This is a genomic window from Streptomyces fildesensis (assembly GCF_016107395.1).
GTDB lineage: Bacteria > Actinomycetota > Actinomycetes > Streptomycetales > Streptomycetaceae > Actinacidiphila > Actinacidiphila fildesensis.
On sequence record NZ_JAAIKO010000029.1, the window covers coordinates 1 to 53777 of the forward strand.

Genomic DNA, 53777 nt, shown 5'->3' on the forward strand with positions numbered 1-53777 from the left:
CGCGGCCGGCGACCGGGCGGGCAGCCCGGGGCTGTAGAACCCGGAATCCCGCCGGGCAGGCCCCAGGGCCTGTCGTCCGGATCTCCGCGACGCCGCGGAGATCCGGACGACAGGCCCTACCTAGTTCTGCCGCGCCCAGGGCGCCCGGCGCGCGGCCCGCAGGGCGCGGCGGCGGCGCAGCCCGCCGAGGCGGTCGGTGAACAGGCCGCCGTCGAGGTGGTCGCACTCGTGCTGCAGACAGCGGGCGAAGAAGCCGGTGCCGGCGATCCGCACCGGCTCACCGCGGACGTCGAAGCCCTCCACGACCGCGTGGTCGTGGCGGGTGGTGCCCGCGTTGATGCCCGGCAGCGACAGACATCCCTCGGAACCCGTGACGGTGACGCCGTCCACCTCCGCCAACCGCGGGTTGACGACATGTCCCAGGTGCCGCACGTCCTCGTCGTCGGGGCAGTCGTAGACGAACACCCGCAGGGCCGTACCGATCTGGTTGGCGGCCAGCCCGACGCCGTCGGCGGAGTACATGGTGGCGAACATGTCCTCGACGAGACGGGCCAGTTCGGCGTCGAACGCGGTGACCTCGGCGCACGGCGCATGGAGCACCGGGTCGCCGATCAGACGCATCGGACGGATGGTGCCGGTACTGCCGGGGATGGTGCCGCGTCGCATGCCGGCAAGCGTAGAGCCTGTACGTGGCGGGGCGGACAGTGCGGGGGCCGCGCGGGAATGTAGATAGGCTGCTCCGAGACCGAGGCCTCCCGGGTGTTGGATCGGCGTGGAGGGGCGGACACTCGGCCACCGCGAGGCTTGTGCAGGTGTGGGGGCCGGACGCGAGGAGGATGTTAGACGATGGCAGGCAACTCGGAGCCACTGACTCCGCGGGCCAAGCTGGCCGTGACGGCGGGCAAGGCGGCTGCGGCGGTGTCCCGTGCGGCGGGTCGCGGCAGCGGATCGGTGATCGGCGGACGGGTGGCCCTGAGGGTCGACCCCGATCTGCTGGCCCGGCTGGCAGGGCACCTCGATGTCGTGCTGGTGTCCGCCACCAACGGCAAGACGACGACGACCCGGCTGCTCGCGGAGGCGCTGCGGGCCAACGGCCCGGTGGTCTCCAACGCTCTGGGCGCGAACATGCCGGCCGGTATCACCTCGGCGCTCGCCGGCGGCGCGGACGCCCGCTACGGCGTGATCGAGGTCGACGAGAAGTACCTGGCCGGCGTCGCCCGTGATGTCGCCCCCAAGGCCATCGCCCTGCTGAACCTCTCCCGCGACCAGCTCGACCGCGCGGCCGAGACCCGCATGCTCGCCGAGCACTGGCGCGAGGGCCTGTCCGGTACGGACGCCATCGTCATCGCCAACGCCGACGACCCGCTGATCACCTGGGCCGCCTCCTCCTGCCCCACCGTGGTGTGGGTCGCAGCCGGCCAGGAGTGGAAGGACGACGCCTGGTCGTGCCCGTCGTGCGGCGGCGTGCTCCAGCGCCCCTCCGACGACTGGTTCTGCGGTGACTGCGGCTTCCGCCGTCCCACGCCGACCTGGGCGCTCTCCGGCGACCACGTCATCGACCCGTACGGCGCGGCCTGGCCGATCCGCCTGCAACTGCCGGGACGGGCCAACAAGTCCAACGCGGCCGTGTCCGCCGCGGCCGCGGCCGCCTTCGGGGTGGAGCCGAAGGTCGCGCTGGAGCGGATGTACGCGGTGCAGGCGGTGGCCGGACGTTACGACGTCGTCACCTACCTGGAGCGCGAGCTGCGGCTGCTGCTGGCGAAGAACCCGGCCGGCTGGCTGGAGACGTTCTCCCTCATCGACGGCCCGCCCACCCCGGTGATCCTGTCCGTCAACGCCCGCGGCGCGGACGGCACCGACACCTCCTGGCTGTGGGACGTGGACTACACCCGGCTCGCCGGGCACCCGATCTACGTCATCGGCGACCGCAAGCTGGACCTCGCGGTCCGCCTGGAGGTCGCGGGACTGGACTTCCGCGTCTGCGCGGACGTCGACGAGGCGGTGCGCTCCGCGCCCCCCGGCCGGATCGAGACCATCGCCAACTACACGGCCTTCCAGGACCTGCGCCGCCGCGTCGGCAACTGACCCGGACAAGGAGAAGCAAGCATGAGCGATTCCAGCCTTCGCCTGGTGTGGGTCTACCCGGACCTGCTGAGCACCTACGGCGACCAGGGCAACGCCCTGGTCGTGGAGCGGCGTGCCCGCCAGCGCCGCCTCAACGTCAGCCGGATCGACGTCCGGTCCGACCAGCCCATCCCCACCTCCGGGGACATCTATCTGATCGGCGGCGGTGAGGACCGCCCGCAGCGCCTCGCCGCGGAGCGGCTGCGCCGCGACGGCGGACTGAACCGCGCGGTCGCCAACGGCGCGATCGTCTTCTCCGTGTGCGCCGGCTACCAGATCCTCGGCCATGAGTTCGTGAACGACCTGGGCCGCCCCGAGGCCGGCCTGGGGCTGCTCGACGTCGTCAGCGTGCGCGGTGACGGCGAGCGCTGCGTCGGCGACGTCCTGGCCGACATCGACCCGCGGCTCGGCCTGCCGCCGCTGACGGGTTTCGAGAACCACCAGGGCATCACCCACGTCGGCCCGAGCGCGCGCCCGCTGGCGACCGTCCGGTACGGCAAGGGCAACGGGACCGGCGACGGGACCGAGGGCGCGTACAACGACACCGTCTTCGGCACGTACATGCACGGCCCGGTCATGGCCCGCAATCCGCAGATCGCCGACCTGCTGCTGAAGCTGGCGCTGGACGTGAACGCCCTGCCGCCGGTCGACGACCAGTGGTACGAGGCGCTGCGCACGGAGCGGATCGCGGCGGCGGGCCAGCCCGCCTGAGGCGGTGAGCGGTGTCCGCAGTGCGGGCGGCTGTGCGCCGTCCGCCTGCGGCTGGCTAAGGTAACGGGGGTTCCATCCGGACGACGGGGTCCGGCCGTCCGTTTGGAAATCGCGGGAGTGCGAGAGCAATGCGTATTGGTGTGCTGACGAGCGGCGGAGACTGCCCCGGACTCAATGCCGTCATCCGGTCGGTGGTGCACCGCGCCGTGGTCGACCACGGCGATGAGGTCATCGGGTTCCACGACGGCTGGAAGGGCCTGCTGGAGTGCGACTACCGCAAGCTGGACCTGGACGCCGTCAGCGGCATCCTGGCCCGCGGTGGAACGATCCTGGGCTCGTCCCGGGTGCAGCCCGCGCATCTGCGCGGTGGCGTGGAGCAGGCCAGGGGCCACGTACGGGACCTGGGCCTGGACGCGATCATCCCGATCGGCGGTGAGGGCACCCTCAAGGCGGCCAAGCTGCTGTCGGACGCCGGCCTGCCGATCGTGGGCGTGCCCAAGACGATCGACAACGACATCGCGTCGACGGACGTCACCTTCGGGTTCGACACGGCCGTCATGGTCGCCACCGAGGCCCTCGACCGCCTCAAGACCACCGCCGAATCGCACCAGCGGGTGCTGATCGTCGAGGTCATGGGCCGGCACACCGGCTGGATCGCCCTGCACTCGGGCATGGCGGCCGGCGCGCACGCCATCGTGGTGCCGGAGCGGCCCTTCGACATCGGCGAGCTGGCCGATCTGGTCGGCAAGCGGTTCGCGGCGGGCAAGAAGTTCGCGATCGTCGTGGTCTCCGAGGGTGCCAAGCCGCGTGAGGGCTCGATGGAGTTCTCGTCCGGTGCCAAGGACATCTACGGCCACGAGCGGTTCACCGGAGTCGCCACCCAGCTGTCGGTGGAGCTGGAGCAGCGCCTCGGCAAGGAGGCGCGGCCGGTGATCCTGGGCCATGTGCAGCGCGGTGGCACGCCCACCGCCTACGACCGGGTGCTCGCCACCCGGTTCGGCTGGCACGCGGTGGAGGCCGTCCACAACGGTGACTTCGGGATGATGACGGCGCTGCGCGGCACCGACATCAAGCTGGTGCCGCTGGCCGAGGCCGTCGAGCACCTCAAGACCGTGCCGGCCGAGCGCTACATCGAGGCCGAGTGCGTCCTGTAGCCGGGCCCGTCCGCCTTCCGGTGGACGCTGTGCCGGGCTGCCGCCCGCTTCCGACGTAACGGGGCCGCCCCCGGCCGCATCACCGGCCGGGGGCGGCTCTAGTCTGGTGCGGGCGCACGGGTCGAATCGGCACAATGCCGGACGGCGCGGGCGGGGCAGTCGGCACGAACAGGAGAGAGTGACCCATGGACCACGGCGGACACGGCATGCCGATGGACTTGCCGCCGTTCACCCTCGGTCGGGGGCTGGAGTTCAGCGGCGACCCGGTGTTCCTGGCAGGCTGCCTGCTGGCGCTCGGGCTGTACGGGTGGGGCGTGGTGCGGCTGTGGCGGCGCGGCGACCGCTGGCCGGCCGGCCGGATCGTGGCCTTCGTGCTGGGCGTACTGACCGTGGCCTCGGTGATGTGCACCGCGATGAACGACTACGGCATGGTCATGTTCAGCGTGCACATGGTGCAGCACATGGTCATCAGCATGCTCTCCCCCATCCTGCTGCTGCTGGGCGCTCCGGTGACGCTGGCCCTGCGGGCGCTGCCGGCAACCGCGCACGGACGCGGCCGCAAGGGGCCGCGTGAGCTGCTGGTGGTCTTCCTGCACAGCCGGTACATGCGGCTCGTCACCCATCCCGCGTTCACGATCCCGCTGTTCATCGCGAGCCTGTACGCGGTGTACTTCTCGCCGCTCTTCGACTTCCTGATGGGCAGCAGGCTGGGACACATCGCGATGATGACCCACTTCCTCGCCGTCGGCCTGGTCTTTTTCTGGCCGATCATGGGCGTGGACCCGGGGCCGCACCGCCCCAGCCACATCATGCGGATGCTGGAGCTGTTCGCGGGAATGCCGTTCCACGCGTTCTTCGGCATCGCCCTGATGATGGGCACCGAACCGATGGTGACCACGTTCCTGCATCCCCCGGCGTCCCTCGGGGTAGATCCATTGCAGGACCAGAGCGCGGCGGGCGGCATCGCCTGGGCGTTCAGCGAGATCCCGTCGGTCCTCGTGCTGGTGGCGCTGCTGTTCCAGTGGTACACCTCCGATCAACGGCAGGCGCGGCGGTCGGATCGCGCGGCCGACCGGGACGGGGACGCGGAGCTGGTGGCGTACAACGCCTATTTGGCATCCTTGGATGCTCGCGGTCGCGGCTGAAACAGCTGACCAAAGGGAGGCGCGAGATGGGGGACCAGGTGCGGATATCGGGCGGAGCGCTGGAGCTGCCGGGCGGAGTGACGGTGCGGTTCATGCGCACGTTGCGGCTGCCCGAGACCGGGACGCATCCGCTGCCGCCGGGGATCGGCACGTTTCCGCTGCGCCGGGTGGCGGACTATCCGGACCGGGCGCCCGCCGAGTGGCTGACCCGCGGCGGTGTGGTGCTGCCGGTCTACCAGCGCGAGGCGATGTGGCTGAGTTTCTCCTCGCCGGTGCCGGCCGCGCTCCAGGTGGGCGTGGGCAAGGTGTGTGCGGTCTCGGGGCAGCCGTGGAGCGATCGGCTGTCACAGGATCCGCAGAACTACGTGGTGCTGCCCCGGCAGCCCTGGCTGGACGGCATCAACTCCGGATCCGGCACGATCCGGCAGTTCGTGGCGGTTCCGCTGGGCCTGGGGGCGACGGTGGAGGGCCAGGTCTCCGGCGAGGAGGTCTGGGGCGGGGTGCAGCTGCAGGTCTTCGAGCTGCGGGACGAGCCGCTCGCGGTCTGGCGCGCCGAGCAGGAGCGGCGCGCGGTCGCCACCCGCGGGCCCTGGGGCGTCGCCGCCGAGGAGGACGAGGGAATGCCGCCCATGGCGGGCTACGGCGCGGCGATGCCGATGGAGGCCATGGCCGCCCCTGCCGCACCATCGATGGGCCTGGGCGCGGGCGGCCGGATGCGCCAGGAGGTGTACCGCGACGAGCGGCTGCCGGGCGACTGGCGGCCGACCCCGTCGGGCCGGGTCTTCGTCCATCTGGCGACCGCCCCGCAGTGGCGGCAGATCACCGGCGAGGCGCCGCCGCCGTCCCCGGTGGACCGGGCGGCCTACAACGCGGCGGGCCTGCCCTGGTTCGACTACTACGACGCGGACGCCGCCGATCTGGCGGCCGCGGCACCACTGGCGGACGTGAAGCCGGTGGGCGACTGGCTGGGCGACGACCAGCAGCCGTGGGCGCCGGTCCAGCCCGGCCAGGTGAAGAAACTCAAGGACGACGGCCAGGTGACCGACGGCGACTGGTAGCGCCGGAGGCGGCGGCCGGTCACCATGGAGACCGGGCCGCCACCGGGCGGGTCGTCCTGGGATTCTCGGGGAGGAGGGCCTCATGCCGACACCCGCGAAGGCGATGGCGGTGTGCACCGCGGCATCTCTGGTGGCCGTGTCCGCCTATACGGTGGCGCTGGGCGCGAACGGCTGGCTGTGGTTCGCCTGGGTGCTGCTCGGGCTCTGCACCGCCGCGGTGTTCGCCATCCGGCTCCCCCGCTGACCTCTGGGCGCACTCCGCGGCCACCCGGTTCACCCGAAGGGCCCCGCGCCCCGGCACCGCCGATACCGGTACTCTCGCGCCCCGCCCGTATCGGCACTACTGTGCCTGGTCACCGGGGTGCGGGCGCTCCCCGGCGTGGAGGGGGGAAACGGGCCGCGTGTTCTACCACGTGCTCAAATACGTGATCCTTGGGCCGTTGCTGCGGCTGCTGTTCCGGCCGCGGATCGAGGGGCTGGAGCACATTCCGGACGACGGTGCCGCGATCGTCGCGGGCAACCATCTGTCGTTCTCCGATCACTTCCTGATGCCGGCGATCCTGCCGCGCCGGATCACCTTCCTGGCCAAGGCCGAGTACTTCACCGGCGCCGGGCTGAAGGGCCGGCTGACCGCCGCGTTCTTCCGCGGGGTGGGCCAGATCCCGGTGGACCGGGCGGGCGGCAAGGCCTCCCAGGCGGCGCTGAAGTCCGGGCTCGCGGTGCTGCGGCGGGGCCAGCTGCTGGGCATCTATCCGGAGGGCACCCGGTCGCACGACGGCCGGCTGTACAAGGGGCGTACCGGGGTCGCGGCGATGGCGATCACGGCTCAGGTGCCGGTGATCCCGTGCGCGATGGTGGGCACCTTCGAACTGCAGCCGCCCGGCCGCAAGCTCCCCCGGCTGGGCCGGGTCACGATCCGCTTCGGCACGCCTCTGGAGTTCAGCCGGTTCGAGGGCATGGAGGGCGAGCGGTACGTGGTGCGGTCGGCGACCGACGAGATCATGTACGCGATCCTGGCGATGTCCGGGCAGGAGTACGTCGACCGCTACGCGAACGAGGTCAAGGCCGAGCAGGCACGCGGCGTCGCGGCGCTGCTGCGCCGGCCGCCGGGAAAGGGCGAACCGCGCGACGAGCCGCCGTCGCCGCGCTAGCGCCCGTCCCGCCAGGGGTACTTGTAACTGCGCATGACCCGGACATGGCCGAACACGGACCGGCCGGTGATGTGCACCACGGGGCCGTCCTCGTCCCAGTCCTCCTTGGTCCTGTCGTGTCCGCCGAGCTGGGAGCGCTTGCCGAACAGGGCGGTCCCGGTGTCGTAGACCCGCGCGTTGTCGGGGACCAGGATCTCCACCTTGCCACAGAACGAACCGGCCTCGATGACGACTTCACGGCGGGTGAACACCGCCTGCCGCAGGTCGATCACGACGGCGCCGAACCGGGCGCGCGCGACGGTGTGCGGCGGGACCGGCCACTGGCCGCCGCGCCGGATCTTGCTGAAGAGGGCGTCGACGGGATCCGTGTCGGTGGGGGCGACCAGGTGCGCGCCCGCCGCCGGCTCCGGCAGATCGCCGGTGATCGGGGCGAGTTCACCGCGGGTGCGCGCCGAGTACGTGGCTTCGAGCCGCTCGGCGTGCTCGTCCGTGGTGAGCCGGCCGGTCGCGAGCGCGTCGGCGAGAATCGCGGCGGTCTGGTCGCGCTCCTGGTCCGACGCGCGCACGTCGATGTCGGCGGAGCGGGGCTCCGCTGGGGTGTCGGACACCGGGCAACCTCCTGATCGGACGCGGACCAGACTTACGCTATATCGCGACTGTCGCGTTCGCAAGGTCCGCGTCGGGCGACGGGCCGGAGCCGTCCGGAACGCAGCCGAACCCGGTCCACGACCGGGCCCCGCAGGAGGTAAACCGCTGGCTCCGCCGCAGGTGAGGGCCATAGGGTCGGGAGCCGTGAACACCAACAGAACAAGGCGCGCGGCATGAGCGCCCGGCTGCGCGGCATCGCCCGGCACACCCAGGAGATCGTCGCGGCGGGCCGGTATCCGGCGCCCAGCGGCCGGGACGTTTCGATCGCCGCCGGCGTCGCCCGCGCGGTCTCCGGGACCCGGCTGTTCGGGCCCGAGCCGGTGGACGTGCCTCCGCCGTCCGCTCCGCCGGCGGCCACCGCCTTCGGCGTGACCGGTGAGAGCAGCCTCCAGGCCGCGCGCCGGCTGAGGGCGGCCTCGGACGGGCCCGTCGCCGTCCTCAACTTCTCCTCGGCCCGCAACCCGGGCGGCGGTTACCTCAACGGCGCCCAGGCGCAGGAGGAATCACTGTGCCGCGCGTCGGCCCTCTACACGTGCGTGGTGAGCACACCGGACTTCTACGCCGTCCACCGTGCCGACCGCGACCCCTTCTACACGGACCGGGTCATCCACTCCCCCGCCGTACCGGTCTTCCGCGACGACCGCGGCGCGCTGCTGGAGGAGCCGTACGAGGCGGGCTTCCTGACCTCTCCCGCGCCGAACGCCGGGGTGATCACCCGCAATCTCCCCGACCGGGTGGACCTGATCCCGCGGGCGCTGCTGACGCGCGCGGAGCGCGTCCTGGAGGTCGCCGCCGCCCAGGGCTGCCGGCGGCTGGTGCTGGGCGCCTGGGGCTGTGGGGTCTTCCAGTGCGATCCGGCGCAGGTCGCGGACGCCTTCCACCGCCATCTGACCGGCTCCGGGCGCTTCGCCGGCCGGTTCGACGAGGTCGTCTTCCCGGTGCTGGACCGGCGCGAGGACTCCCCCACCCGCGCCGCATTCGCCGCGAGGTTTAATGAGTCATGACCGACACCGAGGACACGGCGGAAACGAACGAGCACGGGACGTACAACGGGCTGATCGCACTGCTCGACGAGCACGGTGCGGTCTACCGGACCATCGACCACGCGCCGCAGGGTGCCACCGAGCTGGTCAGCGAGCTGCGGGGCAACGCGCTGGCGCAGGCGGCGAAATGCATCATCGTCATGGTCAAGCTCGGCAAGAAGACCACCAAGTACGTGCTCGCCGTCGTGCCCGGTGACCGGCGGCTGGACCTCGGCGCGGTGAAGGCGCTGTTCGGCGGGACGTACATCTCGTTCGCGCCGAAGGAGACCGCCGAGCGGCTGGCCGGGAGTGTCAGCGGCACCGTGCTGCCGTTCTCGTTCGACGAGAAGCTGGAGCTCATCGTGGACCCGGCGCTGCTGCACCACGATGAGATCTTCTTCAACGCGGCCCGGCTGGACCGTTCCCTGGCGCTCTCGGCCAAGGACTACGCGGAGATCGCCGCGCCGCGCGTCGAATCCATCACGGAGGCACCGGCCGTCCCGGGCGGGAAGCGCAATATCGACACCGTCATGGACGCCGTCCCCGAGAAGTGGTTGCCGCACGTCCTGGCCCAGGTGAACGACTACGACGTCAAGGTCGCCAACGTCGAGGGCGAGTTCTCCGAGCACCGGCACGCGGACACCGACGAGTTCTTCCTCGTCCTCGCCGGCCGGCTGCGGCTGGAACTGCCGGACGGAACCGTCGAGCTGGGCCCGCACGAGGTGTTCACCGTGCCGCGCGGCACCCTGCACAAGCCGGTGGCCGAGCCGGGGACCCGGATCCTGATGTTCGAACCGCGGGGCACCGTCAACACCGGTGACGGCAACGAGGGAACGACCGGCGTCGTCCTGCCCTGACCATCCGTCCCCCGCGCCGCGCACCGTCCCACGCCCGGTCCCCGCGCCGCCTCCCGCAGCGGTCCCACAGCCGCTTCTCGCGGTGCGGGACCGGCCCGTCGGGGGCTCTCAACGGCTGCCCGCCCCGGCGTCGCCCCGGCCGTGCAGGAACAGGGCGCGGCTCAGGCAGCCCACGGCCACCGTGGACGCCGCCGTACGCACCATGTTGAGCGCGATCCAGGTGTTCTCGAACTTGGCGCGCACCGCGGCCAGATCGCGGATGTGCGCGGGGTCGCCGGCCTTCGCGAGCTCGTCGTTGAGCGGGATGTTCGCGCCCATCGTGACGAGGAGCGCCACGACGTACAGCGCCACCGACGCCAGCACCCAGCCGAACACGGCGCGCCGCCCCAACCGCCGCTGCTGGAAGGCCGCGACGCCCGTCAGCACCAGGGCGCCGAAGAACGCGAGGAAGAACACCGGGTTCTCGATGGCCACGTTGATGTTCTGCATCGCGCCGATGAATGTCCGGTCGTCACCGCGGCCCAGGCCCGGCATAACCGCGACGTCGAAGCTGAAGAAGACACCCGCCATGAGTGCCGTGGCGACGGTGGCGGCGCCCAGCACCGGGCCGGCCGCGCTCTTGCGGGCGGGGACCGGAAGCGCCGGGTGGTGCAGCGGAGCCTGGGGCGTCGGGTGGATGTTCGGGGCGCCGTTGGTGTGGTGGGCAGCACTCATCGCTTCGCTTCTCCCTGCGGGGTGTCGGACGGCTACGTTCGGCTGGTTGCTCATGGCTCCAGTCAAGTCCCCGGCGGGACTACGAACCATCGCTCAGACGCGCACCCGCATAAGCAACCGTCCACGCTCGGGCTCGTGGACGGTTGCCGTCACCCCAGGATCCGCTACGAGGCGGTCGTGCCGTACACCTGCATCTCGTAGAGGGAGTAGCCGTAAGCGGTGCCCCGGGCAGTGCCGTTCACCCGGACGTAGCGGCCGGTGCCGGTGAGCCCGGTCAGGTCGTCGGTGGCACCGTTGCCGGTGGTGGTGGAGTAGATCGTCGTCCAGGTCGTACCGTCAGGGGAGGTCTGGATCGTGTACGCCTTGCCGTACGCGGCCTCCCAGAGGAGCTTGACGTGGCTGACGTTCGCCGTGGCGCCCAGATCGACGCGCAGCCACTGCGGGTCGGTGCCTTCCTTGCTGGCCCACCGGGTGGCGGTGAGGTTGCCGTCGAAGGCGGCCGCCGCCGCGAAGGATGTCGATTCGACCGAGGAGGCCGTCGCCGTCCGGCCCTGGGACAGCAGCACCGGGCCGCCGCCGGGAGCGGTGACGGTCAGTGCGTAACCCGCCGAGTGCGCGGCCGATGCCGAGGTTCCGGTGACCGTGAGCGCCGCGGAGCCGGAGGTGGCAGCGGCGTTGGCCGACACCGTCATCACCGAAGTGCCACCCGCGGTCACCGTCGAGGGCGCGAAGCTCACACTGACACCCGACGGAGCGCCGGTGGCGGAGAGCGTCACCGGCTCCGCCGTACCGGAGGCCACCGGCACGGACACCGTCGAGGTCGTGGACGCTCCCGCGTTGACCGAACCCGCCGCCGGGTTCAGCGACAGCGAGAAGTCGTTGGTGGTGGAACCGGCTGTGAAGGCCCACTGGCTCGCGGTGCCGGAGCAGCTGCCGGCGACCACCTTGGCGCTCGAGGTCCGGAAGCACTTCTGCCCGGTCTGCATGTCGGAGATGGTGCCGTTGGGGTTGACCGACCACTGCTGAGTCGGGCCGCCGGTGCAGGTGTTGAGGACGATGTTGCTGCCGGACGTCGCCGCGCAGAGGTTGTTGATCACCATGAAGGCGCCGTGGAAGGTGAAGCGCTGGGCCGCCGAGCCGTTGCAGGCGGCGGTCTTGAGGGCGGTGCCGGGAGTGGAGCTGTTACCGGGATCCTCCATGCACTGCGCGTTCGAGCCGTTCTTGTACTGGCCGATCGTGGTGTTGGGCTGGGCGCCGCCGTAGCACTTGCCGGTGCTGGTGTTGAAGATCGGCGTCGGGTCGTAGGGCTCGTTGGCGCCGGGGTTGACGACGACCGGTTCCATCGTCGGCGTGCTGTCCGCGTTGTAGTGCGTCAACGCGTCCTCACAGTCGATGGCGTTCATCGCGTTGCCGCCCTTGCCGCCCAGCCACAGGTCGATGTGGTGCAGGCCGGGGCCGCCGTTGGGCCCCTCCTCGCTCCAGTCCGCCTCGCACTCCTGACAGCTGTCCTCCATGATGAAGTACTTCCTGACCCGCTCGACCCACACCTTCGTGCCGGCCGGGAGCTCCGCCTTGGAGGTCGCGAAGGTGATCGGATCCGCGAACGTGCCGGTACCGCCGGCCGTGTCGTGGATCTGCGGGTACGAGATGTCGCCGCCGGGCGGTGTGTTGTCGTACCAGCCGTAGAACGTCAGGAACGTCTGTTGCGTCGTGGCCGCGGGGGCCGCGGAACTCGGCGCCGCGTTCACCAGTCCGGCGAACGCCGAGATGAGGACGAGACAGGCGGTCGCGAAGAACGCGACAAGAGCACGCCGACTCATGGTGCGGCTCATGGTGCCTCCGTTGCCAGGGGGATCCAGCAGGGTCACCGCAGAGTCGGTCCGAGCACCGGCGCAAGTCAATAGTCTGTTAGGAAAGTTATCTAACAATCACTCGGTGTCCGCTGGGGACACCCAGCGGAATCAACTGGCCCGGCCCCGCCCCGTGATGACATCCTGACCGCGTGAACGGACCGGAGATCGACATCATTTTCGCCCCTGAGCTGCACCTCTTCGTCCCCGCGGAACGGCGTCAGGGCCCGAGCACGGTCGTCACCGACGGCACCTCGACGCTCGGCCATGTCGTCGAATCGCTCGGCGTCCCGCTCACCGAAGCGGGGCTGCTGCTCGTCGACGGCAGCGCGGTGCCCGTCTCGCACATCCCCGACGCGGGCGAGACCGTTCACGTCCAGGCGGTCGAGCGCCCCCAGCACGTGCCGGGGGCGCCCCTGCGGTTCCTGCTCGACGTCCACCTCGGCACTCTCGCGCGGCGACTGCGCCTGCTGGGCGTCGACGCCGCCTACGAGAACGAGGACATCGGCGACCCCGCGCTGGCCACGCTCTCCGCGAAGGAGCAGCGCGTCATGCTCTCCCGCGACCGGGGGCTGCTCCGGCGGCGGGAGATCTGGGCCGGGGCGTACATCTACAGCGACCGCCCCGAGGATCAACTCCGCGACGTCCTGCAGCGCTTCGCGCCCGCGCTCACCCCGTGGTCCCGGTGCGTGGCCTGCAACGGCCCGCTAGCCAACGCCGACAAGGAGTCGGTCCAGGACCAGCTGCGGCACGGCACGCAGCGCTCGTACGACGTCTTCGCGCAGTGCGCCGCCTGCGAGCGGGTGTACTGGCGGGGTGCGCACCACGCCCGCCTGGAGGCGATCGTCGAGGAGGCACTGCGCGAGTTCGGCGGCGCGGCCGCCCGAGACCGGCGCTTCGCCTAGGGCGTGTTGCGAAAGTCCCGCCTGGCCCACGACGCCTGGCACGCGCACTCGCCGCGTTGTCGGGCTCGTCCACCTACGTCCAGTACGAGGACGACCCTCCGCCATGCGAGCGCACCCACCAGACGCCGTGGGCCACGCCCTCCGGGCGAACGCCGCTCCTTCCGAAACACGCCCTAGTCGGCCACGCCCCTGACCGCGATGACCTTGTCGATGTGCACGCGTACGAGGAGTTCACCCGGGACGCCGTTGCGGGCGCCGTACACCTCGGCCTGCTCGGGGCCCATGTAGCGATGGGCGATACGGGTCGCCCAGTCGCGGACCTCCGGCAGCTCCTCGCTGATCCGGGCCTTGCCCTCGATGACCACGAACGAGAACGGCGGACGGTCGTCGTCGACGCAGATGCTCACCCGGCCGTCACGGGCGAGGTTGCGGCCCTTGACGGTCGCCTTGCCGGTGTTGAGGACCAGGTCGTCCCCATCGAGGAGGAACCAGACCGGCGCGAGGTGCGGGCGCCCGTCGGCGCGGACGGTGGCGAGCTTGCCGGTACGGGTTCCCTCGCTGATGAATGCGCGCCATTCGGCGTCGATCATGGTGGCCATGCCACCCATGGTGCCCGAAGGGGGCCGGCTCCCGGCACAGGACGCCCCGGCGTCGGGTTCCCGGCAGATCCTGCCCGATGGATTGGAGAGCGCTCTCCAGCGCACTGAGTCGGGACGTGGGCCCGAGATCTCAGGCGGACTGCCGGATGACGAGGGTCGGTTCGAAGATGACGGAGGTGATGCGCTGCTGTGGTGTGGTGATGCGGTCCAGGAGGAGACGGGCCATTTCACCTGCCATGTCTTCCACGGGCTGGCGAATGGTGGTGAGTGCGGGGCGTGACGCGGTGGCGGCGCTGCTGTCGTCGAAGCCGATGACCTTGACGTCGTCGGGAACGTGGCGGCCGTGGTCGCGCAGAACGAGCAGGGCGCCCTGGGCCATCAGGTCGTTGGCGGCGAAGACCCCGTCGAGGCGGGGATGTTCGGCCAGCAGGCGTTCCATCGCGGCCTCGCCGCTGCCCTGGGTGAAGTTGCCCTCCGCGCACGGCACATAGGGGAAGCCGTGGCGGGCCATCGCCTCGCGGAAGCCGGTCAGCCGGTCCTGACTGGCCGGGACGTCCAGCGGACCGGAGATCGTCACCACCTCCCGGCAGCCGCGCTCCACCAGCCGGTCGGCCGCCAGCCGGGCCCCGTCCTGATGCGCGACATCGACATAGCTGATCGGGATCGGCCGGGCCGGCCGGGCGAACAGCACCGCGGGCACCCCCGCCTCGGTGATCTGCTCCGGCAGCGGGTCGCCCGCATGCGTGGACACCACCATCGCCCCGTCGGCGTTGCCCTGCCGCAGATACGCCACCACCTGGTCGCGCGCCGTGCCGGTCTCGGCCAGCATCAGCACCGGATGCATTCCCAACGGCCGCAAGAACCCCACCACACCACTGACCACCCGGCCGAAGAAGGGGTCGACGAACACCTCGCTCCGCACCGCGTCGTCCGGCCCGGGACCGCCCGCACCGGACACCACCAGCGCGATGGCCCCGGTACGCCGGGTCACGAGCGACCGGGCCGCGGTGTTGGGCACGTAGCCGGTCGCGGCGATGGCCTGGCGGACCGTCTCCTGGATGGCCGGGTCGACATTGCGGGTCCCGTTGATGACCCGGGAGACCGTCGCACGCGAGACACCCGCCACGCGGGCCACATCCTCCAGCGTGGGAGGTCCCGAAAGTGCCGGTCGGAGGACTTCGCTCATGTCGGTCTTTATAGCACGCCCGGGAGAGCGCTCTCCAGGAGTCACCACCCGGGAGCCGTCAGCGTATCGAACACCGCACCCCACCGCCCCCGCCTCGGCGCATTGGGACCTCCTCGCGCCGCATGCCGCGTCGATCTTGCACCGCCGCCGCACGGCTGGCAGGGTCGGCAGTCGGTGAACCATGGACACGGGGGCTGGAAACGGTGAGCGGTTCGCAGTGGCCGGCAGCGGTCGAAGAGGGCCTGTACCGCGTGCGCAACGTGGGCAGCGGCCTGTTGCTGGAGGTCGCCGACGGCCGCAGGAACAGCGGCGCCAACGTCCAGCAGGGCGTGGAGAACGGAACCGACGCGCAGCTCTGGCGGGTGCTCCCGATCCACGAAGGCAGCGCGCTCTACCACCTCGAGAACGTCCGGAGCGGCAAACGGCTCGACGTGGCGGGCGCCGCCACCGAGAACGGGGTGAACGTCCAGCAGTGGCGGCCCAACAACTTCGGCGCCCAGGAATGGCTGATCGAGCAGCACCTCGACGCACCCGGCACCGTCACCCTCGTGAGCGGCATCAGCGGCAAGACGCTGGAGGTCGCCGACGGCAGCAAGGAGGACGGCGCGAACGTTCAGCAGTGGGAGGACCAGGACGTCGCCTCCCAGTGGTGGACGCTGGAGCCGCAGTAACCTCCGGGATCTTCGATCACACAAAGTGAACGATCGTCGCTTTGAGCGAGTTCCCGGATCGGGAATGTGCGGGCGGTGGGTCGCGTTGAGACGAGCAGATACCGAATGACAATGACAATCATTACGTTCGGTGTCCTGGAGACCACCGCATTGGAAGGGAATTCCATGGCACGCAATGACGCCCGTCCGGTCATCACTCTGCGTTCGACGGCCGGCACCGGTCAGAGCTACGTCACGCGCAAGAACCGTCGCAACAACCCCGACCGTCTGGTGCTGCGCAAGTACGACCCGGCCGCCGGACAGCACGTCCTCTTCCGCGAGGAGCGCTGACCGCACGGATCAGCCGGATCACGCGAACACCGCGGATCAGGCCGCGCGCATCCCGCCGGCAACGAGGACCGGCCGCCCCACCCGTTCCGCACAACGGAAGGTATCTCCCATGAAGTTCGGCATCCACCCCGTCTCCCGCCCGGTCGTCTTCCGCGACCGTTCAGCGGACTTCGCATTCCTGACGCGTTCGACCGCGGGCAGTGACAAGACCGTGGAGTGGGAGGACGGCAGCACCTACCCCGTCGTCGACGTGGAGACGTCCTCGGCGAGCCACCCGTTCTACACGGGCACGTCCCGCGTGCTGGACACCGCGGGCCGCGTCGAGCGCTTCGAGCGCCGGTACGGTTCGCCCTCGTCCGGCGCGGGCTCCGCGAAGTAAGCACCACGCACCCACGAGGGGGCGGTACCGCCGGTATTCCTGGCGGTACCGCCCCCTCCCCCGTTCGCGGTTCCCTCCGCGGGTCCCTTGCGCGGTCCCTACTTCCGCGGCGCACCGCGGTACGTGCCGAAGAACCACCGGTTTCCCTCGGGGTCACGCGCGGCGAAGTCACGTGACCCGTAGTCGGTATCGGTCAGTTCCATGATGATCTCGGCTCCGGCCGCTCGGGCGCGGTCGTACAGCGCGTCGGGCTCATCGGTGACGACGTAGGCGCCGAAGGTGCCCGGCACCAGGGCGACATGGTCCGCCGCGCCGTCCTCGGGGACGCTGCCGAGCATGATGCCGCCGCCCGGCGGCCAGTCGAGCTGGGCATGGTCGACGCGGTCGCCCTCGCCATACACGACGGTCTCCTCGAAGCCGAACGCCTCGACCAGGAACCGGATCAGCGCGCGCGCATCACGGGCGCGCAGACTGGGCCACACCTGGGGCGCGGGCTCCTTGCCGTCCGTGGCGGCGGTGGTGTCGGTCGTCTCGGTGGCATCGGTGCTCTCGGTGGCGTCCATGCGGGCCGGACCTCCTCGGGTCGGTGCTGCGGCGGAGCGGCTTCAGTGCTGGACGGCCCCGCTGTCCTCGTCCGATGTCCACTCTGCCGCCGAGGGGGCGGCGAAGGCTTGGACGTTTCGGAACTCCTCGGCCAGCCAGCGGCTCGGCGCGCAGCCGGCCAGGGAGCGGAACTCGCGCGCGAGGTGCGCCTGGTCGAAGTAGCCGCAGTCGGCCGCGAGATCCGCCAGACCGTTCGGAGTGCCGGGAGCGTACGTATCCGGCAGGCCGTCGCGACCGTCCAGGACGTCGCGTCCCCGGCCGCAGGCCCGGACGACCAGCAGCCGCCGCGCCCGGTCGAAACGGATGACCCGGGCCGCGGCCTTGGGGCTCAGTCCGATCTCGGTGTGGAACCGGCCGGCCAGATGCCTGCCGCTCCAGCCCACGTCCTTCGCGAGCGCCGACGCGGACAGCGCGCCCCCGGAGCGCAGCAACAGGTCCCAGGCGCGGACCACTTGTGGCGGGACAGCGGATTCCGGGCGCGCGTACCGCCACAGGATCCGGTCGAGGACGGCGAATCGCTGCCGCCAGTCGGGGGCGTCGCGCAGCCGGGCCCGTACCTCGTCGGCGAGCCGTCCCAGGACGGCGTCGGCCGGGATGTCGGCATTGGCGAGTTCACCCGCGGGGAGATGCAGCAGGGCGCGCGCGCCGAGCGGGCTGAGCGCCACCTGGATACCGGACTGCCGTCCGCCGTGGGTGATCAGCGCCGACGTGGTGTGCAGGCCGCCGAGCAGTGCGTCGTAGCGGCCGGGCGGCTGCCGTGGGTCGGGGTGCACTTCCACGGTCAGCGGGTCGTCGAGGGTGAAGATCAACGTCAGGAAGGGCGAGGGCATGCCGCGGTGCCGCGTGGGCGGGACACCGTCCTGCCGGTAACCGCAGTACCCCGCGATGTAGGGCCGCAGGGCGGGCGCGGGCAGGCACTGGACCGCCTCGTCGATCACGCCGGAGGGCGCGGTTGCCGTACGACCACTGTCCACCTGACCAGTATCGGCCGGACGGGACACGGATGCGCGATGGACGGCGGTTCAGGCGCTGCGGGTGTTCTTGCCGGCTGCGGTCTTCGCGGCGGTCTTCTTCGCCGGCTTCGCCGCGGTCTTCTTGGCGGTCGCCTTCGTGGCCGTCCCGCCCGCCGATTTCGTCGCCGTGGTCTTCTTCGCCGTGGTCTTCTTCGCGGTGGACTTCTTGGTGTCGCTGCTCTTGGGTGGCGATTTCTGCGCCGGGGCCGCGCGCTTGGCGGCGGTCTTCTTCGCCGGCTTCTTGATGGGCGTGACGGTCGCGTCGGTGGCGTTGTCGGGGCGGGTGCTCCTGGCCTGGGCGACGCTGGCCTCCAGGGCGGCCATCAGGTCGACGACCTTGCCGCCGCCTCCGGTTCCGTCGGCCGCGGACGGTGCTTCGCCGCCCTCGACCTTCGCACTGACGAGGGCCTGTACGGCTTCGGCGTAGTTGTCCGTGTACTCCTCCAGGTCGGCTTGGCCAAGGGCGTTGATGAGGGTGTCCGCGAGGTCGAGTTCGGCGTCGGTGATGTTCACCTTGCCGGTCGGGGCGGCCTCGGACGTCGACTTGACCTCGTCGGGCCAGCGCAGGGTCTGCAGGATCAGCACGTCGTCGTGGGCGCGCACCAGTGCGAGGTGCTCGCTGTTGTGCATCGCGAGCTTGCCGACGGCCGCCTTGCCGGACCGCTGGAGCGCTTCGCGCATCAGGACGTAGGCCTTGTTGGCGGTGGCATCGGCCGGGGCGAGGAAGTAGGGCGTGTCCAGCTTCAGGAAGTCGACGCTGTCGGCATCGAGGAACCCGCTCACCTCGATGGTCTTGGCCGTGGGGAGCGGCAGGGCCTTCAACTCGTCGTCGGAGATCTCGATCAGCTGATCGTCGGCCGTCTCGTACGCCCTGCCGATCTCGGCCTGGGTGAGGACCTGCTCGTCGAGTGCACAGACCTTCTGGAGACGCACCCGCCCGTGGTCGGCTGTATGGATCTGCCGGAAGCCGAGCTTGTGACTGCTGACGGCCGAGCCGAGCTTGACGGGTACGGCGACCAGGCCGAATGACAGAGTGCCGCTCCAGAGCGATCTCATCGTTTTATCCCTAAATGTGAGAGATTTCATACTATGCCGATCACGGAGATCGAGGGTCGCGAGCTGTCCCTCACCCACTTGGAGCGGATCCTGTATCCGCGGACCGGCACGACCAAGGGCGAACTGGTGCACTACTACGCCACCGTCGCCCCCGTCCTGCTGCCTCACCTGCGCGGCCGGCCCCTGTCGCTCCTGCGCGCCCCCAGCGGGGTGGACGCCACGTCGTTCTTCGCCAAGAGACCGCCGTCAGGTACCCCCAGCTGGGTGACGACGTCGGTCACCGAGCGCAGCGGCGGCGAGGAGATGGAGCAGGTGCAGATCAACGACCTCGCCACCCTCGTGTGGGCGGCGAACCTGGCGTGCATCGAGCTGCACGTCCCGCAGTGGAGGGCCGCCGCGCCCGGAACGGCGGACCGGCTCGTGTTCGACCTGGACCCCGGCGAGGACCGCACCGTGGTCGACTGCTGCGCCGTCGCCCTCCTGCTGCGTGAGCGGATGCGCGCCGACGGCATCGAGTCCTGGGCGAAGACGTCGGGCTCCAAGGGCCTGCATCTGTACGCGCCGCTGACCGGTGCCTCGCCCGAGCAGGCCGCGGCCTACGCCAAGGCGCTCGCGAAGGAGCTGGAGGCGGACCATCCCGACCAGGTGGTGTCGAGGATGACCAAGAATCTGCGCACCGAGAAGATCTTCATCGACTGGTCGCAGAACTCGGCGAAGAAGACCACCGCCGCCCCGTACACCGTCCGCGCCCGCGCCACGCCCACCGTGTCCACGCCCGTGTCGTGGGACGAGATCGAGGAGTGCGACGATCCGGAGCAGCTCACGTTCACCATCGCCGACGTCCCCGACCGGGTGGCCGAACACGGAGACCTGTTCGCTCCGCTCCTGGAGCGCAAGCGGGCCGGGAAGCTGCCGTCATGACGCGGCCCTCATGAGGCGGCCCTTGTGAACCGTCCGGATCCGGTCGTCGTGCGTCCGCAGGTCGACGTGATGCGCCCCCGCACGGAAGCCGGCATCCCGGCCGAGGACGCGCTGCCCGGCGGAGTGCAGTACAGCGTCAAGCTGGACGGATTCCGCACCGTCGCGTTCGCCCTCGGTGGCCGCACGGTCCTGCAGACCCGCTCCGGGCGCGACATCGCCGCCGAGTTCCCCGGCCTCGCCACCACCCTCACCCAGGCGTTGCCCGCCGGGCTCGTGCTCGACGGTGAGATCTGCGCCTGGGCCGACGGGAAGTTCGCCTTCACCGAGTTGCTGCGCCCCGACGCGCAGCGCCGTGCGGCGGGCATCGTCGTGGCGTACGTCGCTTTCGACTGCCTCGCCGTTCCCGGCAGCGACATCCGGGACCTGCCGCTCGCCGACCGCTGGAAGCTGCTGCGCACGGCGTTGCGCGACCTGGCACCGCAGGTGCAGACCGTGCTGGCGACTACGGACCGCGCCGTGGCGCTGGACTGGTACGAGACCCTGGTGCCGCACGGCGTGGAGGGCCTGGTCTGCAAGGGGCTCGGCTCCGCCTACCGGCCCGGCGCCAGGCCGGGGTGGATCAAGGTGCGGCACGCCGAGACCGTCGACGCCCGGCTGGTCGGCGTCATCGGCTCGGAACGGCGCCCCGACTCGGTGCTGGTCGAGTTCGACGACGCGACCCGCGCGCAGACCTCACCCCGTCTCGACCCGGTCACCGCAGGGCGGATCGCGGCGGCGGTCGCCGGCCTGCTCGGTCCGGAGGTCCGGGACGAGGACGGATCGCCCCTGCGACCGGTGCGCGAGGGCCCGTTGGTCGAGGTCCGTGTGCGCACGGGACGGCAGGCGACCGTACGGTTCGTCCGGATCCGGGGCGACGACGCCGTCTGACGGGTGCCCGTCCTCGGTGACGCACACCCGCAGAGCTATGCCTTGTGCTCGCGGAGCTGTTCCTTGTGGTCGCGCCAGCGGTCCATCATCGAATGCAGTTCCTTCTGCAGGAAGGCGAAGAACTCCGCGGTCTCCTCGAGGCGGGAGCCGGCCTGGGTGCCGGAGCCGAGCGCCTCGACACCGGCGCGCAGGGTGTGCTCCCACCGGCCGATGATCGCGTCCCGGCGGCCGCCAGGGCCGCACCGTCGAAACCGGCACCCTCGGTGAACTGCGCCATCTCACCCGCACCGCGATCTCCGCCGAACTCGACGGCTCCCCGCACGGGTTGGCGGACCTGCCCGGAGTGCACGGCCTGGACATCCGGGGCCACCGGGTCAGCCTGCAGGTCGACACCGATCAACTCGACGCCGTTCTGCGGCAGCTCGGCGAGTCCGGGGTACGCGGTCTGACCAGTCGGCCGCCGACCCTCGAAGAGCTCTTCCTGCGCCACTACCAGGCCGTGCCGGACGCGGTGTCCCGATGAGCGCCACCGACGTCGGTGTCCGGGTGGGCAGCGGGGGCAGCGTCACCGGCACCGGTGTGCTGACCCGGCTGGCGCTGCGCCGGGACCGGATCATGATCCCGGTCTGGGTCTACGCCCTGACCGCCGCGGTGCTCAGCACCTGCCTCTCCCTGGGCACGTTGTACGGCACGCTCAAGGAGCGGACGGACTTCGCCCGCAGCATGAACGTCAACAGTTCCCTGCGGGCGCTGTACGGACCGGCGTTCAGCGGGGAGAGCATCGGTGCGCTCACCGCTTGGCGGATGGGGTGTATCGGTGCCGCGCTCACCGGTCTGATGAGCATCCTCGTCGTGGTCCGGCACACCCGCGAGGAGGAGGAGAGCGGCCGCCAGGAACTGCTCAGCTCCGGCGTGGTGGGACGGCGTGCCCCGCTCACCGCGGGACTGCTGACCGCTCTGACGGCAAGTGCCGCCCTCGCGCTGATCGTCGCCACCGCACTGTCGGTGCTCGGCCAGTCGGTCGCCGGATCGGCCGCCCTGGGCCTCGCCCTCGCGGGCAGCGGGCTGATGTTCGCGGGCGTCGCGGCGGTCACCGCCCAGCTCACCGCGAGCGCTCGGGTCGCCAAGGGGCTTGCCGGGGCTCGCGTTCCTGCTCCGCGCCGCCGGCGACGCGGCGGCGGACGCCGCGTCACCCCTCGTGTGGGCCTCGCCGCTCGGCTGGACCGAGAACCTCCGGCCGTTCGCCGGGGACCGGTGGTGGGTGCTCGGGCTCGTCGCCGCCTTCACCGCGGTGATGACCGGGGCCGCCTACGTCCTGGTGGCGAGACGTGACCTGGGCGCAGGGCTGCTCCCGGCCCGCCCCGGGCCGGCCGAGGGCGCGGCGGCACTGAACGGCCCGTTCGCCCTCGCCTGGCGGCTGCAGCGCGGCGCCCTGTACAGCTGGGCCGCCGGATTCGCCGTCGCGGGAGCGCTCTACGGCTCGGTGGGCAACTCGATCTCCGGCATCGTCGAGGACAACGCGCAGCTGGGGGACATGGTCCGCCGGATGGGAGGACCCGGAGCCCTGACCGACTCCTTCTTCGCCACCGCCATGGGACTGCTCGGGATGCTCGCCGCGGCCTACGCCGTGCAGAGCACACTGCGGCTGCGCTCGGAGGAGACCGGCCGACTGGCGGAACCCCTGCTGGCCAACGCCGTCGGCCGCGTGCGCTGGGCCTGCAGCCACCTGGTGTTCCCCGCCCTCGGCACGCTCGTGCTGCTCGCGGTCGGCGGACTGTCCGCGGGGCTGGCCTACGGCGCCACCATCGGCGACATCAGCGGGCAGCTGCCCACGCTGACCGGAGCGGCGCTTGCCCAGGCTCCGGCGGTGTGGGTCACCGCGGCACTGACCCTGGTGCTCTTCGGCTGGCTGCCGGAGGCCTCCGCGGCGGCTTGGGGAGTCTTCGCCGCCCTTCTCCTGTGCGGGCAGCTCGGTCCCGTGCTGCCCCAGCTGATGCTGGATCTCTCACCGTTCACCCACCTGCCCAAGGCGCCGGGCGGACCGCAGACGGCGGCGCCTTACGTATGGCTCGTCCTCGTCGCTGCCGTGGCGGCGGCCGTGGGTCTGACCGGTTTCCGCCGCCGTGACCTCGCCGGCGATTGAGAGGAGTGAAGGGAGTGAACGCAATACGCCACAAGAGATGCGCCGGGCCGCTCGAACGCGCAGCCTAGGGATATGGATCCAGAAGCGCAGCAGGTCGTCGTCTACCCGCTGGAGAACGGCACACGGCGGGTGACGATCGGCGGGACGCCGGTCGGCCGCGCGTACTCGCTCCCGGACATCGTGGAGTTCCTGCGCCGGGCCGGTCTGGACGACGTGGAGGTCGAGGACCATCCGCTCATCGACTGGCGTGGTGGCGGGCCCGAGGTGCAGGCCCGGCCCGAGTGACCGCTGGGGCGCTCTGCCCGGTTTCCGTCCCCGGCCCGGTGAAGACCGCTGCTAGAAGGGCAGTTTGGCCAGCGCCTCGGATCCCCGGTAGCCCTCGGGCACGCCCTCGGCGAAGATGACGTCCATCTCGATGTTGTCGGTCCTGAACGGGAGGATCGCCTGATAGGCCTCCGAGTCGTACCAGGCGCGGGCCTTGGCCCGGTCGGGGAACTCGATGATGATCAGGCCGCCGGTCCAGCTGCCCTCCAGGACCTCCCGCTCGCCGTCGTGCACGAGGAACCGGCCGCCGAAGGGGTCCATGGTGTCGGAGACGTGGCGCAGGTACTCCGCGATCTCCGGACTCGGGTTGACGATCTTGCGGACATAGGCGACGGCGTAGGTGGACATCGATCCTCCAGGGATGCGGTTGCTCCGGCTGTCACAGGTGCCGCTTCCGGCCCCTGCTGCTGAGCCCGACACTACGATCGGCCGCGCCCTGCGGAATCCGTCATCCTTAGGTACTTCCCGACACCCGTCGGCCCGCGCGTCCCCGCCGCGGGGCGTGGCTCTACCCTGAGCTGGTGCGCCACTTGATCAAATCCCCCGCCGCCGAAACCCCTGCCGCCGAGACCTGCGCGGTGCCCCCGCAGCGGTCCGTCACAGCAGCCGGTCCTGTCCGTGGAGCGGCCCGTACGAGGCTGGAGGCCACGGCGCGCATCGTCACCGATGTCCTGCAGCCCCGCAACGTCCTGCTCGCCGGTCTGGTCGGCGTCGGGACGGCCGCGGGGGGCAACGTGAGCGGTGCGGCGTGGGGGCTGTTCGCGGCACTGTGCGCCGGGGTCATTCCGGCCGCTTACATCGAGTGGGAGCGCAAGCGCGGCACCTGGGGCGACCGGCATGTCGTGGACCGTACGCAGCGGGCACCGATCTTCGCCGTCATCCTCGGCTCCATCGGGGTCGGTTCCGCGGTGATGCTGCTGGCCCACGCGCCGGCCGACATCCTCATCGCGATGGTCTCGCTGTGGGCGGTGACCGTCGTCCTGCTGGCCGTGAACACGTTCTGGAAGATCAGCGTGGACTCGGCGGTGGCCTCCGGCGTCGTCGCGCTGCTGGCCGCCGTCGCCTCGCCCTGGTGGCTCCTCGGCTACGTCCTGGTCGCCGCCGTGTGCTGGTCGCGCGTCGCGCTGACCTACCATTCCGTCGCCCAGACCGTGGCCGGCGCGTCGGTCGGCGCGGCGAGCGCCGCGATGTTCGTACTGCTGTAGACGCAGCCGATCCGCCGGGCGCACCGACCGCCGCGGTGGCTAGACGACCTTCACATTCAGCGCGTGCGGGCCCTTGGGGCCGTCGCCGAGCTCGTACTCCACCGCTTTGTCGTCGGCGACGTTGCCCTCGATGTTCTTGCCGTGGACGAAGACGTCAGGGCCGCCGTCGGCCGGGGTGATGAAACCGAAGCCCTTCCCCGGGTTGAACCACTTGATCTTGCCGTTGAGCTTCGCCATCGATGTGCCTTCGCCTCGCCTGGATGATCCAGCCAAGTTACCCGCTCCGCCGGGGTCCCCCGCGACACGCGGGCGTCCGCCCGCCCGCCGGCCTGCCCGATTCGTCGTATCGCCCCACGCGGACCTGCGCCGTGGAAGGATTCCGGTCCATCGGCGCTCAGGGGGCGACATGGATGCCAGCAGCAGGAATGTGCACGTCGATTTCGACGGTGAGCAGGTGACGATCCAGCGGCCCGGCCTGCTCAGCAAGCGGGTGGAGCGGCTTCCGGTCGCCCGGATCGGAGCCGTCCGCTGGAAGGCCGCCGGCTGGACCGGCTACGGGAGCATCCGCTTCATCCTGCTGGGCGGAAACACGGGAGGCACCGGCAGCGGCCCTGCTCCGAGAACCGACTCTTCGGTGTCCTTCGGCAAGGAGCAGCAGGCGGACTTCGAGGTGCTGTGCAGGGCCGTCGAGGCCGCGATCGGCAAGCAGTCCCGGGCCCCCAGAACGCCCGCCGCGCCGCCGCCCGTCTCACTGGCGGACGAGTTGGAGCGGCTCGCGGGTCTGATGAAGCGCGGCCTGCTGACCCGGCCGGAGTTCGAGCGGGCGAAACGCAAACTGCTCCGCTGACCTGGCCCGTCACGGCTCCCGGAAACGCCTCGCCCCGGTCCACGAGGACCGGCGCGAGGCGTTTCCGACCGAGCCGGGAGACCTAGGAAGCAGCGGGCACGGGAACGGCGTGCGGAGTGCACACGACGTCGTGACCGTCGAGCTTGCCCTTGATCAGGTAGTCGTCCACCCGGCTGTTGATGCACGGGTTGACCAGACCGGTGACGCCGTGCGAGCCGGCGCCGTTCTCCGTGATGAGCTCCGAGCCCTGCAGACGCCGGTGCATCTCGAGCGCCCCGGTGTACGGCGTGGCCGCGTCACGGGTGCTCTGCACGATGAGGACACCGGGCAGCCCGCGGTGCGACCGCACGTCGACCGGGGTCTGCTGCTTGACGCCCCAGGTGGCGCACGGCAGGTTCATCCAGGCGTTGGACCAGGTCAGGAAGGGGTAGTTCTTGTGGAGCTCCGTGTTGTCACGGTCCCACTTCTTCCAGCTGGTCGGCCACTTGGTGTCGGTGCACTCCACCGCGGTGTACACCGCGGTGCCGTTCTCCGACGAGATGTTGCCCGCGGTGTCGGACATGTCCGGCCCCGCGGCACCGACGAGCGCCTGGGTGTCACCCGCGCGGTACTTGCTCCACACGCCCGCGACACTGGCCCACGACGAGTCGTAGTACGCAGCGCCCTGGAAGAAGCCGAGCAGCTCGGCCGGGCCGACGACCCCGCCGATCGGGTTCGCCTTGGCGGCGGCGCGCAGGGCTTCCCATTGCGTCTGCACCTTCGCCGGGGTGTCACCGATGTGGTAGACGGAGTCGTACTTGGCGACCCACGCCTTCCAGTCGTCCCAGCGACCCTGGAAGGCCACGTCCTGGTCCAGGTTGTTCTGGTACCAGACCTGGTCGTCGTCCGGGTTGACCACACTGTCGATGATCATGCGGCGCACGTGGGTCGGGAAGAGCGTGGCGTACACACCACCGAGGTAGGTGCCGTAGGAGACGCCGATGTAGTTCAGCTTCTTCTCGTGCAGGGCGGCGCGCACCACGTCGATGTCGCGGGCCGTGTTGGCCGTCGTCATCTGCGAGAGCATCTGCGCGCCGGTGCGCTCCAGGCAGCCCTTGGCGTACGCGGCGGCGAGCTTGCGCTGCGCGAGCTTGTCCGCCTCACCGCTGGGCACCGGGTCGGCCTTGGGGGCCTTCACGTACTCCTGCGGGTCCTGGCAGGAGATCGGCGCCGAGTGGCCGACGCCGCGCGGGTCGAAGCCCACGAAGTCGTACGCCTTGGCGGTGTTCACCCACAGCGCCGACTTGTTGGTGATCCGGAGCGGGAACCGCATACCCGAACCGCCGGGGCCGCCGGGGTTGTAGAGCAGTGCGCCCTGGCGCTCGGCCGGGGTGCCGGTGCTGCCGGCCCGGTCGACCGCGATCTTGATGGTCTTGCCGAACGGCTTGGCGTAGTCCACCGGAACGGTGACGTAGCCGCATTGGACAGGGGCCGGGAAGCCCCAGTCGGCCGGACACGTGGCCCAGTCGATGCCCTTCTCGGCCGCACGGGCGGCCGCGATCTGCACGCCGATGGACTCGGCGAGTCCGCTCGGCCGGTGCTGGCCGGTGGGCCGCTTGTCTCCGGCGGTGGCCGCCGGAGCGGCGGCTATGGCGCCCGCTATGAGGGCGCCGGTGGAGACGAGCACAACAGTGCGTCTCAAGGAAATTCCTCCCCCTACTGACCCGCGACTTGTGGCCACGGTGATCACAGAGATTCGAAAGGATCCTTTCGGCTGTGAGGTGGCTGTGAACAGGTCACACCGGCGATTCTTTACCAACCCGTGACATGGTGTGCGACCTGGCGGCCTCGGCGAGCCCGCGGATGTAGGGATGCGGCACCGAGCCGTCCCCCGCGAGTTCCGGCTGGAAGAGCGTGGCCAGGAAGAAGGGGTGCCCCGGCAGTTCGGCGATCCTCGGCTGCCCGTCGGTGTCATGTCCGGTGAACCGCAGCCCGTGCTCCCGCAGTCGCGGCAGCAGGTCGGTCACCGGCCCGTAGTCGCAGTGGAAGCGCTCCTGCGTCCCGCGGCTGCCGAGCAGCCGTTCGGCGAGCGAGCCGGGCGTGGTGTGCACCGCTCCCTCATGGCCCACGAGGGAGCAGGCGAGCGGCGCGATGAGCAGATCACCGTCCCCGTCGGGGTTGTTCTCCGCGTGCCGGGCGTCGCCGAGGCCGCAGACGGTGCGGGCGAACTCCAGCAGCGCGTGCTGGAAGCCACCGCAGGTCCCGAGGAACGGGATGCCGTTCTCCCTGGCCGTGCGGACGGCCGCCAGCGCGCCCGCCTCACTGCGGTACGGGCTGCCGGGCAGCAGCCAGACGGCGTCGAAGCCGGCCACGGCGCCAGGCCGGGCGGCCTCCTCCGTCGGGATCCAGTACGCGTCGGCCGGCAGCCCATGACGCTCGCGCAGCGCGTCCAGCAGGACAGGGACCCGTTGGTGGGAGCGGACGGACGGAGAGCGGTCGCCGACCAGGGCGATCCGCGGGGCGGGGTACGGGGCGGGGTGCGCGGCAGGAACGGCGGCAGTGGCGGCGATATCCGCAGGTTCGGTGGTCATGGAGTTCATCCTGCGACCGGCCGGGCATCACGTCCAACGATGATGAGTGGTCCCCCCATCAGTGATACTGATGCTCATGGATCCGCATCTGCTGCGCACCTTCACGACCGTCGTCCGGCTCGCGTCGTTCTCCGCCGCCGCACGGGAACTGGGCTACACCCAGTCCGCCGTCTCGCAGCACATCGCCGCCCTGGAGTCCGATCTCGGGGTGGAACTGCTGGGCCGCCGGCCGGTGGCGCCCACCGAGGCGGGCACCCGGCTGCTGGAGCACGCGGGTCCGCTGCTGCTGCGGATGGCGGCGGCCCGCGCCGAGGTGGTGCGGGCGGCGCACTTCCCCGCGGCGCGGCTGGTGCTCGGCGCGTCCCCGCTGGCGTTCGGCGACCGTACGGCACTCGCTCTCGCCCGGCTCCGGGCCGCGGCGCCGCGCACCGACGTGACCGTACGGCTGCTGGAGCGGGCCGGAGTCGTCGCCGGGGTGGCCTGCGGTGACATCGATCTCGGCCTGGTGGACGGCGCGGCGGCGCCCAGCGATCCGCTGCGGCTGCCCGACGCCGGTCCGCTGCACACGGCCGGCGTCGGCGAGGAGCCGCTGGCCGTCCTTCTGCCGGACGGTCATCCGCTGGCCGCACGGGACGGCCTGCGGCTGACCGACCTGATCGACGCGCTGTGGCTGGACGCCCCGGACGCCGCGATCCCGCTGGGTGAACTGCGCGCGGCGTGCGGCAACGGCTTCCGCCCCGGGCCGCGTTACAACGGCGCGGACGTGCGGGCCGTGCTCGCCCTGGTGCGGGCCGGGCACGGACTGGCGCTGCTGCCGGCGTCGGTCGCCGGGGCCGGCGGCGTGCCGTTGTCCGCTCCGCGGCTGGTGCACCGCACGGAGTCGCTGCACCGGGGTGACCCGGGCCCGGCGGCGCTGCACCTGACGGAACTGCTCAGCGCGTCGGAGTGAGTGCGACCTGGCAGGGGCGCCCATGCGGGAGGGTCAACTCGCGGGCGCGGTCAGCTCCACCCGTAGCGCTCCGTCAGCCGTCCCACCACGCGGTCGAAGCGCGGACGGTCCAGCGCGCAGGCCTCCCGGCGCATCCCGTCGGGGTGCACGCGCAGCACGCGGTCGAGGTCGACCCAGGACTCGCGGCCGGCCGCGTCCCAGGAACCGGTGCCGATCGGCACCCATTCGCGGTCCTCGTCATGGCGCTTGCTGGACAGCTGGACCGCCAGCAGCGTGCCGGCCGACTCGCGGGCCACCACCAGCACCGGCCGGTCCTTGCCGCGGCCGTCGTTCTCCTCGAACGGCACCCATGTCCAGACGATTTCGCCGGGATCCGGGTCGCCGTCGCGGTCGGGCGCGTACGTCGTGCGTACCGGTCCGACCTCGTGGGGCTGTGCCTCGCGCGTCGCGGTCGGGCCTTCGCGGCCGGGGGACGGGGCCGGTACCGCTGCGTCGTTGATCGAAGTGCTCATCCGGCCACGCTAACGCGTCCTGCCGCGGCCGTCTTCGGGTGATGGGCACCGGAACCGTCACCGTTCGGCATCACCGTGCGTATCGCCGTGTCGAGCAGCCGGCGCAGGCACAACGCGTCGGGTGCCACGGCCGTGACCAGGACGGCGGGGCCGGCGAGCGGGGTGCTGACGGCCTGGCCGCTGTCCGGGTCCGCCGCGAGGATTGCGGCTGTCGGCGGCTCATCGCCGAAGTCGGGTGACACGACGAGCAGTTGGCCGACGGCACGGTACCGGTACAGGACCGCAGGACCGTCCCAGCCCGGGATGCCGGGACCGAACGACAGCTCCTGGTCCAGCAGGGGCTCCCCGGCGCGGTGGACGGTCAGCCGGGTGGTGAGCCGCCCCGGCCGCTCCCCCGCGCGGCCGAGGACCTGCTCGTCGCGGTAGACGAGCCGGGCGTCCGCCGCGAGCTCGACACGAGTGGTCATCCGCAGGTCGCTGCCCGCGGCCGCGATGACCTGCTCGGGCAACCAGCGCAGGACCGCGTCCTCGCCGACGTCCAACCGCACGTCGTACGTGGCGGGTTCACCGGACGTGCCCGGCAGCGAGATGGTCGCGGCCGCGCTGGTCACCGTCAGCTCGGCGCCCGCGCCCACCTCGGCGGACAGCTCCAGCCGGTCGCCACCCAGCGGGGCGCTCATCGCGCCGATGACCGTGACCTGGGCGCCGCGGCCGGTGGCCCGGGTGCGGCGCAGCGCGAACGGACCGTCGCCGGCGAGCACCGGCAGGGCGGTTCCGCCGCGCCCGTCGGCCACGGCGGTGATGCGGGCGGCGGCGCGGACTCCACCGGCGCGCAACCCGCCCGCGACAGCGGCGGTCATGCCCGGTCCGCGGTCCAGGCGGCGAGCCGCTCGCGGATCCAGTCGGCGACCGGGGCGATACCGCCCTCGGCGGTCAGCGCGGTGAAGACGACCGGGAGGTCGCCGCGCTGGGCCGCGGCGTCGCGCGCCATGACGCCGAGGTCGGCGCCCACCAGCGGGGCGAGGTCGGTCTTGTTGATGACCAGCAGGTCCGAGGTGGTCACGCCGGGCCCGCCCTTGCGCGGGATCTTGTCGCCGCCCGCGACGTCGATGACGAAGATCTGCGCGTCCACCAGTCCCTTGGAGAACGTGGCCGTGAGGTTGTCGCCGCCCGACTCGACCAGGACGAGGTCCAGCGGCCCGACCGCGTCCTCCAGGTCCTCGACGGCTTCGAGGTTGGCGGAGATGTCGTCACGGATCGCGGTGTGCGGGCAGGCGCCGGTCTCCACGGCGCTGATGCGCTCGGGGGGCAGGACCGCGTTGCGCAGCAGGAACTCCGCGTCCTCGCGGGTGTAGATGTCGTTGGTGACGACCGCGATGGACAGCTCGTCGCGCAACCGGCGGCAGAGCGCGGCGACGGTGGCGGTCTTGCCGGAGCCGACCGGTCCGCCGAGGCCGACCCGCAGGGCCCGGCGGGTGCCGTCGGGGCGCCGGGCGGGGGTGCCGTAGGTGTAGCGCTCGGGATAGGTGTCCGGGTGGTCGAGGTGCATGGTCGGCTCCGGGGTCGGTCGGACGGCGGTGGACGGTCGGGAGGTTCGCGGTCGTCCCGGGGTCAGGAGGCGAAGAGGCGGACGGGCCAGGCGGCGTGCTGCTCGGCGTGGATGTCGAGCAGCGGGGCGGACGCGGCGGGCAGCGCTTGGAGACCCTCCGTCGCGGCGCGGACGGCGGCCAGGGCGGCACGTTCGGCCACGGCGTCGAGTTCGGGAGCGAGGCGGGCCAGGACGGCGCCGACGGAGAAGGGGTCGAGACCGAGCAGCCGGACGGCGGCGGTGGTCGGGCCGGTGACGGATTCGTAGGCCGCCACGTGCGCCGCGTCCAGTGGGGTCAGGCCCGCGGCGCGGGCGGTGACGCCGAGCACGATCGGCTGATGGGCGCCGCGCGGCCGGGCGGCGGCGAGCCGGTCGAGTTCCGCGGCGGGCCAGGCGGCCCGCGCGGCGCGCATCAGTTGCCGGCCGAGTTTGCGGGCGGTGGCGCGCAGTACGGGTGACGGGGTGCGGGCGTCGGCCGCGGCGTCGAGCAGCAGCGGATCGAGGCCGGTGGTGGCCGCCGCGGCGAGCGCGGCGGCCACCAGCCCCGAGGTGTGCAGCCGGCCCCGGCAGAAGGCGGCGAGACTGGCCGGGTCATGGATGAGACCCGCCGTGACGGCTGCCTCGCCGCCTCCGGAGTGGGCGTGGCCGCCGGCCGGGAACCGTCCGTCGGCCAGCATCAGCAGCGCGGCCCTGGCGGCGGGGGCCGGTGCCGTCGCGGTCACCGTGGCACTCGGCGTCATCAGAAGAGGAAGTAACGCTGGGCCATGGGCAGTTCGGCAGCGGGTGCCGGTTCGACGACCTCGCCGTCGATGCGCACGGTGAAGGTGTCGGGGTCGACCTCGACCCGCGGCAGGGCGTCGTTCTCCCGCATGTCGGCCTTGGTCAGCGCCCGGGTGCTGCGGATCGGCAGGAACCGCTTGCCCAGGCCGAGCCGGTCCGGGAGGCCGTCGTCGAGCGCGGTCTGCGTGGTGAAGTTGAAGGAGTTGGCGGCCGGTGCCCGTCCGACGGCGCCGAACATCGGCCGCGGCAGCACTGGTTGGGGGGTGGGAATGGAGGCGTTGGCGTCGCCCATCTGCGCGTAGGCGATCTGGCCGCCCTTGATGACGAGCAGCGGCTTGACGCCGAAGAACGCCGGTTCCCACAGGACGAGGTCGGCGAGCTTCCCGGTCTCGACGGAGCCGATCTCCTGGTCCAGGCCCTGCGCCACCGCCGGGTTGATGGTGTATTTGGCGACATAGCGACGAGCCCGGTGGTTGTCGGCGCGCCCGTCCCCGGGCAGTGATCCGCGGCGCTTCTTCATCACGTGCGCGGTCTGCCAGGTCCGCAGCACGACCTCGCCGACCCGTCCCATGGCCTGGGAGTCGGAGCTGATGATGCTGATCGCGCCGAGGTCGTGCAGGAAGTCCTCGGCGGCGATGGTCGAGGGCCGGATGCGCGATTCGGCGAAGGCGAGGTCCTCGGGGACGGCCGGGTTGAGGTGATGGCAGACCATCAGCATGTCGAGGTGCTCCTCGACGGTGTTGACGGTGTGCGGCCGGGTGGGATTGGTCGAGGACGGCAGGACGTTGGGCCGGGAGACGACGGTGATGATGTCGGGTGCGTGCCCGCCGCCCGCGCCTTCCGTGTGGTAAGCGTGGATGCCGCGGCCCGCGATGGCGGCGAGGGTGTCCTCGACGAAGCCGGCCTCGTTCAGGGTGTCGGTGTGGATGGCGAGCTGGGCTCCGGTGGCGTCGCACACCGTCAGACAGGCGTCGATCGCGGCCGGGGTCGCCCCCCAGTCCTCATGGATCTTGAATCCCACCGCTCCGCCGCGCAGTTGGCTGTACATCGCCTCGGACGACACGGTGTTGCCCTTGCCGAGCAGTCCGATGTTGACCGGATACGCCTCCAGCGCCGCGAACATCCGGGCCAGGTGCCAGGGTCCGGGGGTGATGGTGGTCGCCCTGGTGCCCTCGGCGGGGCCGGTGCCGCCGCCGACGATGGTCGTCACCCCGGCGGACAACGCCTGGTCGACGACGGTCGGCGAGATGAAGTGGACATGCGCGTCGACCGCTCCGGCGGTGAGGATCCTGCCGTTGCCCGCGATGATCTCGGTCTCGGGTCCGATGACCAGGTCCGGATGCACACCGTCCATCGTCTCGGGGTTCCCGGCCTTGCCGATCGCGGCGATACGGCCGTCCCGGATCCCGATGTCCGCCTTGACGACGCCCCAGTGGTCCAGGACGACCGCGCCGGTGATGACGGTGTCGGGGGTGCCTTCCGCGCGGGTCGCCCGGGACTGGCCCATGGACTCGCGGATCACCTTCCCGCCGCCGAAGACCGCCTCGTCGCCGGAGCCGGCCGGGCCGCCGGACAGATCGCGTTCGACCTCGATCAGCAGGTCGGTGTCGGCGAGCCGGATCCGGTCGCCCGCCGTCGGGCCGAACAGGTCGGCGTATACGGCTCGGGTGAGTTCAGCCATCGAGGGCTCCCGCGGTCTCGCCGCGCAGCCCGGCGACGATGCGCGCACCGCCGATGGGCACCAGCTCCACCGCGACCGGGATACCGGGCTCGAAGCGCACGGCGGTGCCGGCGGCGATGGACAGCCGCAGGCCGTGCGCGGCCGCGCGGTCGAAGTCCAGACCGGGGTTGGTCTCGGCGAAGTGGTAGTGGGAGCCGACCTGGACCGGACGGTCGGCGGTGTTGAGCACCGTCAGCCGGGTGACGGGCTTTCCCTCGTTGAGCGGTACGGGCTCGTCGGCGTGGAGGATCTCTCCGGGAATCATCGGTGGGCCTCCTCGTCAGACGATCGGGTCGTGCACGGTGACCAGCTTGGTCCCGTCGGGGAAGGTGGCCTCGACCTGCACGTCCGGGATCATCTCGGGGATGCCGTCCATGACGTCGGTCCGGCTCAGCACCGTGCGGCCCGAGGCCATCAACTCGGCGACGCTGCGGCCGTCGCGGGCACCTTCGAGGATGTGCGCGGTGATCAGCGCGATGGACTCGGGGTGGTTGAGCCGCAGACCGCGCGCGCGGCGCCGGTCCGCCACATCGGCGGCGACGTGAATGAGCAGGCGCTCCTGCTCATGGGGGGTCAGTTGCACGGCCACACCTCACAGTCGATCGGGTGCGGAACGGTAGTTCGGCGGCGTTTCACCCGCGTTAACTCACGTTACGCGCAGTGCCCAGGTCGGAGCCGGCACCATGGTTCGGGCGGCCTGCCGTGTCGTGGGTCCCTGGAGCGTCTTTGCGGTTCCTTTGCAACGCCTTTGCCTGGCTTCGTCCGTTCACCGGAACTTCCTGTCCGGTTATCGCCCTTGACGCCTCATCCGGGACCGCCGGATCATCATGTCCGCATCAAAGAGACTTCTGGCCAGAAGACGCTCCTGCGCGCCGTGGTCGACGCCGCGGCGTGCCTCGTTCGTTCCGCGCCCCCACCACGGAAAACGGAGCACCACGTGTCCACAAGACTGACGCTGCGCCATGCCCTGACCGCCATCGGCGCGGTCACCGCGCTCTCGGCGGCCCTCATCGGCGCATCGCCCGCGGCCACTGCCGCGGCCCCGGCCGCCCCCGCGCCGACCGTCGCCGCACCGGACATCCCGGTCGCGAACGTCAAGGCGCACCTGACCCAACTGCAGTCCATCGCCACCGCGAACAGCGGCAACCGCGCCCACGGACGGCCCGGCTACAAGGCCTCACTCGACTACGTCAAGGGCAAGCTGGACGCGGCCGGCTACACCACGACGATCCAGCAGTTCACCAGCAGCGGCGCCACCGGCTGGAACCTCATAGCCGACTGGCCGGGCGGCGACGCCAACCATGTGGTGATGAGCGGTGCGCACCTGGACTCCGTCACCGCGGGACCCGGTATCAACGACGACGGGTCGGGCACCGCGGGCACCCTGGAGGTCGCCCTCGCCGTCTCGCGCGCCGGCCTGCAGCCCACCAAGCACCTGCGGTTCGGCTGGTTCGGCGCCGAGGAGCTGGGGATGATCGGCTCCAAGTACTACGTCAACAACCTGCCGGCCGCCGAGCGGTCGAAGATCGACGCCTATCTCAACTTCGACATGATCGGCTCGCCCAACCCCGGGTACTTCGTCTACGACGACAACGGGCCGCTCGAGACGGTCTTCAAGGACTTCTTCGCCACCAGGGGCATCCCGACCGAGATCGAGACCGAGGGTGACGGCCGTTCCGACCACGCCCCGTTCAAGAGCGCGGGTGTGCCGGTCGGCGGGCTGTTCAGCGGCGCGGACTACACCAAGACCGCGGCACAGGCACAGAAGTGGGGCGGCACCTCGGGCCAGGCGTTCGACGCCTGCTACCACCGCTCGTGCGACACCTCCGCCAACCTCAACGACAGCGCGCTGGACAACAACAGCGACGCCATCGCGTACGCGGTCTGGAACCTGAGCACCGGGACCACGACACCGCCGACCGGCACGGTCTTCGAGAACACCACGGACGTCGCCATCCCGGACGCGGGCGCGGCCGTCACCTCGTCGGTCACCGTCAGCGGTATCGCGGGCAACGCGCCCAGTGCCCTGCAGGTAGGCGTCGACATCGTCCACACCTACCGCGGCGACCTCGTCATCGACCTGGTCGCCCCCGACGGCAGCACCTACCGCCTGAAGAACTCCAGCGGCTCGGACTCCGCCGGCAACGTCGTGACCACGTACACCGCCAACGCCTCCAGCGAGGTCGCCAACGGCGTCTGGAAGCTCAAGGTCCAGGACGTCGCCCGCGTCGACACCGGCTACATCAACAGCTGGAAGCTGACCTTCTGACGCACTGAGCGCGCGCTGCACGGGCGCGCGAGCGCACACCGCACCACCTGTACGACGACCGCTCCGACCGTCTCATTCGCGGCCCGGACGCCGATCTCCGGCGTCCGGGCCGCGGTGTTCCGCGGCGATGCCGAAGCGGCGGCGTTCGCCCGTGGCGGACGCCCGGGAGCCGAACGAGGAGACCGTGCTGATCACCGGCTCCTCGGTCGCCGCATCAAGATCGCGCAGTCGCTGCAGGTCAGCGGCGGAGACCAGAGCAACGAGCGGCTTGCCGTGGCGCGTCAGCACCACCTGCTCACCGCCGTAGACAACGCGGTTGATCAGTTCCGCGAGCTCCGCACGCGCTTGTGTCACCGGTACTTCATGGGCCATGCTCCCCATCATATCGAGATGTACGTCCTGTACATTTTTTACATGGAGGTGCCGCCATGATCCGACCCACCGCCCGCTACGTCCTGCCCGAGTTCACCGAACGCACCAGCTCCGGGACCCGCACCATGGACCCGTACTCCAAGCTGCTGCAGGAACGCGTCGTCATCCTCGGGACCCAGATCGACGACACCTCCGCCAACGACGTCATGGCGCAGTTCATCCATCTGGAGAGCTCGGCACCCGGGCAGGACATCTCGCTGTACATCAACTCCCCCGGCGGCTCGTTCACCGCCATGACCGCGATCTACGACACGATGCAGTTCGTCACCTGCGACGTGTCCACGGTCTGCATCGGCCAGGCGGCCTCGGCCGCCGCCGTGCTGCTCGCCGCCGGCGCCCCCGGCAAGCGCATGATCACTCCGGGCGCACGGGTCCTCATCCACCAGCCGTCGTTCGGGCAGGCAGTGCAGGGCACCATCGCGGACCTGGAGATCCAGGCCCGGGAACTGCTGCGCACCCGGGAGAAGTTGGAGGAGCTGCTGGTGCGCCACACCGGACAGGAGCCCGAGCGGGTCAGCGCCGACATCGAGCGCGACATGATCCTCGACGCCACGCAGGCGCTGGCCTACGGCATCGTCGACCGCGTCACCCTCAGCCGGAAGACCAACGGCACCGCACACGGCATCCGGTGACACCGGTGGTGCCGGAACTGCCGCCGCTGCCGGCCCTGACGCGCTCCGAGGGCGAACTCGTCGACCGCTATCTGGAGATCGTGGACCTGCTGGGACGGATCAACCCGTCCCGCTCCCGCGACACCTACGGCGCGCTGCGCGCCGCCCAGGCCTTGGTCGGCAGGGCGACGGCGCTGCGCGAGGCGCTGGCGGTGATGCACGACCGCGGCGAGACCGAGGTGCACACCGGCACGCTGGGCAGGGCGCTGCGCGTCCTGGACGGTGAGCGGCGGACGTCCCTGGTGGTCGTCCCGCCTCCGCCGGGCCACTGAACGGCCCATCGGGGGCGACATCCGGCCGCACGTTCGGAGTAGTCACCCTTGCGCGTGACGGGTGGATGTTGCAGCACCGACTTGCGACGTCCGCCCGTCACGGTCGGTGCTTCCGCCCCAGGTCAACCGGCGTGCGCCAGGGCGGAAACGGCAGCGGTCGGCGTTCCGTCCACCCAAATAGGTGATTGGTGACGAGAATCACATAAAGCCGTTTGTGTACCGATCCGAGCGCATTCGTGAGTCATGCTCCCTTCGACGACAAGACCCCGCCGCCGTGGTGGGGCGGTCCGAGCGGACGCCCAATCCTGCCGCCGCCCGGATGCCCGGTCGACACTGCAACGGCAGGAACGGAGGACCCAGGCACGACGGGGCCGGCCCAGCGGTATCCAGGCCGTCCCCTTGGGGTGAAGCCGCGTCAGCGGCCGGGATTCTTCGCCTGCCCGAACCCGACAGGTCATCCTTCGCAAGCGGACGACGAAGGGTTTCGCATGGCCACGTTCGGCATGTCCACACGTCTGTCCCGTTTGGGGGCCGCCTCGGTCCTCACCGCCGCCGCTGTCGCGGTCCCCGCCCTGTTGCCGGCCACCGCCACCCACGCCGACGCGGCCACCGCCTCCGCCAAGGCCCTGAGCGTCGCGGCGTCGAAGAAGGGCTCTCCGTACCAGTACGGCGCCGCGGGGCCGAACCGTTTCGACTGCTCCGGACTCACTCTGTACTCGTTCAACAAAGCCGGCAAGAAGCTGCCCCGCACCACCGGCGCCCAGTACAACAGCACCAAGCACATCGCGGCTTCAAGCCGCCAGGCCGGCGACCTGGTGTTCTTCCACACCGGCAGCAGCGTCTACCACGTGGGCATCTACGCCGGCAGCGGCAAGATCTGGCACGCCCCCAAGACGGGCACCCGGGTCCGGCTGGAGAAGATCTGGACCGGCAGTGTCTGGTACGGGCGGGTCCGCTGACGCACCGCGGGGCCCGGCCGTCCGGGCCCCGCTCGGCCGTTGGGCGACGCGGGCGGAGCGGCGGAGCGGGCGGATAATCCCGGCAAGGACGCCTGCCGGACGGATATGTTGACCCCGCTCGGGACCAACCCTCCGGCCGGGAGCCGTATATGACCTATCTCAACCCCGTCCACCACATCACCTTCGACGCCGCCGATCCGTACCGTCTCGCCGTGTTCTGGTCCGAGTTGACCGGCTACGTACTGGAGGACTCCGACCCGGGTGACTCCGAGGTGCTCATCGATCCGGGCCAACCGGGTGTCCCCGGAATGCTGTTCATCCGGGTGCCCGAAGGCAAGTCGGCCAAGAACCGGGTGCACCTGGACATCCAGCCGCCCACCGGTACCCGCGACGAGACGGTCGCGCGGCTGACCGGGCTGGGCGCGACAGTGGTCAGTGACCAGCGGAGGCCGGACGGAACGGGATGGGTGTACATGGCCGACCCGGAGGGCAACGAGTTCTGCGTCGAGCGCAGCGCCCCCGAACGCGCCCGGGCGGCGGCCGGGACGACCCAGGCGGCTGAAGCACCTCAGGCATGAGCCTGCCGCGGATCCTGGCCGATGTGGAGAAGGGCGTCCTGCCCGCCCCGGACGGCGGGGTGACCCTCGTGCCGCAGCCCTCGGAGCGCGACGCCGGAGTCTTCTCCTTCGCCGCGCACGCCGTCGTGTTCACCGATACCGACCACGACTGGATGCGCGGTCTGCTGACCCCCGGCGATCTCGCCGCGCCGCTCAGCCCGGCGTTCCTGGACGCCCTGGGCCGGCGCGTCGGCCGGCGGGTGGAGAACATCGACATGATGGTGCTCGCCCAGCCGCTGCCGGGGCCGCCGGATCTGCGACTGGAGCCGGCGACCGACCGCGCCCATCCGCGGATCGTCCGGGCGCTGCAGCGCCGTGACGACGTACGGGCCTGGACGACACCTGGCGGCACCGTGCTGATCGGCCGCGGCGTCGGCGGCCGCTGGGAAGCGGCCCTGGAGGTCGACCCCGGCGCGCGCGGAACGGGCCTGGGCCGCCGCCTCGCCCGCGCCGCCCGCCACCTGGTGCCCGGCGGCCGTCCGCTGTGGGCCCAGATCGCCCCGGGAAACGCCTCCAGCGTGCGCGCCTTCCTGGCCGCCGGATACGTCCCGGTGGGTGCGGAGGCGCTACTGGTCGCGGACCACGGCTGACGTTCCCGGGCCGGGCTCCCACACCTCGATCACGGCACACCGGTCGCGGCGCCCCGATCACGGCACACCGCTCGCGGCCACACCGGTCACTGCACCGGGACCGCCCAGGGGAGCATGATCCAGACGGTCTTGCCGCCGTCCGGCGTGGGGGTCACCGAGAGCCGGCCGCCGGACTCCGCGGTGAGATGGCGGATGATGACCATGCCGCGCCCGTTGTCCTGCTGGACGGCGGCCGGCAGCCGCTGCGGCCAGCGCGGATGGCTGTCGGTGACCCCGATCCGCAGGTGTTCGGACCGCTCCAGCTGGACGTCCACGGTGAAGGTGGGTGACTGGCCGAGGGTGTGCAGCACGGCGTTGGTGGCGAGTTCGGAGACGATCAGCCGGACAGCGTCGACTGCGGGCGCGTTCTCGGGCATCCCCCAGTCCGCCAGCAGCCCGCAGACGTACCGGCGGGCCGTGGTGACCGAGGCGGGGTCGCTCGGCAGGGTGACGGATGCTTCCTGGAGGTCTGCCATGGCGACGCTGTCCCTTTCCCGCCGTGCCCCGAGACTCCGTCGTGCGGTCTGCCCGCAGGGAGCCGCGGACGGCTACTTCGCGCCAGAGTGCCACCTATGGTGCCGCTATTGCGGCCGATCCACAGCGATATGCATATATCTGTCGCTCAAAGCGGTGAACCCTGCTACGCGAGAACGTATTCAGGCGCAGACTGTCGCACTGGTGACGGTCTGAAAAGTTCCTTCAGGAAGGGCGGCGCGCGATGCAACGGATCCCCGCGGTACGACGCCGAAAGCTCGGAGCGGAACTCCGGCGGCAACGCGATCTGGCCGGGATGACGAGCGGCGAGGCCGCCCGCAGGGCCGGCTGGCACCAGCCGAAGGTGAGCCGTATCGAGACCGGCCGCAGCAGCGCGCGGCCGGAGGACGTGGCCTGTCTGCTGGACATCTACGGGGTCCGCGACCGTGAACTGCGCGACCTGTTGGCGACCTTGGCCGGGAAGGGTACCCAGCGCGGCTGGTGGCACGACTTCCGCGACGTACTGCCCCCGGAGTACCGCGACTTCATCAGTCTGGAAACCGGCGCCGGCCGGGCGCGCACCATGGAGAACAGCGTGGTGCCCGGCCTGCTGCAGACCCCGGCGTACGCCCGCGCGCTCACCCGCTCGGTCCTCCCGCAGCTCGGGGCACGGGAGGTCGACGCCCTGGTCGAGGTGCGGACGGCCCGGCAGGCCGTGCTGGAGCAGGATTCCCCGCTGGAGCTGCACGCTCTGCTCGACGAGGCGGTGCTGCGGCGCAATGTCGGCGGAGCACAGGTCATGGGGGCGCAGTTGCGACACCTCGCGGAAGCCGCCAGGATGCCGCGGATACGGCTGCAGGTTCTGCCCTTCGCCGCGGGCGGCCACATAGGTGTTACGGGATCTTTCGTAATCTTCTCCTTCCCGCTCATTGCCGATCTGGACGTTGTTGTTATCGACCATTTGACGAGTAGTCTCTATGTGGATCGACAAGAGGATCTCAGGGCCTACAGCGCCGCGTTCGACCGATTGCGCTCCCACGCCCTGTCGTACGACGACTCATTGGCGTTCATTTCCGGGATCGGCTCCGGGAACGACTCCTGGATCGGCTCCGGGAACAGCAAAGGCGCGTAAGGAGGCACCATATGCCGGTACTGCCTCGGTACGTTTCCTCCAGCACAACTCCTTGTGCGACGCGGTGGCAACGCAGCAGCTACAGCACCGCGGCCAACAATTGCGTCGAAACGGCCCGGTTGTCCGCAGGACAGCTGGCCGTGCGCGACTCCAAGAACCCCGAGGGACCGGTGCTGCTGTTCGCGCCGGCCGCCTGGGACGACTTCGTACGGGCGCTACGCGCCGGTGAGTTCGCCGGACCGGGCTGAGTCGCGAGGCGCGGTGCGCACGATCACCCCGACCGCCTCGGCGATCTGCTGATCCGTCAGATCGCCGCGGGCGGTCAGCCGCAGCCGCGAGATGCCGTCGGGCACCGACGGCGGGCGGAAGCACCCCACCGCCAGGCCTGCGTTCCTGCAGTCCGCCGCCCACTGGAGCGCCTCCCCGGCCGACGGGGCACGCACCGCGACCACACAGGCGTCCGGCCGGGCCGACCGCAGCCCCGCCGCGGTCAGCCGGTCGTACAGCTGCAGGGCCACCGCACGGGCCCGCTCCGCGCGCTCCGGCTCACCGCGCAGCAGGCGCAGCGCGCCGAGCGCCGCGCCCGCCGCGGCGGGCGCGAGCCCGGTGTCGAAGATGAAGGTGCGGGCGGCGTTCACCAGGTGCTCGATCACCCGGGCCGGGCCGAGCACCACTCCGCCCTGGCTGCCGAGCGATTTCGACAGCGTGGCGGTGACGACCACGTCCGGCGCGCCGGCCAGGCCCGCCGCCCAGGCCGCGCCCCGGCCGCCCTCGCCCAGGACGCCCAGTCCGTGGGCGTCGTCCACGAGCAGTGCCGCGCCGTGCTCGCGGCAGGCGGCGGCCAGTCCGGTGAGCGGGGCCGCGTCGCCGTCGACGGAGAAGACCGAGTCGGAGACGACGACGGCGGGCCCGTCGTGCGCGTCCAGCGCCTTGCGCACCGCTTCCGTGTCGCGGTGCGCGACGACCTCGGTGTCGGCGCGCGACAGCCGGCAGCCGTCGATCAGCGAGGCGTGGTTGGAGGTGTCGGAGACGATGAGCGTGCCGGGCCCGGTCAGCGCGGTGACAGCGGCCAGGTTCGCGGCGTAGCCGGAGGCGAAGACCAGGGCGGCCTCGAACCCGCAGAATTCGGCGAGCTCCGCCTCCAGTTCGGTGTGCAGCTCGGTGGTGCCGGTGACCAGCCGGGAACCGGTGGAGCCCGCGCCCCACTGCAGGCAGGCGTCGGCCCCGGCCCGGGTGACCTGGGGGTGCCGGGCCAGTCCGAGGTAGTCGTTGCCCGCCAGGTCCAGCAGTGTCGACTCCGCCTGCCGCGGTCGCAGGGTGCGGACGAGGCCGGCCTCGCGGCGCCGCTCGGCGTGGGCGTCGATCCAGTCGAACGGGTCGCGGCTCATCGGGGTCCCTGGGGTCGGCGGGGCGGGCTCTGGCGGGTCCGCCGGGGGGTCCGGCGGTGCGGTGCGGAGGTGCGGGTGGGCCTGGCAGCAACGTACTGGTCGGGCCGCCCGGACAGGGTGTGGCGATACACACACCTATAGCCACCCCTGTTGTGCGGTCCATCATTGGCTCTCGGCCCCTCGGTGGGCCAGGATCGCCCCTATGGATCTGCTGAACACGCTGGTGGACAAGGGGCTGCGCCGAGAGCTGCCCACCCGGGATGAGGCGCTTGCCGTACTGGCGACCTCCGACGATGACCTGCTCGATGTGGTGACCGCGGCCGGCAAGGTGCGGCGCCAGTGGTTCGGGCGCCGTGTGAAGCTCAACTACCTGGTCAACCTCAAGTCCGGGCTGTGCCCGGAGGACTGCTCGTACTGCTCGCAGCGGCTCGGCTCCACGGCCGGGATCCTGAAGTACACCTGGCTCAAGCCGCACGAGGCGGCGGCCGCCGCGACGGCCGGTGTCGCGGGCGGGGCCAAGCGGGTGTGCCTGGTGGCCAGCGGGCGCGGTCCCACGGACCGCGATGTGGACCGGGTCTCCCGGACCATCGAGGCGATCAAGGAGGAGAACGAGGGCATCGAGGTGTGTGCGTGCCTGGGCCTGCTCTCCGCCGGTCAGGCGGACCGGCTGCGCGAGGCCGGCGCGGACGCGTACAACCACAACCTGAACACCTCCGAGGCGACGTACGGGGGCATCACCACCACGCACACCTACGCCGACCGGGTGGACACCGTGCAGCAGGCACAGGCGGCCGGGCTGTCCGCGTGCTCCGGTCTGATCGCGGGCATGGGCGAGTCCGACGCCGACCTCGTGGACGTGGTGTTCGCGCTGCGTGAGCTGGACCCGGACTCGGTGCCGGTCAACTTCCTGATCCCGTTCGAGGGCACCCCGCTGGCCGAGGAGTGGAACCTCACCCCGCAGCGCGCCCTGCGGATCCTGGCGATGGTGCGGTTCGTCTGCCCCGACGTGGAGGTCCGGCTCGCCGGCGGCCGCGAGGTGCACCTGCGCTCCCTGCAGCCGCTCGCGCTGCACCTGGTGAACTCGATCTTCCTGGGCGACTATCTGACCAGCGAGGGCCAGGCCGGCCAGGCCGACCTCGACATGATCGCCGACGCCGGCTTCGAGGTGGAGGGCGCGGGTACGGTCACGCTCCCCCAGCACCGCGCGGACGTGGCGCACGCCGGCGGCGGCTGCGGCTCGCACGAAGCGGGCGGCGGCTGCGGCTCGCAGAACGAGGACGCGGGCTGCGGTTCGCACGCCGACGGCGGCGGCTGCGGTCCCTGTGGCGGCGCGGCGCAGGGCGCACCCGAGCCGGTGGCGGAGCCCGCGGGCGCACCGGACCAGGAGCCGGTCCCGGCGGGTGCCGCCCGCACCGGACTGGTCGCCGTCCGCCGGCGCGGAGCGGGAACGGACCTGCCGCCCAATGCCTGAGCCTCTCATCACGCCGCCGGCTCCGGTGGCGCTGACCCCCGATGCGCTGCTGGCGCTGGACCGGGAGCACGTCTGGCATCCCTACGGGCCGATGCCCGGCCGTCAGGAGCCGCTGATCGTCGCATCGGCGTCCGGGGTCCGGCTGCGGCTGGCCGCCCCGGCGGAGGGCAGGACCGAGCTGATCGACGGCATGGCGTCCTGGTGGTCGGCGATCCACGGCTACAACCACCCGGTCCTCAACGAGGCCGCGCGCGGCCAGCTCGACCGGTTCAGCCATGTGATGTTCGGCGGGCTCACCCACGAGCCCGCCGTCCGCCTCGCGGCGCGACTGGTGGAGATCACCCCGGAGCCGCTGCGCCATGTCTTCCTCACCGACTCCGGCTCGGTGTCGGTCGAGGTCGCGGTCAAGATGTGCCTGCAGTACTGGCGTTCGCTGGGCCGGCCGGCCAAGCAGCGGCTGCTGACCTGGCGCGGCGGCTACCACGGGGACACCTGGCAGCCGATGTCGGTGTGCGACCCCGACGGCGGGATGCACGAACTGTGGTCGGGGGCGCTCCCCCGGCAGGTCTTCGCCGACGCGCCGCCGTCCGGTTTCGTCGCCGAGCCCGACCCGCGTTACGTGGCCCATCTGCGGGAGCTGATCGGCCGTCACGCCGATGAGCTGGCGGCGGTGATCGTCGAGCCGGTGGTACAGGGCGCCGGCGGGATGAAGTTCCACTCCCCCGCCTATCTGCGGGTGCTGCGCGAGGCGTGCGACGAGCACGACGTGCTGCTGGTCTTCGACGAGATCGCCACCGGCTTCGGCCGCACCGGCGCTCTCTTCGCGGCGGAGCACGCCGGGATCTCGCCCGACGTGATGTGTCTGGGCAAGGCGCTGACCGGCGGTTATCTGACGATGGCGGCGACGCTGTGCACCACCCGGGTCGCCGACGGCATCTCGCGCGGTGAGGTCCCGGTTCTCGCGCACGGCCCGACGTTCATGGGCAACCCGCTCGCGGCGGCCGTCGCGTGTGCCTCGATCGACCTGCTGCTGTCGCAGGACTGGGCGGGCGAGGTCAAACGCATCGAGGCCGGACTGCTCGACGGACTGGCGCCCGCCGCCGCGCTGCCGGGCGTACGGGACGTCCGCGTGCTCGGGGCGATCGGGGTCGTCCAGCTCGACCATCAGATCGACATGGCCGCGGCCACCCGGGCCGCGGTGGGGGCGGGTGTGTGGCTGCGCCCGTTCCGTGATCTGGTGTACATCATGCCGCCCTACGTCACCGGGGACGAGGACGTGGCGCGGATCTGTGCGGCGGTCCTGGCGGCCGCGCGCGCGGGCTGACAACCGGGGGCGGACGGCGCGGAGCGGTCGGCGCGCCGTCCGGCATCGACACGAGGAGGAAGCGGTCACATGGCGGTACTGGCGGTCACGGGGACGGGCACGGAGATCGGGAAGACGGTGGTGACCGCGGCGGTCGCCGCGGCCGCACTGGCGCAGGGGCTGAGCGTCGCCGTGCTCAAACCCGCCCAGACGGGCCTGGCGGAGGGTGAGCCGGGTGACGCGGCCGAGGTGGCGCGGCTGGCCGGCGGGGTCACCGCGGTCGAACTCGCCCGCTACCCGGAACCGTTGGCGCCCGCGACCGCGGCCCGGCGGGCAGGACTGCACCCGGTGCGTCCGACCGAGATCGCCGAGGCGGCCGCGAAGCTGTCCGCCGTGCACGACGTGGTGCTGATCGAGGGCGCGGGCGGACTGCTGGTGCGCTTCGACGACGGCGGCTCGACCCTGGCCGATGTGGCGAAGCTGCTCGGCGCCGCCGTACTCGTGGTGGTGCCCGCCGGTCTCGGCACGCTCAACACGGCCGCGCTGACGACGGAGGCGCTGGCCGCGCGGGACCTGCGGTGCGCCGGACTCATCGTCGGCAGCTGGCCGGCCGAACCGGACCTGGCGGCCCGCTGCAATCTGACCGACCTCCCGGAGTCGGCGGGGGTGCCGCTGCTCGGGGCGGTCCCGGCCGGTGCGAGCACCCTCACCCCGGAGGAGTTCCGAGCCGCCGCGCCGGGCTGGCTGGCCCCGCAGCTCGGCGGTGTCTGGGACGCCGAGGAGTTCACCCGGACCGAGGGACGCGGCTAGGGCGTGTTGCGAAGTCCCGTCCGGCTATCCGGCTATCCGCCCCAGCCGCGCAGCTCGTCCGCGATCCGGCCGACGCCGGCGGAGCCGTCCTTGACCAGCCGGGCCAGATCGCGGACCTGCTCCGGTGAGGTGGTGACCTTGAGTCCGCTGGCGACGAGGTAGGCGTACGCGACCGCCGAGGCGAACATCGCGTTGGACCGCTCCAGGGCGGGGACGTGCACGAGTATCTGCAGCAGTGCGGCGGCGCGGTCGTGCGGGTCGGGGTAGACGGGGGTGCCGAAGATCTCCGCCTGGTGCCGGCTCACCGCCGCGAGCAGCGCGCCCCAGTCGGTGACCTGTGGGTCGCCCGGGGTGTTGTGCTCGGCGACCATGAGCAGCCAGGCCAGGTCGATACGCAGGCTCAACGGCTGCCTTCGCGCTCCGTGCCGAACTCCTCCGCGAACACCGACTCGTAGCTCTTCATGAAGTCGGCCGCGGCCTCGACGAAGGTGCGTCCGCGTTCACCCGCGTCCTGCTGGACGAGCTCTTCGATGTACCGGTTCACGCTGATGCCCCGGCGCGAAGCCCGGTCCCGGGCCGTTTCGGCGGTGGACTCTTCCACCCGCACGTTCAACTGGGTCTTGGCCATACCTACAAGCTAGCGCCGATCCGCTAGTAGCGGCAAGTGGGCCACGGCGGATCCCGCCGGCCGGCGGCTACCTCAGCGGCTTGGTCCAGCGCCGCCACGGCTCCTCGGGGCCATAGCCGGCCGCCTTCCAAGCGTGGTGCGCCAGCTCGTTGCGCTGCAGGACCATCGCGTCCGCCCGCCGCCCGCCCAGCGCGACGAAGCGTTCCTCCGTCGCCGCCAGCAGCGCCGCGGCGATCCCCTGGCGCCGGGCGCCGGGGTGCACGGCCAGCCGGTAGATATGGCACCGCCAGCCGTCGAATCCGGAGATCACCGACCCCAGGAGCACACCGTCGCGTTCGGCCAGGAGCAGCGCCTCCGGGTCCCGGGCGATCAGCCGGGCCACGCCCTGCTCGTCGTCACTGATGCTGGCGCCCTCGGCCGCCACCTGCCAGAAGCCGAGTACGGCCGCGATGTCCGAGGGGGCCGCCGCGCGGATGTGAAGGTCGTTCATGCGGCGCAGTCAAACAGCCGGCTCGCCCCCGCGGCCAGTGGTTTCCGTCCCGTCAGCCCGGAAGCGGACGGGACGGAAACCACTCGCGGGTCATGCCACGCCCAGCCAGCTCTCGGCGCCGAAGGAGCCCTTGATGTCGGAGGCGATGGTCTCGTGGTTCACCAGGAACCCCAGCTCGAAGACGGTGGTCTTCTCCGGCCCGCGGACCCGCATGCGCACCGGGCTGTCGCCCGGGTGGGCGCGCAGGATCCGCTTGAGCTCGTTGATCGTCGGCTGGTTGAGCTTGTGGGCCCGCATGAACAGCTGGACGGGAGGCTTGCCGCCGTACTCGGCCGACGAGATGTCCAGCTCCATCAGTTCCTGACCGGCGATGTTGATCGTTCCGTCGCGGTCGTTGATCCGTCCGGTCACCGCGACCACGGTGTCCGGGATCAGGGCGTGCTGCACGAGCTGGTAGGAGGCGGGGAAGAAGCAGATCTCCATGTTCGCGTCACGGTCGGCGAGGTGCACGATCGCCCACGCGTTGCCCTGCTTCGTCATCCGCCGCTCGACGGTGGTGATCAGCCCCGCGAGTTTCACCACGCCCTGGGTCTGCCCGGAGGCGACCAGATCGGCGATGGAGGTGTCGCGGTTGCGGGCGAGGATGTGCTCGGCCCCGTCCAGCGGGTGCGCCGAGACGTACAGGCCCAGCATCTCGCGCTCGGTCGACAGCAGCTGCTTGCGCGGCCACTCGTCCTCGCCGATCTTGAAGTCCAGACCGAAGCCGCTGCCGCCGCCGTCGTCCCCGCTGTCGAGCGCGCCGAACAGGTCGTCCTGCCCGTACGCCTCGGCCTTCTTGACCGGGATGATCGCGTCGATGGCGTCCTCGTGGACCGCGGACAGTCCCTTGCGGGTGTGTCCGAGCGAGTCGAAGGCGCCGGCCTTGATCAGGGATTCCACGGCGCGCTTGTTGAGCGTGGTGATCTCGGCCTTGTCGAGGAAGTCGCTGAACGCCGTGTACTTGCCCTTGGACTTGCGGGAGGCGACCAGCGACTCGATGACGTTGGTGCCCACGTTGCGCACGGACTTCAGACCGAACCGGACGTCGTCGCCGACGGCGGTGAAGTCGGCGGTGGACTCGTTCACGTCCGGGGGCAGCACCCTGACGCCCATCTTGCGGGCGTCGGCCAGGTAGATGGCGGCCTTGTCCTTGTCGTCGTCCACCGAGGTGAGCAGCGCCGCCATGTACTCGGCGGGGTAGTTCGCCTTGAGGTAGGCGGTCCAGTACGAGACGAGTCCGTAGCCGGCGGTGTGCGACTTGTTGAAGGCGTAGCCGGAGAACGGGAGCATGACGTCCCACAGCGCCTTGATGGACTCCTCGCTGTAGCCGTTGGTCTGCATGCCGCCGTGGAACTTCTCCCACTCGGCCGCCAGCACCTCGGGCTTCTTCTTGCCCATCGCGCGGCGCAGCAGGTCGGCGCCGCCGAGGCTGTAGCCGGCCAGCTCCCGGGCGATGGCCATGATCTGCTCCTGGTACACGAGCAGATGGAACGTGGTGCCCAGGATCGGGTCGAGCGCTTCGCGCAGCTCGGGGTGGATCGGTTCGATCTCCTGGCGGCCGTTCTTGCGGTGCGCGTAGTTGGTGTGCGCGTTGGCGGCCATCGGGCCCGGCCGGTACAGGGCGAGGACGGCGGCGATGTCCTCGAACCGGGTGGGCTCCATCAGCTTCAGCAGGGCGCGCATGGCGCCGCCGTCGAGCTGGAAGACGCCCAGGGTGTCGCCGCGGGCCATCAGTTCGTAGGTGGTGGCGTCGTCCAGCGGGATGGTCTCGGTCTTGAGGTCCACCCCCCGGTTCTCCTTCACGATCTTCAGGGCGTGATGGATGATGCCCAGGTTCCGGAGACCCAGGAAGTCCATCTTGACCAGCCCCATGTTTTCGCAACTGGGGTAGTCGAAGCCCGTGATGATCACGCCGTCCTTGTCCCGGCGGTGCATCGGGATCAGGTCCAGCAGGGGTGTCTTCGAGAGGATCACCGCGGCCGCGTGCACACCGGTGCCGCGGACCAGGCCCTCGATGCCCTTCGCGGTGTCGATGACGCGCTTGACGTCCGGCTCGTTCTCGTACATCTGCCGGATCTCGCCCGCCTCGCCGTAGCGGGGGTGCGAGGGGTCGAACATGCCGGTGAGCGGGACGCCCTTGCCCATCACGTCGGCGGGCATCGCCTTGGTGATGCGGTCGCCCATCGCGAAGGGGTAGCCCAGGACCCGGGAGGAGTCCTTGACCGCGGCCTTGGCCTTGATGGTGCCGAACGTGTTGACCTGGGCGGTGTACTCCTCCCCGTACTTCTCGGTGACGTAGCGCACCATCCGGTCGCGCTGGCGGTCGTCGAAGTCGAGGTCGACGTCGGGCGGGTTGATGCGCTCGGGGTTCAGGAACCGCTCGAACAGCAGCCCGTGCTCCAGGGGGCACAGCTCGGTGATGCGGGTGGCGTACGCGACGATGGAACCGGTCGCGGAGCCACGGCCGGGGCCGACGGGCACGTCGTTGTCACGGGCGTACTTGCAGATGTCGGCGACGACGAGGAAGTAGCTGGAGAACCCCATCGGACCGATGATCTTCATCTCGGTCTCGAAGCGCTCCATGACGGCGTCCGGGATGGGGTCGCCGTACCGCATCGCCAGGCCGCGCATGCACTCCTTGCGCAGCCAGGACTCCTGGTCCTCGCCCTCGGGCACCACGAACTGCGGCATCTGGTTGACCTCGGCGAAGACCTCGTCGTAGTCCTGGATGCGCTCGGCGATCAGCAGCGTGTTGTCGCACGCCTCGGGCAGTTCGGAGAACAGCTCCCGCATCTCGGCCGCGGTCTTGATGTAGTAGCCGGTCCCGTTGAACCGGAAGCGGCCCGGGTCGTCCTTGTTCTTGCCGACGCCGACGCACAGCAGAGTGTCGTGCGAGTCGGCCTCGCTCTCGTGCACGTAGTGCGAGTCGTTGGTCGCCAGGAGCGGGATCTTCAGCTCCTTGGCGATCTTGAGGAGGTCCTCGCGGACGTTGCGCTCGAGGTCCAGGCCGTGGTCCATCAGCTCCAGGAAGTAGTTCTCCCGCCCGAACATGTCCTGGAAGTCGGAGGCCGCCTGGAGGGCCGCGTCGAACTGGCCGAGCCGGATCCGGGTCTGGATCTCGCCCGACGGGCAGCCCGTGGTCGCGATGATCCCCGAGGCGTGCTGGGAGATCAGTTCGCGGTCCATACGGGGCTTGCCGTAGAAGCCCTCGAAGCTCGCGAGCGAGGAGAGCCGGAAGAGGTTCCGCAGCCCCTGCGCGTGCTCGGCCCACATCGTCATGTGGGTGAAGCGGCCGCCGCCGCTGACGTCCTTGCTGCCCTCGCCGTCGTCCGAGACGGCCCGCTGCCCGCCTGGGCCCCAGAACTCCGGCTTCCGGTTGCGCCGCGAGGACGGCGCCACATAGGCCTCGATGCCGATGATCGGCTTGACCGGGCCCTTCTTCGCCACCTGGAAGAACTCGTACGCGCCGAACATGTTGCCGTGGTCCGACATCGCCACGGCCGGCATCCCCTCCTCCTCGATCTTCTTGAAGAGGATGGGCAGCTTCTGCGCGCCGTCGAGAAGCGAGAACTGGGTGTGATTGTGCAGGTGGACAAAGCTGTCGGACACCGGGCAGGCACCTCCGGGGCGGGTCGCGGGAAGCCTCCACCCTATCCCTCGGCACCCTCACCGGAAGCCTCCTCGCGGCCCTTCCCACATGATCGAAAACGGCGTGAAACAGTGACCTGGGGCGATCACGGAACGAGTTCGCGCAACACCGTGGGGTAGCCCGCGCGTGGCGTCGGGAGCGACCCGCCGGGCGCTCCGGAGGCCCCGCGCCACGCCGCGCCTTTGCCTTTCCTTTACTATGAGCGTGATCGAGTCCTCCGACGGAACGACCTCCAGGAAAGGTGTGAGCGTCCCTCCATGGACGAACCTCCCAGTAGCCGGCGCCGTGCGGACCGACCACCTCTGCCCGATCATGGGACGGAGGTGACCCGATGACCGAAGTGCTCCTCCTGGTGGTCGCTCTGCTGCTCACCCTCGCCTGCGGTGTCTTCGTCGCGGCCGAGTTCTCGCTCACGACGATCGAACGCGGTGAGCTGGAACGTGCGGAGCAGGCCGGTGAGCGCGGCGCCTCCGCCGCACTGCAGGCCGTCCGCACCCTGACGCTCCAGCTGTCCGGCGCGCAGTTGGGGATCACGGTCACCGGCCTGGTGATCGGCATGCTCTCCAAGGGCTCGATCACCGAATTGCTCACCGGCCCGATGCGGGCCGCCGGGCTGCCGGACTCCGCGGCCTCCTCCGCCGCGCTGGTGCTGGGCACCGCGCTGTCGACCGTGATGCTGATGGTCGTCGGCGAACTCGTCCCGAAGAACTGGGCGATCTCCCGGCCGCTTCCGGTGGCCAAGGCCGTCGCCGCCCCGCAGCGCGCCTTCACCGCCGCGTTCGGCCCGCTGATCCGGCATCTGAACAACACCGCCAACCGGATGCTGCGCCGGATGGGGCTGGAGCCCGCGGAGGAGCTGGCCTCCGCGCGCGGTCCGCAGGAGCTGGTGGCGCTGGCCCGGCACTCCGCCAAGGCCGGCACGCTCGAGGCCGACACCGCCGAGCTGTTCGTCCGCACCCTGAACCTGTCGGAACTCACCGCGGAGAACGTGATGACCCCGCGCGTCCAGGTCACCGCGCTCGACTCGCGGGCCACCGCCGAGGACGTCGCCGACGCGACCCGCGCCACCGGCCTGTCCCGCTTCCCCGTCTACCGCGGCACCCTCGACTCCGTCATCGGCACCGCCCACATCAAGGACGTACTGGCCGTTCCCGCCGGGCGCCGCCCGCGCTTCCCGGTCACCTCGCTGCTGCGCGAACCGCTGCTGGTGCCCGAATCGCTGACCGTCGACCGGCTGCTGGACCGGCTCGGCGGCAAGCAGTCCATGGCGGTCGTCATCGACGAGTACGGCGGCACGGCCGGTGTGGTCACCCTGGAGGACATCGTCGAGGAGGTCGTCGGCGAGGTCCGCGACGAGCACGACCCGCACGAGCTGTCCGACCTCACCTTCACCGGCGAGGACGCCGACGGCCGGCGGACCTACGACGCGGACGGCGCGACCCGCACCGACGACCAGCTGGAGGAGATCGGCCTGCACGCGCCCGAAGGCCCGTACGAGACCCTCGCCGGACTCGTCGCCCAGCGCCTCGGCCGGATCCCGGCCACCGGCGACACCGTCGAACTCGACGGCTGGCGGCTGGAGGTCACCGAGGCGGCCGGCCGGCGCGCCTCGCGCGTCCGGATCGTCGCACCGCCCGCCTCCGACAGCCCGTCGGCACCGAACGGGGAGAGCACCCGATGACCGTCCTGCAACTCCTCATCGGCGCCCTGACCCTCGTCGTCAACGCCTTCTTCGTCGGCGCCGAGTTCGCGATGATCTCCGTACGCCGCAGCCAGATCGAATCGCGCGCAGACGAAGGGGACCGGCGCGCCCGCAGCGTCATCTGGGGCCTGGAGCATCTGTCCCCGCTGCTCGCCGCCGCCCAGCTCGGCATCACGGTCTGCACCCTGGTGCTCGGCATCGTCGCGGAACCGGCCATCGCGCATCTGCTGGAACCGGTCTTCCACGCCGTCAACGTGCCCGACGCGCTCATCCACCCGATCGCCTTCGTGATCGCCCTGGCCGTCGCCACCTATCTCCACATGCTCATCGGCGAGATGGTCCCCAAGAACATCGCCCTGGCCGCACCCGCGCGCAGCGCGCTCGCACTCGGCCCGCCGCTGGTCACCTTCACCCGGGCGCTGCGGCCGGTGATCTTCACCATCAACGCCTTCGCGAACACCCTGCTGAGGCTGTTGCGGGTGGAGACCAAGGACGAGGTCGCGGCGGTCTTCTCCGACGCCCAGCTGTCCCGCATGGTGACCGACGCCGGTCTGGCGGGACTGCTGGACTCGCGGGCCACCGAACGGCTGCAGGACGCCCTGGAGCTGGGCCGCCGGCCCGTCGGCGAGGTCGCGCTGCCGACCGACCGCGTCGTCCGGGCCCCGCTCGGCATCACTCCCGAGGATCTGGAGCAGCTGTCCGCCCGCTCCGGCTTCTCGCGCTTCCCGGTGGCGGAGGGCGACGGCCGGGTGCTGGGCTATCTGCACGTCAAGGACGCCCTGTTCACCGAGCCGCGGGACCGGCCCTTCCCCCGTACGGCGCTGCGCCCGATCACCACGGTCAGCGCGGCCAGCCCCCTCGACGACGTCCTCACCGCCATGCGCGCCGGCCGGGCCCACCTCGCCTCGGTCGTCGACGAGCAGAGCCGCAGCATCGGCTTCGTCACCATGGCCGACGTCCTCAAGGAACTGGTCGGCCCGGCCGCGACCGGCAGGGACGCGGACCAGCCCGGTTCACCGGGTCCGGCCGGGGCCGCCCCCGCTTCCCGCTGACGGATGCCGCGCCGCCCGAAATGATTCCGGGCAAAAAATTACCCCGGACGTATTGACGTCCGGGGTAATTCCTTGCGTATATTAGGTGTTTCATGTCTTCGCGCGTCAAAACAGCGCGGAGAAGTCTT

60 protein-coding genes, 3 pseudogenes and 1 riboswitch are annotated in these 53777 nt (G+C 71.2%); of the genes and pseudogenes, 35 read left to right on the plus strand and 28 right to left on the minus strand.

Features of this window, described 5'->3' with window-relative positions:
• Positions 1-120 precede the first annotated feature (120 nt).
• A complete protein-coding gene (gene def, locus C6N31_RS28775) occupies positions 121-666 on the minus strand; it encodes a peptide deformylase (protein ID WP_138354546.1) in 546 nt (181 codons plus the stop codon).
• Positions 667-846: 180 nt separating this feature from the next.
• Between def and C6N31_RS28780 the strand changes: the two genes are divergently transcribed.
• The 7 genes from C6N31_RS28780 (at position 847) to C6N31_RS28810 (ending at position 7343) form a co-directional block, all read left to right on the plus strand.
• Positions 847-2085: a MurT ligase domain-containing protein gene (locus C6N31_RS28780; protein ID WP_138354545.1), complete on the plus strand. Its 1239-nt coding sequence runs from the start codon at positions 847-849 to the stop codon at positions 2083-2085.
• Between the two features lie 21 nt (positions 2086-2106).
• Positions 2107-2835, plus strand: a complete 729-nt coding sequence (locus C6N31_RS28785; protein ID WP_138354544.1) for a type 1 glutamine amidotransferase — start codon at positions 2107-2109, stop codon at positions 2833-2835.
• 128 nt (positions 2836-2963) lie between these two features.
• Positions 2964-3989, plus strand: a complete 1026-nt coding sequence (locus tag C6N31_RS28790; RefSeq protein ID WP_138354543.1) for a 6-phosphofructokinase — start codon at positions 2964-2966, stop codon at positions 3987-3989.
• A 185-nt stretch (positions 3990-4174) separates the two neighbouring features.
• On the plus strand, positions 4175-5134 hold the full coding sequence (locus C6N31_RS28795) for a cytochrome c oxidase assembly protein (RefSeq protein ID WP_138354542.1): 960 nt from the start codon (positions 4175-4177) through the stop codon (positions 5132-5134).
• Between the two features lie 26 nt (positions 5135-5160).
• Positions 5161-6192: a hypothetical protein gene (locus C6N31_RS28800; RefSeq protein ID WP_138354541.1), complete on the plus strand. Its 1032-nt coding sequence runs from the start codon at positions 5161-5163 to the stop codon at positions 6190-6192.
• An 82-nt stretch (positions 6193-6274) separates the two neighbouring features.
• On the plus strand, positions 6275-6436 hold the full coding sequence (locus tag C6N31_RS28805; protein WP_187144749.1) for a hypothetical protein: 162 nt from the start codon (positions 6275-6277) through the stop codon (positions 6434-6436).
• A 157-nt stretch (positions 6437-6593) separates the two neighbouring features.
• On the plus strand, positions 6594-7343 hold the full coding sequence (locus C6N31_RS28810; protein WP_138354540.1) for a lysophospholipid acyltransferase family protein: 750 nt from the start codon (positions 6594-6596) through the stop codon (positions 7341-7343).
• Here the strand turns inward: C6N31_RS28810 and C6N31_RS28815 are convergent.
• Positions 7340-7951: a DUF1707 SHOCT-like domain-containing protein gene (locus C6N31_RS28815; RefSeq protein ID WP_164298081.1), complete on the minus strand. Its 612-nt coding sequence runs from the start codon at positions 7949-7951 to the stop codon at positions 7340-7342. The two genes, C6N31_RS28810 and C6N31_RS28815, sit on opposite strands and share 4 nt — an antisense overlap.
• 213 nt (positions 7952-8164) lie before the next feature.
• Between C6N31_RS28815 and C6N31_RS28820 the strand changes: the two genes are divergently transcribed.
• From C6N31_RS28820 to C6N31_RS28830, 3 genes and pseudogenes are all read left to right on the plus strand, one after another.
• Positions 8165-8995 (plus strand): TIGR02452 family protein, encoded by an 831-nt coding sequence (locus C6N31_RS28820; protein ID WP_198358551.1) that lies wholly within the window; start codon positions 8165-8167, stop codon positions 8993-8995.
• Positions 8992-9495 (plus strand): annotated as a pseudogene (locus C6N31_RS28825) (YbaK/EbsC family protein); the annotation flags it as partial. The gene C6N31_RS28820 and the pseudogene C6N31_RS28825, both read left to right, overlap by 4 nt.
• A gap of 48 nt (positions 9496-9543) precedes the next feature.
• Positions 9544-9870 (plus strand): cupin domain-containing protein, encoded by a 327-nt coding sequence (locus tag C6N31_RS28830; protein ID WP_138354567.1) that lies wholly within the window; start codon positions 9544-9546, stop codon positions 9868-9870.
• 108 nt (positions 9871-9978) lie between these two features.
• Here the strand turns inward: C6N31_RS28830 and C6N31_RS28835 are convergent, their stop codons facing one another.
• A complete protein-coding gene (locus C6N31_RS28835) occupies positions 9979-10584 on the minus strand; it encodes an anthrone oxygenase family protein (protein WP_198358552.1) in 606 nt (201 codons plus the stop codon).
• Between the two features lie 164 nt (positions 10585-10748).
• Complete coding sequence (locus tag C6N31_RS45685; RefSeq protein WP_198358553.1) at positions 10749-12416, minus strand: discoidin domain-containing protein; 1668 nt, start codon at positions 12414-12416, stop codon at positions 10749-10751.
• Between the two features lie 170 nt (positions 12417-12586).
• Between C6N31_RS45685 and C6N31_RS28845 the strand changes: the two genes are divergently transcribed.
• The gene (locus tag C6N31_RS28845; protein WP_138354536.1) at positions 12587-13339 is read left to right on the plus strand and encodes a Mut7-C RNAse domain-containing protein; all 753 of its coding nucleotides are present in this window, start codon (positions 12587-12589) and stop codon (positions 13337-13339) included.
• Positions 13340-13512: 173 nt separating this feature from the next.
• On the opposite strand, the gene C6N31_RS28850 is transcribed toward C6N31_RS28845, so the two are convergent.
• Together C6N31_RS28850 and C6N31_RS28855 are read right to left on the minus strand one after the other, a co-directional pair.
• The gene (locus C6N31_RS28850) at positions 13513-13929 is read right to left on the minus strand and encodes a PPOX class F420-dependent oxidoreductase (RefSeq protein ID WP_381587252.1); all 417 of its coding nucleotides are present in this window, start codon (positions 13927-13929) and stop codon (positions 13513-13515) included.
• A 139-nt stretch (positions 13930-14068) separates the two neighbouring features.
• Positions 14069-15124: a LacI family DNA-binding transcriptional regulator gene (locus tag C6N31_RS28855; RefSeq protein WP_138354534.1), complete on the minus strand. Its 1056-nt coding sequence runs from the start codon at positions 15122-15124 to the stop codon at positions 14069-14071.
• Between the two features lie 203 nt (positions 15125-15327).
• On the opposite strand from C6N31_RS28855, the gene C6N31_RS28860 reads away from it, so the two are divergent.
• The 3 genes from C6N31_RS28860 to C6N31_RS28870 all read left to right on the plus strand — a co-directional run bounded on the left by C6N31_RS28860 (position 15328) and on the right by C6N31_RS28870 (position 16504).
• Positions 15328-15795, plus strand: coding sequence for an RICIN domain-containing protein (locus C6N31_RS28860; RefSeq protein ID WP_244808989.1), 468 nt, complete (start codon positions 15328-15330; stop codon positions 15793-15795).
• A gap of 165 nt (positions 15796-15960) precedes the next feature.
• Positions 15961-16125, plus strand: a complete 165-nt coding sequence (gene rpmG / locus C6N31_RS28865; RefSeq protein WP_138354532.1) for a 50S ribosomal protein L33 — start codon at positions 15961-15963, stop codon at positions 16123-16125.
• Between the two features lie 109 nt (positions 16126-16234).
• On the plus strand, positions 16235-16504 hold the full coding sequence (locus C6N31_RS28870) for a type B 50S ribosomal protein L31 (RefSeq protein WP_138354531.1): 270 nt from the start codon (positions 16235-16237) through the stop codon (positions 16502-16504).
• A gap of 98 nt (positions 16505-16602) precedes the next feature.
• Here the strand turns inward: C6N31_RS28870 and C6N31_RS28875 are convergent, their stop codons facing one another.
• Genes C6N31_RS28875 through ku form a run of 3 tightly spaced genes read right to left on the minus strand, consistent with a single transcriptional unit; the run spans position 16603 to position 19176 of the window.
• Positions 16603-17067, minus strand: a complete 465-nt coding sequence (locus C6N31_RS28875) for a VOC family protein (RefSeq protein WP_138354530.1) — start codon at positions 17065-17067, stop codon at positions 16603-16605.
• Positions 17068-17109: 42 nt separating this feature from the next.
• Positions 17110-18081: a helix-turn-helix domain-containing protein gene (locus C6N31_RS28880; protein ID WP_244808990.1), complete on the minus strand. Its 972-nt coding sequence runs from the start codon at positions 18079-18081 to the stop codon at positions 17110-17112.
• A gap of 48 nt (positions 18082-18129) precedes the next feature.
• The gene (gene ku / locus C6N31_RS28885) at positions 18130-19176 is read right to left on the minus strand and encodes a non-homologous end joining protein Ku (protein ID WP_138354529.1); all 1047 of its coding nucleotides are present in this window, start codon (positions 19174-19176) and stop codon (positions 18130-18132) included.
• Positions 19177-19209: 33 nt separating this feature from the next.
• On the opposite strand from ku, the gene ligD reads away from it, so the two are divergent.
• Both ligD and C6N31_RS28895 read left to right on the plus strand, forming a co-directional pair.
• Positions 19210-20097 (plus strand): non-homologous end-joining DNA ligase, encoded by an 888-nt coding sequence (gene ligD, locus C6N31_RS28890; protein ID WP_138354528.1) that lies wholly within the window; start codon positions 19210-19212, stop codon positions 20095-20097.
• Between the two features lie 24 nt (positions 20098-20121).
• Positions 20122-21024, plus strand: a complete 903-nt coding sequence (locus C6N31_RS28895) for an ATP-dependent DNA ligase (protein WP_269287316.1) — start codon at positions 20122-20124, stop codon at positions 21022-21024.
• A 35-nt stretch (positions 21025-21059) separates the two neighbouring features.
• Here C6N31_RS28895 and C6N31_RS47160 read toward each other — a convergent pair whose 3' ends face one another.
• Positions 21060-21239 carry a hypothetical protein gene (locus C6N31_RS47160; RefSeq protein ID WP_498063724.1) on the minus strand — a complete coding sequence of 60 codons (180 nt, stop codon included), beginning with the start codon at positions 21237-21239 and terminating at the stop codon, positions 21060-21062.
• 14 nt (positions 21240-21253) lie between these two features.
• Here C6N31_RS47160 and C6N31_RS28900 point away from each other — a divergent pair.
• The 3 genes and pseudogenes from C6N31_RS28900 to C6N31_RS28910 form a co-directional block, all read left to right on the plus strand.
• A pseudogene (locus C6N31_RS28900) lies at positions 21254-21547 on the plus strand (ATP-binding protein DrrA1-3 family domain-containing protein); the annotation flags it as partial.
• Positions 21544-23167: pseudogene (locus C6N31_RS46990) on the plus strand (ABC transporter permease). The pseudogenes C6N31_RS28900 and C6N31_RS46990, both read left to right, overlap by 4 nt.
• Positions 23168-23239: 72 nt before the next feature.
• Positions 23240-23452 (plus strand): hypothetical protein, encoded by a 213-nt coding sequence (locus tag C6N31_RS28910; RefSeq protein ID WP_138354526.1) that lies wholly within the window; start codon positions 23240-23242, stop codon positions 23450-23452.
• A gap of 51 nt (positions 23453-23503) precedes the next feature.
• Here the strand turns inward: C6N31_RS28910 and C6N31_RS28915 are convergent, their stop codons facing one another.
• Positions 23504-23839, minus strand: coding sequence for a DUF1330 domain-containing protein (locus C6N31_RS28915; RefSeq protein WP_138354525.1), 336 nt, complete (start codon positions 23837-23839; stop codon positions 23504-23506).
• A 290-nt stretch (positions 23840-24129) separates the two neighbouring features.
• Between C6N31_RS28915 and C6N31_RS28920 the strand changes: the two genes are divergently transcribed.
• The gene (locus C6N31_RS28920) at positions 24130-24696 is read left to right on the plus strand and encodes a hypothetical protein (RefSeq protein WP_138354564.1); all 567 of its coding nucleotides are present in this window, start codon (positions 24130-24132) and stop codon (positions 24694-24696) included.
• Between the two features lie 39 nt (positions 24697-24735).
• Here C6N31_RS28920 and C6N31_RS28925 read toward each other — a convergent pair whose 3' ends face one another.
• Complete coding sequence (locus C6N31_RS28925; protein WP_138354524.1) at positions 24736-24933, minus strand: cold-shock protein; 198 nt, start codon at positions 24931-24933, stop codon at positions 24736-24738.
• 169 nt (positions 24934-25102) lie between these two features.
• Between C6N31_RS28925 and C6N31_RS28930 the strand changes: the two genes are divergently transcribed.
• Positions 25103-25543, plus strand: coding sequence for a DUF4429 domain-containing protein (locus C6N31_RS28930; protein ID WP_138354523.1), 441 nt, complete (start codon positions 25103-25105; stop codon positions 25541-25543).
• Between the two features lie 82 nt (positions 25544-25625).
• Here the strand turns inward: C6N31_RS28930 and C6N31_RS28935 are convergent, their stop codons facing one another.
• Together C6N31_RS28935 and C6N31_RS28940 are read right to left on the minus strand one after the other, a co-directional pair.
• Positions 25626-27224 carry an alpha/beta hydrolase gene (locus C6N31_RS28935; protein WP_138354522.1) on the minus strand — a complete coding sequence of 533 codons (1599 nt, stop codon included), beginning with the start codon at positions 27222-27224 and terminating at the stop codon, positions 25626-25628.
• Between the two features lie 94 nt (positions 27225-27318).
• Complete coding sequence (locus C6N31_RS28940; RefSeq protein ID WP_198358554.1) at positions 27319-28113, minus strand: CTP synthase C-terminal region-related (seleno)protein; 795 nt, start codon at positions 28111-28113, stop codon at positions 27319-27321.
• 76 nt (positions 28114-28189) lie between these two features.
• Here C6N31_RS28940 and C6N31_RS28945 point away from each other — a divergent pair, with 76 nt between their 5' ends.
• Complete coding sequence (locus tag C6N31_RS28945) at positions 28190-29062, plus strand: LysR family transcriptional regulator (RefSeq protein ID WP_198358555.1); 873 nt, start codon at positions 28190-28192, stop codon at positions 29060-29062.
• A 50-nt stretch (positions 29063-29112) separates the two neighbouring features.
• Here the strand turns inward: C6N31_RS28945 and C6N31_RS28950 are convergent, their stop codons facing one another.
• The 7 genes from C6N31_RS28950 to C6N31_RS28980 form a co-directional block, all read right to left on the minus strand.
• Entirely contained in the window at positions 29113-29574 is a 462-nt protein-coding gene (locus tag C6N31_RS28950) for a type II toxin-antitoxin system PemK/MazF family toxin (protein ID WP_138354519.1), read from the minus strand.
• Positions 29571-30434: an urease accessory protein UreD gene (locus C6N31_RS28955; protein WP_138354518.1), complete on the minus strand. Its 864-nt coding sequence runs from the start codon at positions 30432-30434 to the stop codon at positions 29571-29573. The genes C6N31_RS28950 and C6N31_RS28955 overlap by 4 nt, the downstream gene beginning before the upstream one ends.
• The gene (gene ureG / locus C6N31_RS28960) at positions 30431-31123 is read right to left on the minus strand and encodes an urease accessory protein UreG (protein WP_138354517.1); all 693 of its coding nucleotides are present in this window, start codon (positions 31121-31123) and stop codon (positions 30431-30433) included. The genes C6N31_RS28955 and ureG overlap by 4 nt, the downstream gene beginning before the upstream one ends.
• A 62-nt stretch (positions 31124-31185) precedes the next feature.
• A complete protein-coding gene (locus tag C6N31_RS28965) occupies positions 31186-31902 on the minus strand; it encodes an urease accessory protein UreF (protein WP_138354516.1) in 717 nt (238 codons plus the stop codon).
• Positions 31902-33623: an urease subunit alpha gene (locus tag C6N31_RS28970; RefSeq protein ID WP_138354515.1), complete on the minus strand. Its 1722-nt coding sequence runs from the start codon at positions 33621-33623 to the stop codon at positions 31902-31904. Before C6N31_RS28970 ends, C6N31_RS28965 begins: the two co-directional genes overlap by 1 nt.
• Positions 33616-33927: an urease subunit beta gene (locus tag C6N31_RS28975; RefSeq protein WP_138354514.1), complete on the minus strand. Its 312-nt coding sequence runs from the start codon at positions 33925-33927 to the stop codon at positions 33616-33618. Before C6N31_RS28975 ends, C6N31_RS28970 begins: the two co-directional genes overlap by 8 nt.
• A gap of 15 nt (positions 33928-33942) precedes the next feature.
• Positions 33943-34245, minus strand: a complete 303-nt coding sequence (locus C6N31_RS28980) for an urease subunit gamma (protein WP_138354513.1) — start codon at positions 34243-34245, stop codon at positions 33943-33945.
• Positions 34246-34599: 354 nt separating this feature from the next.
• Between C6N31_RS28980 and C6N31_RS28985 the strand changes: the two genes are divergently transcribed.
• A complete protein-coding gene (locus tag C6N31_RS28985) occupies positions 34600-35931 on the plus strand; it encodes a M28 family metallopeptidase (RefSeq protein ID WP_381587217.1) in 1332 nt (443 codons plus the stop codon).
• Positions 35932-36003: 72 nt separating this feature from the next.
• On the opposite strand, the gene C6N31_RS28990 is transcribed toward C6N31_RS28985, so the two are convergent.
• Complete coding sequence (locus C6N31_RS28990; RefSeq protein WP_138354512.1) at positions 36004-36303, minus strand: type II toxin-antitoxin system Phd/YefM family antitoxin; 300 nt, start codon at positions 36301-36303, stop codon at positions 36004-36006.
• 56 nt (positions 36304-36359) lie between these two features.
• On the opposite strand from C6N31_RS28990, the gene C6N31_RS28995 reads away from it, so the two are divergent.
• From C6N31_RS28995 to C6N31_RS29015, 5 genes are all read left to right on the plus strand, one after another.
• Positions 36360-36995, plus strand: a complete 636-nt coding sequence (locus C6N31_RS28995) for an ATP-dependent Clp protease proteolytic subunit (protein WP_138354511.1) — start codon at positions 36360-36362, stop codon at positions 36993-36995.
• Between the two features lie 5 nt (positions 36996-37000).
• A complete protein-coding gene (locus C6N31_RS29000; protein WP_138354562.1) occupies positions 37001-37306 on the plus strand; it encodes a hypothetical protein in 306 nt (101 codons plus the stop codon).
• Positions 37307-37627: 321 nt separating this feature from the next.
• Positions 37628-37791: riboswitch (cyclic di-AMP (ydaO/yuaA leader) on the plus strand.
• A gap of 18 nt (positions 37792-37809) precedes the next feature.
• Positions 37810-38265, plus strand: a complete 456-nt coding sequence (locus tag C6N31_RS29005; protein ID WP_138354510.1) for a C40 family peptidase — start codon at positions 37810-37812, stop codon at positions 38263-38265.
• 149 nt (positions 38266-38414) lie between these two features.
• A complete protein-coding gene (locus tag C6N31_RS29010; protein ID WP_138354509.1) occupies positions 38415-38843 on the plus strand; it encodes a VOC family protein in 429 nt (142 codons plus the stop codon).
• A complete protein-coding gene (locus tag C6N31_RS29015) occupies positions 38840-39472 on the plus strand; it encodes a GNAT family N-acetyltransferase (protein ID WP_138354508.1) in 633 nt (210 codons plus the stop codon). Before C6N31_RS29010 ends, C6N31_RS29015 begins: the two co-directional genes overlap by 4 nt.
• Positions 39473-39558: 86 nt before the next feature.
• Here the strand turns inward: C6N31_RS29015 and C6N31_RS29020 are convergent, their stop codons facing one another.
• Positions 39559-39987, minus strand: coding sequence for an ATP-binding protein (locus tag C6N31_RS29020; RefSeq protein WP_138354507.1), 429 nt, complete (start codon positions 39985-39987; stop codon positions 39559-39561).
• 242 nt (positions 39988-40229) lie between these two features.
• On the opposite strand from C6N31_RS29020, the gene C6N31_RS29025 reads away from it, so the two are divergent.
• Positions 40230-41117 carry a helix-turn-helix domain-containing protein gene (locus tag C6N31_RS29025; RefSeq protein ID WP_138354506.1) on the plus strand — a complete coding sequence of 296 codons (888 nt, stop codon included), beginning with the start codon at positions 40230-40232 and terminating at the stop codon, positions 41115-41117.
• Positions 41118-41128: 11 nt separating this feature from the next.
• Complete coding sequence (locus C6N31_RS29030) at positions 41129-41365, plus strand: DUF397 domain-containing protein (protein ID WP_138354505.1); 237 nt, start codon at positions 41129-41131, stop codon at positions 41363-41365.
• Here the strand turns inward: C6N31_RS29030 and C6N31_RS29035 are convergent.
• Positions 41333-42505, minus strand: coding sequence for an 8-amino-7-oxononanoate synthase (locus tag C6N31_RS29035; RefSeq protein WP_138354504.1), 1173 nt, complete (start codon positions 42503-42505; stop codon positions 41333-41335). The two genes, C6N31_RS29030 and C6N31_RS29035, sit on opposite strands and share 33 nt — an antisense overlap.
• Before the next feature lie 202 nt (positions 42506-42707).
• Between C6N31_RS29035 and bioB the strand changes: the two genes are divergently transcribed.
• From bioB to bioD, 3 genes are all read left to right on the plus strand, one after another.
• Positions 42708-43976, plus strand: a complete 1269-nt coding sequence (gene bioB, locus C6N31_RS29040) for a biotin synthase BioB (RefSeq protein WP_138354503.1) — start codon at positions 42708-42710, stop codon at positions 43974-43976.
• The gene (locus tag C6N31_RS29045; RefSeq protein WP_138354502.1) at positions 43969-45300 is read left to right on the plus strand and encodes an adenosylmethionine--8-amino-7-oxononanoate transaminase; all 1332 of its coding nucleotides are present in this window, start codon (positions 43969-43971) and stop codon (positions 45298-45300) included. Before bioB ends, C6N31_RS29045 begins: the two co-directional genes overlap by 8 nt.
• 69 nt (positions 45301-45369) lie before the next feature.
• Positions 45370-46089, plus strand: coding sequence for a dethiobiotin synthase (bioD, locus tag C6N31_RS29050; protein WP_138354501.1), 720 nt, complete (start codon positions 45370-45372; stop codon positions 46087-46089).
• 32 nt (positions 46090-46121) lie between these two features.
• Here the strand turns inward: bioD and C6N31_RS29055 are convergent, their stop codons facing one another.
• The 4 genes from C6N31_RS29055 to dnaE form a co-directional block, all read right to left on the minus strand.
• The gene (locus C6N31_RS29055; RefSeq protein ID WP_138354500.1) at positions 46122-46493 is read right to left on the minus strand and encodes a fic family toxin-antitoxin system, toxin component; all 372 of its coding nucleotides are present in this window, start codon (positions 46491-46493) and stop codon (positions 46122-46124) included.
• Positions 46490-46717 carry an antitoxin gene (locus tag C6N31_RS29060; protein ID WP_138354499.1) on the minus strand — a complete coding sequence of 76 codons (228 nt, stop codon included), beginning with the start codon at positions 46715-46717 and terminating at the stop codon, positions 46490-46492. The genes C6N31_RS29055 and C6N31_RS29060 overlap by 4 nt, the downstream gene beginning before the upstream one ends.
• A 67-nt stretch (positions 46718-46784) precedes the next feature.
• Positions 46785-47207 (minus strand): GNAT family N-acetyltransferase, encoded by a 423-nt coding sequence (locus C6N31_RS29065; RefSeq protein ID WP_138354498.1) that lies wholly within the window; start codon positions 47205-47207, stop codon positions 46785-46787.
• 90 nt (positions 47208-47297) lie between these two features.
• The gene (dnaE, locus tag C6N31_RS29070; RefSeq protein WP_138354497.1) at positions 47298-50855 is read right to left on the minus strand and encodes a DNA polymerase III subunit alpha; all 3558 of its coding nucleotides are present in this window, start codon (positions 50853-50855) and stop codon (positions 47298-47300) included.
• A gap of 371 nt (positions 50856-51226) precedes the next feature.
• On the opposite strand from dnaE, the gene C6N31_RS29075 reads away from it, so the two are divergent.
• Together C6N31_RS29075 and C6N31_RS29080 are read left to right on the plus strand one after the other, a co-directional pair.
• Complete coding sequence (locus C6N31_RS29075; protein WP_138354496.1) at positions 51227-52576, plus strand: hemolysin family protein; 1350 nt, start codon at positions 51227-51229, stop codon at positions 52574-52576.
• Entirely contained in the window at positions 52573-53649 is a 1077-nt protein-coding gene (locus tag C6N31_RS29080) for a hemolysin family protein (RefSeq protein WP_138354495.1), read from the plus strand. The genes C6N31_RS29075 and C6N31_RS29080 overlap by 4 nt, the downstream gene beginning before the upstream one ends.
• The last annotated feature ends 128 nt before the right edge of the window (positions 53650-53777 follow it).

Coding starts and splice junctions, on each gene's coding strand:
- C6N31_RS29015 (WP_138354508.1), top strand. CDS start 38,840: ATGAGCCTGCCGCGGATCCTGGCCGATGTGGAGAAGGGCGTCCTGCCC.
- C6N31_RS28915 (WP_138354525.1), bottom strand. CDS start 23,839: ATGTCCACCTACGCCGTCGCCTATGTCCGCAAGATCGTCAACCCGAGT.
- C6N31_RS28930 (WP_138354523.1), top strand. CDS start 25,103: ATGGATGCCAGCAGCAGGAATGTGCACGTCGATTTCGACGGTGAGCAG.
- C6N31_RS28785 (WP_138354544.1), top strand. CDS start 2,107: ATGAGCGATTCCAGCCTTCGCCTGGTGTGGGTCTACCCGGACCTGCTG.
- rpmG (WP_138354532.1), top strand. CDS start 15,961: ATGGCACGCAATGACGCCCGTCCGGTCATCACTCTGCGTTCGACGGCC.
- C6N31_RS28975 (WP_138354514.1), bottom strand. CDS start 33,927: ATGATTCCCGGAGAGATCCTCCACGCCGACGAGCCCGTACCGCTCAAC.
- C6N31_RS28855 (WP_138354534.1), bottom strand. CDS start 15,124: ATGAGCGAAGTCCTCCGACCGGCACTTTCGGGACCTCCCACGCTGGAG.
- C6N31_RS28800 (WP_138354541.1), top strand. CDS start 5,161: ATGGGGGACCAGGTGCGGATATCGGGCGGAGCGCTGGAGCTGCCGGGC.
- C6N31_RS45685 (WP_198358553.1), bottom strand. CDS start 12,416: ATGAGCCGCACCATGAGTCGGCGTGCTCTTGTCGCGTTCTTCGCGACC.
- def (WP_138354546.1), bottom strand. CDS start 666: ATGCGACGCGGCACCATCCCCGGCAGTACCGGCACCATCCGTCCGATG.
- C6N31_RS28830 (WP_138354567.1), top strand. CDS start 9,544: ATGGACGCCGTCCCCGAGAAGTGGTTGCCGCACGTCCTGGCCCAGGTG.
- C6N31_RS29065 (WP_138354498.1), bottom strand. CDS start 47,207: ATGAACGACCTTCACATCCGCGCGGCGGCCCCCTCGGACATCGCGGCC.
- C6N31_RS29035 (WP_138354504.1), bottom strand. CDS start 42,505: ATGAGCCGCGACCCGTTCGACTGGATCGACGCCCACGCCGAGCGGCGC.
- C6N31_RS28965 (WP_138354516.1), bottom strand. CDS start 31,902: ATGACGCCGAGTGCCACGGTGACCGCGACGGCACCGGCCCCCGCCGCC.
- C6N31_RS28950 (WP_138354519.1), bottom strand. CDS start 29,574: ATGAGCACTTCGATCAACGACGCAGCGGTACCGGCCCCGTCCCCCGGC.
- C6N31_RS28940 (WP_198358554.1), bottom strand. CDS start 28,113: ATGACCACCGAACCTGCGGATATCGCCGCCACTGCCGCCGTTCCTGCC.
- C6N31_RS28870 (WP_138354531.1), top strand. CDS start 16,235: ATGAAGTTCGGCATCCACCCCGTCTCCCGCCCGGTCGTCTTCCGCGAC.
- C6N31_RS28835 (WP_198358552.1), bottom strand. CDS start 10,584: ATGAGTGCTGCCCACCACACCAACGGCGCCCCGAACATCCACCCGACG.
- C6N31_RS29020 (WP_138354507.1), bottom strand. CDS start 39,987: ATGGCAGACCTCCAGGAAGCATCCGTCACCCTGCCGAGCGACCCCGCC.
- C6N31_RS28850 (WP_381587252.1), bottom strand. CDS start 13,929: ATGATCGACGCCGAATGGCGCGCATTCATCAGCGAGGGAACCCGTACC.
- C6N31_RS29060 (WP_138354499.1), bottom strand. CDS start 46,717: ATGGCCAAGACCCAGTTGAACGTGCGGGTGGAAGAGTCCACCGCCGAA.
- C6N31_RS28910 (WP_138354526.1), top strand. CDS start 23,240: ATGGATCCAGAAGCGCAGCAGGTCGTCGTCTACCCGCTGGAGAACGGC.
- C6N31_RS28990 (WP_138354512.1), bottom strand. CDS start 36,303: ATGGCCCATGAAGTACCGGTGACACAAGCGCGTGCGGAGCTCGCGGAA.
- C6N31_RS29045 (WP_138354502.1), top strand. CDS start 43,969: ATGCCTGAGCCTCTCATCACGCCGCCGGCTCCGGTGGCGCTGACCCCC.
- C6N31_RS29080 (WP_138354495.1), top strand. CDS start 52,573: ATGACCGTCCTGCAACTCCTCATCGGCGCCCTGACCCTCGTCGTCAAC.
- C6N31_RS28795 (WP_138354542.1), top strand. CDS start 4,175: ATGGACCACGGCGGACACGGCATGCCGATGGACTTGCCGCCGTTCACC.
- C6N31_RS28925 (WP_138354524.1), bottom strand. CDS start 24,933: ATGGCGAAGCTCAACGGCAAGATCAAGTGGTTCAACCCGGGGAAGGGC.
- C6N31_RS28995 (WP_138354511.1), top strand. CDS start 36,360: ATGATCCGACCCACCGCCCGCTACGTCCTGCCCGAGTTCACCGAACGC.
- C6N31_RS28955 (WP_138354518.1), bottom strand. CDS start 30,434: ATGACCGCCGCTGTCGCGGGCGGGTTGCGCGCCGGTGGAGTCCGCGCC.
- C6N31_RS29030 (WP_138354505.1), top strand. CDS start 41,129: ATGCCGGTACTGCCTCGGTACGTTTCCTCCAGCACAACTCCTTGTGCG.
- ligD (WP_138354528.1), top strand. CDS start 19,210: ATGCCGATCACGGAGATCGAGGGTCGCGAGCTGTCCCTCACCCACTTG.
- C6N31_RS28945 (WP_198358555.1), top strand. CDS start 28,190: ATGGATCCGCATCTGCTGCGCACCTTCACGACCGTCGTCCGGCTCGCG.
- bioB (WP_138354503.1), top strand. CDS start 42,708: ATGGATCTGCTGAACACGCTGGTGGACAAGGGGCTGCGCCGAGAGCTG.
- C6N31_RS29025 (WP_138354506.1), top strand. CDS start 40,230: ATGCAACGGATCCCCGCGGTACGACGCCGAAAGCTCGGAGCGGAACTC.
- C6N31_RS28970 (WP_138354515.1), bottom strand. CDS start 33,623: ATGGCTGAACTCACCCGAGCCGTATACGCCGACCTGTTCGGCCCGACG.
- C6N31_RS29005 (WP_138354510.1), top strand. CDS start 37,810: ATGTCCACACGTCTGTCCCGTTTGGGGGCCGCCTCGGTCCTCACCGCC.
- ureG (WP_138354517.1), bottom strand. CDS start 31,123: ATGCACCTCGACCACCCGGACACCTATCCCGAGCGCTACACCTACGGC.
- C6N31_RS28790 (WP_138354543.1), top strand. CDS start 2,964: ATGCGTATTGGTGTGCTGACGAGCGGCGGAGACTGCCCCGGACTCAAT.
- C6N31_RS28780 (WP_138354545.1), top strand. CDS start 847: ATGGCAGGCAACTCGGAGCCACTGACTCCGCGGGCCAAGCTGGCCGTG.
- C6N31_RS28805 (WP_187144749.1), top strand. CDS start 6,275: ATGCCGACACCCGCGAAGGCGATGGCGGTGTGCACCGCGGCATCTCTG.
- bioD (WP_138354501.1), top strand. CDS start 45,370: ATGGCGGTACTGGCGGTCACGGGGACGGGCACGGAGATCGGGAAGACG.
- ku (WP_138354529.1), bottom strand. CDS start 19,176: ATGAGATCGCTCTGGAGCGGCACTCTGTCATTCGGCCTGGTCGCCGTA.
- C6N31_RS29010 (WP_138354509.1), top strand. CDS start 38,415: ATGACCTATCTCAACCCCGTCCACCACATCACCTTCGACGCCGCCGAT.
- C6N31_RS28875 (WP_138354530.1), bottom strand. CDS start 17,067: ATGGACGCCACCGAGAGCACCGATGCCACCGAGACGACCGACACCACC.
- C6N31_RS29075 (WP_138354496.1), top strand. CDS start 51,227: ATGACCGAAGTGCTCCTCCTGGTGGTCGCTCTGCTGCTCACCCTCGCC.
- C6N31_RS28820 (WP_198358551.1), top strand. CDS start 8,165: ATGAGCGCCCGGCTGCGCGGCATCGCCCGGCACACCCAGGAGATCGTC.